Genomic DNA, 54,327 nt, shown 5'->3' with positions numbered 1-54,327 from the left:
TTGATGATCTGCGCCTGGATCGAGACGTCGAGCGCGGCGACGCATTCATCGGCGATGATCAGCTTCGGCTCGACCGCCAGGGCCCGGGCGATGCCGACCCGCTGGCACTGGCCGCCGGACAGCTCGGCCGGGCGCCGGCCGGCGTGCTCGGGCCGCAGCCCGACCAGGGTCAGCAGCTCCGCCACCCGCGCCGGGACGCGGTCGCGCGGCACCTTGCGGTGGACCCGCAGCACCTCGGCGATCGCCTCGCCCACCGCCATGCGCGGGTTCAGCGCGCCGTACGGGTCCTGGAAGATCATCGCCGTCTCGCGGCGCAGCCGGGCAACGCCGTCGCGGCCGCCCGATCCGATGTCGGCGCCGCCGAAGCGGATGCTGCCGCCGGTGATCTCGCCGAGCCGCAGGATGGCGCGGCCGAGCGTGCTCTTGCCGCAGCCGGATTCGCCGACCAGCCCCAGCGCCTCGCCCGGCGCCAGGGTGAAGGAGACGCCGTTGACCGCCCGCACCAGCCGCGGCGGGCGCCCCGGCAGCGTCAGGCCGCCGGCGCGGAAATGGACCTCCAGGTCCTGGACGTCGAGCAGCGTCACGCCGCGTCTCCCAGCGCCCGGTGGCAGGCCGCCATATGCCCAGGTTCCGGCCAGGACGGGTCCGGCCGCACGGCGGCGCAGCGTTCGAAGGCGCGGTCGCAGCGCGGATGGAAGCGGCAGCCGGAGGGCAGCTCGGCCAGGGACGGCGGCTGGCCGGGGATGAAGGGCAGCAGGTGCCCGCCGTCGCCATGCGCCGGCTGGCAGGCGATCAGCCGGGCCGTGTAGGGATGGCGCGGCGCCGCCAGCACCGCCCGCTTGGCCCCCGCCTCGCACAAAGTGCCGCCATACATCACGGCGATGCGATCGCAGCTCTGCGCCACCACGCCGAGGTCATGGGTGATCAGGATGATGGCGAGGCCGCGACGGTCGCGCAGGTCCAGCAGCAGCCGCAGGATCTGCGCCTGAACGGTGACGTCCAGCGCCGTGGTCGGCTCATCCGCGATCAGCACCTCCGGGTCGCAGGCCAGCGCCGTGGCGATCATCGCCCGCTGCCGCATGCCGCCGGAGAATTCGTGCGGATATCCGCCCGCCCGCCGCTCGGGATCCGGGATGCCGACTTGGCGCAGCAGGTCGATCGCGGCCGCTCGCGCCTCACGCTTCGAGGCACCGCGGTGCAGGCGGATGCCCTCGGCGATCTGGTCGCCGATCCGCATCACCGGGTCGAGATGGCTGGACGGGTTCTGGAAGATCATGCCGATCTCCCGCCCCCGCACCCGGCGCAGCGCCTCCGGCCCCAGCGCCGCGAGGTCGCGGCCCTTGAGGAGCACCGACCCGCCGGAAATGCGCAAGCCGCCGGGCAGCAGCCCGATCAGTGCCCGGCAGGTGACGCTCTTGCCCGAGCCGCTCTCGCCCACCAACCCCATCACCTGCCCCGCCTCCAGCGCGAAGGAGACGCGGTCGACGATGGTCGTCTCCTCCCCCGCCCGGGTCAGGGCCACCGACAGGTCGCGCACCTCCAGCAGCGGCGCGGTCATTCCTTCACCCCGAGCCATTCGCCGAGGCCGTCGCCGAGCAGGCTGAAGCCGAGCGCGATCACCGCCAGCGCCACGCCGGGGAAGGCGGCGATCCACCAAGCGCGGATGATGAAGTTCTGGCTCTCCGCCACCATCACGCCCCATTCCGCCGTGGGCGGCTGCACCCCGAGGCCGAGATAGCTGATCGAGGCGCCGAGCAGCATCGTCAGCACCACATCGGACATCGAGAACACGATCGAGCTGACCATCGCGTTCGGCAGGATGTGCCGGGCCATGATCCTGAGATGGCTATAGCCCAGGCTGCGGGCGGCGGTGACGAAGTCGGCGGCCTTCAGCACCAGCACCTGGGCCCGGACCAGCCGGGCGTAGGACACCCAGCCGACCAGGGCCATGGCGATGAAGAAGCTGCCGAGGCCGGGGCCGAGGATGGCAATGATCGCCAGCATCAGCACCAGGAAGGGGAAGGCCAGGACGATGTCGAGGATGCGCATCACCAGCGCGTCGACCCAGCCGCCGAAATAGCCGGAGACGCAGCCGACCGCGGTGCCGATCAGGAACGGGATCAGCACGCCGAGCACGCCCATCATCAGGTCGAGCCGGGTGCCCCAGATCAGCCGGGACAGCACGTCACGGCCGACATTGTCGGTGCCGAGCCAATGTCCCGGCCCAGGCGGCAGCAGCGCGTTCGCCGTGTCCTGCGCGATCGGATCGTAAGGCGCGATCACCGGCGCCAGCAGCGCGACCAGGAGGAAGAAACCGACGATGCCGGCGCCCCACCACAGCGCGCCCGGCACCCGCGGCAACTTGATCCTGAGCCGCAGCCGGGCGGCTGGTGTGCCGGCGACCGCGCTCACAGCTTCACCCGCGGATCGATGGCGACGGTCAGCACGTCGGCCAGGAAGTTCACCGTGACGCTGGCGACGGCGAAGGCCATGGCCACGCCCTGCACCACCATGTAGTCGCGGGTGAAGATCCCGCGCACCAGCAGCTGGCCCATGCCGGGGATCGAGAACACGTTCTCGATGATCACCGTGCCGCCGATCAGCCAGCCGATGTTGACGGCCAGGAGGTTGATGGTCGGCACGATGGCGTTGGGCACGACATGGCGCCAGAACACCATGCCCTCGGGCAGGCCGCGCGCCCGCGCCGCCGTCGCCTGGTCGGAGCGCAGCTCGGCGATCATCGCGGCCCGCAGCGTCCGGGTCAGCACCGCCGACAGCGCCAGCGCGATGGTCAGGCAGGGCAGCACCAGATGGTGCAGCCGGTCCGCCCAATCGTCGCCGTATCCCGCCACCGGGAACAGGCCGAGCGTCACGCTGAACAGGATGATCAGCATGATCCCCAGCCAGAACGGCGGCAGGCCCAGCCCTGTGGTGGAGACGATGCGGATGGCGTGGTCGGCCAGCCGGCCGCGGCGGCGCGCCGCGATGGCGGCGAAGGGTACGGCGATCAGCAGCGACAGCAGCACGGCGCCGAACACCAGCAGCAGCGTCGGCTCGATCCGCTCGGCGATCAGGCGCAGCACCGGGACCTTGTACAGGATCGACCGGCCCATCTCCCCATTCGCCAGGTTCTGCAGGAACAGCGCGTATTGCGTCCACAGCGGCTCGTCGAGCCCGAACTGGGCGCGGATCCTGGCGATCGCGTCCGGCGTCGCCTTGGTGCCGAGCAGAACCCGCGCCGGATCGCCGGGGATCGAGCGGATCAGCACGAAGGTGATGACGCTGATCCCGAACAGCACCGGGATCAGCTGCAGCGGACGGGTCAGGACGAAGCGGAAGCGGTGCATCGCCGGTCAGCCCCGGTGCCGCGATGGCACCGGAAGCAAGACTTTACCATGAAGACGGTCCGGCATCAGGCGGCCCGATTCGCCTTGAGGAAGTCGAGCAGCACCGGGTAGTAGGCGTGCGGCTCCTCGTAGAAGGGCATGTGGCTGGAGTTCTGGAAGACGTGCAGCCGGGCGTTCGGCAGCGCCAGCTTCATGCGCAGCGAACAGGCCGGGGTCAGCTCGTCGTGCTCGCCGCAGGTGATCAGCACCGGCACGGTGATCCGGTGCATGTCGGGCAGCCGGTTCCAGTCCTTCAGATTGCCGGTGTAGAGGAACTCGTTCGGGCCCTGGATGGTGCCGTAGGGCCCCATGTTCCAGTCGTCGAGCGAGCGCCGCACCGGCGCCGGCCAGTCGTCGAGCCGGCAGACATGGCGGTGATTCAGGATGGTGATCGCCGCCTGGTACACCGGGTGGTCCAGCGTGCCCTCGGCCTCGTGCCGCTGCATCATCGCCACGGTCTCGGGGCCGAGCGCTGCGCGCAGCCGCTCCAGCTCGCCGATCAGGTGCGGGATGTCGGCGGCGGTATCCTCCAGGATCACCGTCTTCAGCGCCTCCGGATGGGTCAGCGCGTATTCGACGCTGAGCCAGCCGCCCCAGGAATGGCCCAGCAGATGCACCCGGCCGAGGCCGAGCGCCTGCCGGACCGTCTCCACCTCCGCGACATAGCGGGTGATGGTCCAGAGCGCCGGATCGGTCGGCCGGTCGGAGGCGCCGGTGCCGAGCTGGTCGAAGGCGACGACGCGGTAGCCATGATCGATCAGACAGGAATGGGCGTCGCGCAGATAGTCGCAGGGCAGCCCCGGACCGCCGTTGAGGCACAGCACTGTCTCCGGCCCCGAGCCGAAGCTGTAGGCCACGACCTTGTAGCCGTCGACACGAATCTCGTCCCGCCGGTCCGGCGCGATCTCCCGCCACATCCTGCCATCCCCGTCTTGATCTTTTTTGTGTCGCGGAACGCTAGACTGATCGGACAAATCCGGCAAGGCGGCCGACAGGAGAAGATCATGACCGGCGGTTGCCTGGGATCTTTGCGACGAAAGCCAACGCACCGGGTCGCTCTTCGGTCCGGATGTCCCGCAGGCCGAAGGTCTCGAACGACGACCGGATCGTCTCGAAGATCCCGGCCCTCGGCTCGTCATAGATGATCCAGATCTCCCCGCCGGGGCACAGGCTGCGGACGACATGCGGCAGCGCCAGGCCAGGGCGGGTCCAGAAGCTGTTCACGCGGATGGCGAAGATCCGATCGAACCCGCCCGGCTCGACCGGCCCGTGCTCGATGTCCCCTCTCTCGATCCGCACCCGCCCGGCCGCGATTGCCGTCGCGTTGACAATCCGTGCCCGCGCCACCGCCGTCTCGGAGCGGTCGATGGCGAAGACCGTGGCGGTCGGCGCACGGGCGAGCGCGGCCAGGATCGCCTGGCCGGTGCCGCAGCCGATCTCCAGCAGCCTCTCCCCGGGCCGCGGTGCCAGAAGGTCGATAGCGGCCAGGATGCGGGGCGAGATCGGCCCGGTCACGCCTTGCCGTAAACCGGCATGATCGCGCCGCGGCCCACCTGATTCCTCGGCGAGGCCAGGTGCAGGATGGTCGCCGCGACCTCCTCCACCTTCGGCCAGGCGGCATGGTCGGCCTTGGGCATGGCGGCGCGGTTGGCCGGGGTGTCCATGATCGACGGCGCCACCGCGTTGACCAGGATGCCCTGCCCCGCCACCTCCTGCGCCAGCGCCACGGTCAGCGCGGCCAGCGCCGCCTTCGACGCGGTGTAGGCGGTCATGCCGGCGCCCTGACGCCATTCCAGCGCCGGCCGGGCCGCGACATTGACGATGCGGCCCCCGGCGTCGCCGCGCCCGATCGCCTGCACCGCGGCACGGCAGCACAGGAAGGCGGTGACCAGGTTGGTGTCGAGCTGCTGCTGCAGCATCGCCTTGCCGGTCTCGCCGACCGGCGCCATGGCGAAACCGCCGGCGACATGGATCGAGGCCCAGAGCGAGGGCAGCGCCGCATAGAACGCGGCCACCGCCGCCTCGTCGGTCAGGTCCGGCACCGGCGACAGCACCACCCGGTCGTGACCGCGATGGGCGAAGCGGCGCGAATCCTTGATGTCGCGGACCGGGACGTGGCAGGTGGCGCCGGCCTCGAGCAGCAGCCCGACCACGGCCGAGCCGAGCGCGCCGGTGCCGCCGGTCACGACCACGTGACGATCTTTGAACTCCATGGCACCTCCTCAGGCTTGGCGGCGATCCTCCAGGATCATCGCCGAGGCCTTCTCGGCGATCATGATGGTGGGCGAGTTGGTGTTGCCCGAGGTGATGGTCGGCATGATCGAGGCATCGGCGATGCGCAGCCCCGACAGGCCGCGCACCCGCAGCCGCTCGTCGACCACCGCCAGCGGATCCCGGCCCATCTTGCAGGTGCCGACTGGGTGGAAGATGGTGGTGGCGATGTCGCCCGCGGCCCGCACCAGCTCGGCATCGTCCTGCAGCGCCGGACCGGGCCGGACCTCCTCCGGCGCGTAGCGCGCCAGGGCCGGCGCCGCGGCGATCCGCCGGGTCAGCCGGATGGCGTCGACCGCGACGCGGCGGTCCGCCTCCTCCGACAGGTAGTTCGGCCGGATCGCCGGCGCCGCGGTCGGGTCCGGGCTCTTGATCCGGACCGAGCCGCGGCTGTGCGGCCGCAGGTTGCAGACGGAAGCGGTGAAGGCCGGGAAACTGTGCAGCGGCTCGCCGAACCGGTCGAGGCTGAGCGGCTGGACGTGGTATTCGAGATTGGCGGTCTCCTGCGACGGATCGCTGCGGGCGAAGGCGCCGAGCTGGCTCGGAGCCATACTGAGCGGGCCGCTGCGGAACAGCGCGTATTCCACGCCCATGCCGATGCGGCCGAGCAGGCGGTTCGCCCGCTCGTTCAGGGTCGGCACGCCCTCGACCTTGTAGACCAGGCGCAGCTGCAGATGGTCCTGCAGGTTCTCGCCCACCCCCGGCAGGTCGTGCACCGGCTGCACGTCATGCGCGGCCAGGAGGTCGGCCGGGCCGATGCCGGAATGCTGCAGGATGGCGGGGGAGCCGACGGCGCCGGCGGCGAGGATCACCTCCCCCGCCGCGGCATAGGCCTCGGTGCCGTCCGGCCGGCGGAACACCACGCCGGCGACGCGCTTGCCCTCGAGATGCAGCTTCAGCACCTGGGCATGGGTCTCGACCTTGAGGTTGGGCCGGCTGAGCACCGGCTTCAGGAAGCCTTTGGCCGCGGTCCAGCGGATGCCGCGGCGCTGGTTTACCTGGAAATAGCCGCAGCCCTCGTTGTCGCCGGTGTTGAAGTCGTCGGTCGGCCGGATGCCGGTCTCGGCCGCGGCCTGGCGGAAGGCGTCCAGGATGGTCCAGGACAGGCGCTGCGGCTCGACCCGCCATTCGCCGCCGGCACCGTGGAAGGCCGAGGCGCCCTGCCAATGGTCCTCGGACTTGATGAAGAAGGGCAGCACGTCGTCCCAGCCCCAGCCGGCATTGCCGAGCTGCCGCCATTGGTCGTAATCGCGCGCCTGGCCGCGCATGTAGATCATGCCGTTGATGGCGGAGCAGCCGCCCAGCACCTTGCCGCGCGGATAGTTGATCGCCCGGCCGCCCAGCCCGGCCTCATGCTCTGTCTTGAAGCACCAGTCGAGGCGCGGATCGCCGTGGGTGTAGAGATAGCCGACCGGGATGTGGACCCAGATGGTGCCCGGCCTGCCTCCGGCCTCCAGCAGCAGCACCGAGGCCTTCGGGTCGGCCGACAGCCGGTTGGCCAGCACGCAGCCGGCCGAGCCGGCCCCGACGATGACAGTGTCGAACGTTCCGATCGTTCGCGTCATCGGCCGGACGCCTTCTTCAGCACCATCCCTATCCCCGATCCGCCTTGATTGTTGGCCTTGGGTGGCGATCTTCCTACAAGCCCGGCAGCCATACAATGCGCCGCAGCGCTCGACGGGCCGGGCCGCCCGCGCTAACCATTCTCAACGCGACATGAAAGAGACAACGGCGATGGCCAGCGACGTCGAAACCGTGACCGCCACCCCGGACTCGCCGCCGCGGCAGCGCATGGCGGCGCATCTGGCGGCGATCGGCCGCGGCCCTGGCCGGTCGCGGCCGCTGACCGAGGCCGAGGCCGAGGACGCCTTCGCCATCATCCTGGCCGGCGAGGCCGACCCGATGCAGGTCGGCGCCTTCCTGCTGCTGGAGCGCTATCGCGGCGAGACGGCGGCGGAGCTGGCCGGCATGATCCGCGCCGCCCGCGCCGCGGTGACGGCTGCGCCGGCGACCCGGCCGGATCTCGACTGGCCCTCCTACGCCGCCGGCAAGACCCGCGGCGCACCCTGGTTCCTGCTGTCGGCCCTGCTGGTCGCCCGCGCCGGCCATCCGGTGCTGATGCACGGCATCAACGTCCGGATCACCGAGGGGATCGAGACCGAGGATGCGGTGCGGGCGCTGGGCCTGCCGGTGCCCGAGACCCCGGCCGAGGCGGCGCGAATCCTGGACGGCACCCGCTTCGTCTATCTGCCGCTGCGCGCGGTCAGCCGCACCCTGACCGGGCTGATGGAGCTGCGGCCGGTGCTGGGGCTGCGCAGCCCGGTCAACTCCGCCGCCCGGCTGCTGAACCCGTTCGAAGCCAAGGCCAGCTTCGTCGGCGTGTTCCACCCGGCCTATCAGGACCTGCACCGCGACACCGCGCGGCTCCTGGGCCAGCGCGACCTCTGCGTGGTCAAGGGCGCCGGTGGCGAGGCCGAGCGCACGCCGCTGAAGGCGCTGGCGCTGCAGCGGCTGGTGGCCGGCGAGGCGCTGGACGAGACCGTGCCGCCGATCGTCGGCGAAGGCCGCGGCGAGCGGCTGGAGCGCCGCGACCTGGAGCATTTCCGCGCGGTGTGGACCGGCGCCGCCGAGGACCCGGCGGCCGAGGCGACGGTGATCGGCACCGCCGCCGTGGCCCTCGCGGTGATCGCCGGCGACAGGGGCGAAGCCGCCCATGCCCGCCACCTGGAGCAGGCGGCGGCGCTGTGGCAGGAGCGGAACGGCTAGCCTGCCTGCCCCGCCTTCCACGCCTCGATCGCGCTGGTGATCAGCCGGTGGTCTTCCTCGTGCGGCAGGCCGGAGACGCCGATGAACCCGACCACCTGGGCGCCGATCCGGATCGGGAAGCCGCCGCCATGGTCGATCATCGCCGCGCGGACCGATGGGCTTTCGGCCAGGGTGCGGCCGCGCGCCTTCAGCCGGTGGTGCAGCCACAGCGTGCTGTGCCCGAACTGGCGGACCGCGGCGGATTTGAGGTCGAGCCAGACCTGGTTGTCGGCCGAGGTGCCGTCGAGCGCCGCGGCGAACAGCACCCGGTCGGCGACCTGGATGCGGATCGCGACCGGGGCCGGCGCGGTCTCGACCAGCGTCCGGCCGATCGCCCAGGCCTCGGCGAAATCGAAGCGGTCGAAGGCCAGCCGTGCTTCCTCGGCCTCCAGCTCGGCGGTGCGGGCGGCATGATCGGTCATCGGTCCCTCCTCGACTCTCGGGAACCGATCCTGCCACAGCCGCGCCTGCGATGCGCCATGGCTGTGCCGTCAGTCCCCGTCGCCCAGGGTCAGCGAACCGTCGTTCAGCCGGCAGCGCAGCACCGTCGCCGGCCCGACCGGCTCATAGGTCGACGGGTTCAGATGCTTCAGGCTGAGCTCGGCGGTGTTGTCCGGGAAGATCCGCAGCCGGATGTATTCCAGCGACATGGCGCCGTTCGCCGCCTCGAAGGCGTGGGTCTCGGAGGTGGCGATGAATTGCGGCGTCAGGTTGTAGGTGGTGAAGGTCGGCACCGCGACCACCGGCGGGCCGCCGGCCCCGGACGGGTCAAGGCATTTGGCGAGGTCGATCACCACGCTCGGCCTGTCGCCCTCGCGCAGCTCGCGGTCGAGCCTGGCGTAGTCCCAGCCGGCCCGGGCCGGAGCCGCGGCGGTGAGCAGGACGAGCAGTGCCGCGGCCGAGGCGCGACGGAACGGACGATGGCGGACGGTCATCGGCAGCGAATCCTTCCGATGGTGCGGGCGGCCGGAGAATCGGCCATGGGACGGAGATCCTACCCGATTCGCGCCGATGGCGAGCCGCGAAGGAAGCCGGGCGGCCGGATCATGTCCGGCCGCCCGTTGACCTCGCCGTCAGACGTCCTTGTCCGGATCGATCGGCCCGAACTCGATCACGACATCGGTCGGCTCGGGCTCGTGCGGTGCCAGGGTGGTCCGATCCGCATCCGCCCAGCTGGCCAGCTTCACCACCTGCCCCGCCGGAGCGCCGGTCGGCGCCAGCTCGACCGCTTCGACGATATGGAGCCCGTCGCCGTCGAGGAAGAAGGTGTGCTCCCCGAACAGGCCGTTGAGCTGGGGCATGGCCGGGTGGGTTTCGGGCACGGGTTGCGCCCCGAACCGGGTCACGGTCCGGTCCACCATCGCGGTGTTGAGCTTCATCGCATGCTCCTGTCGATGCGGCGCGCCCTCACAGGGCGGCCTGTCGATCGGCTCGCGCCGGGCCGCATGCCGCGGCGCGTTGCGGGACCTCCCACCCCGAGGTGGTGCGATGTCGGCCGTCCGCGCCGATGAACCTAACCCGCGCTTCGCATCCTGCAACCCCGGCGGGCGACTGATATGATGGGACCATGATCGGATCGACACGCGACGCGCCATGAAGCCGGAGGATCTGGACCGATTGCCGCGCCATCTCGACCCGCGCCGCGATCCCTGGCGCCCGGCGATCCGGCCGCTGCCGCCGGGCCGCGCGGTGGCGGCGATCGGCGACGTGCACGGCCAGGCCGACCTGCTGGAGGCGATGCACCGGCTGGTGGCGACGGAGTTCGCGGCCCTGCCCGCCGGCACCGACTGCACGCTGATCCATCTCGGCGACCTGGTCGATCGCGGCCCGGAGAACCGGCGCGCCCTGGCCCTGGCGCGAGGCGGCATCGCCGGCGCCGAGACGATCACCCTGCTGGGCAATCACGACGACCGCATGGTGGCGGTGCTGGACGGTGCCGCCGATCACGGATCCCTGCAGTTCTGGCTGACCTATGGCGGCGACCGGGTGCTGATCGAATGCGGCGTCACCGAGCTCGCCGGCGACTGGCGCGGCCGGGTGCGGGCGGCGATCGGGCCCGACGTGCTGGGCTGGCTGCGCGGCTGCCCGGTCAGCCACCGGATCGGCGACCTGCTGTTCGTCCATGCCGGGATCGACCCGCAGCGCCCGCTGGCGGAGCAGGACCGCCACACCCTGCTGTGGATCCGCGACCCGTTCCTGGAGTGGCGCCGCCCCTTCCCGGAGAACGTCGCGGTGATCCACGGACACACGCCGGTCGAGTCCCTGGAGCTGGGCCATCCGCACCGCATCGACGTCGACACCGGAGCCTTCGCCACCGGCTGCCTGTCGGCGGTGCTGATCCATGGCGAGCGGATGCGCGGCCTCAGAGTCTGGCGGGTCTAGGCGTAGTCCGGCTCGAGCGTGAACAGCTCCTGCGGCATGCGGACGCCGCGCAGGGCGTAACGGCCGACGCAGACGAGGCCGGCCTCGGCCCCGCCCGCCGCCGCGGCGAAGGCGGAGGAGACCAGCATCGGCTGGTCGGCCGAGCGGCACAGTTCGGCGATGCGGCTGGTCTCGTTCACCGCCGGGCCGACCACGGTGAAGTCCAGCCGGCTGGCGCTGCCGACATTGCCGAAGAAGACCTCGCCGATATGCAGGCCGGCATACATCTCGGTCACCGGCAGGCCGTCCGCGGCCCGCTGCCGGTTGAGATCGGCGATGGCCGCCCGGGCCCGGCGCACGGCCTTCAGCGCGGCCCGACAGGCCCGGGCGCGGCCCTCCTCGCCGCCGCCGTCCTCCGGCCGGAAGATCGCCAGCACGCCGTCGCCGATCAGCTTCAGCACGTCGCCACCCAGCGCCTGCACCGCCGAGATCACGGCATCGGCATAGTCGTTGAGCAGCGGAATGATCTGCTCCGGCGGCGCCGAGTCGGTGATCCGGGTGTAGCCGCGCAGGTCGCTGAACCACAGCACCGCGTCGATCCGGTCGGCGACGCCGCGGGCGATACGGCCCGCCCACACCAGGTTGCAGGCGTCGCGGCCGAGATAGGTCTCGAGCAGCGTGCTGGCCATCCGCGCCAGGGTGAAGGCCTTCATCGCCATGGCGAGGCCGGGCAGCAGCCGCAGCAGCGCCGCGATCTCCTCGTCGGTGAAGCCGCCCGGCCGGTCCGTGGTCCAGGCCGAGAACAGTCCGTCCCAGTCGGCGATCGCGCCCTCCGCCTCGAAGCGGTTGAGGACGCCGAGATAGTCGGTCATCCCCTCCTGCGCCGCCGTGGCCACGGCCGGGAACTCGGCGCAGCTTTCGGGCGTCACCCGCCGGCGCATCCATTCCTGCCCGGTCTCGATCAGGTGGAAGAAGGGGCTGGCGCGCCATCTCTCTTCATTGATGCCCGGGGTGGTGCGGCCATAGCCGGTGAAGCTGGCCTCCGGCTCGCCGCGGCGCCAGCGGACGGCGTTGCCCTCGTAGACCGGGTGCAGCGTGTCGATCACGAGCAGGCCGGTGGCCAGCGGCAGCCCGGCGAAGGTGGCCCGGGCGCAGAAGCCGGCCAGCAACTCGGTCTCCGGCAGGCCGATCAGCCCGGCCTCGGTGATCCAGCCGGCCAGCGCGGTGAGCTTGGCGTCGTCCATCGAGTCTCCTTGGCGGGAAGCTCTACACCAAGCGCGCGTCCGGCGGCAGCAGGCCGTGCCGCTGCAGCGCTGCGGCCAGGCCCGCCGCATCGACGAAGCGGTGCCCCGCCAGCCCCGCCTGCTCCGCCCCGGCGACGTTGCCGGCGCCGTCATCGACGAACAGCGTCTCGGCCGCGGCGGCGCCGAGCCGGTCGAGGCAGCGCCGATAGGCCTCCGGGTCCGGCTTGCAGGCGTGGAACTGGGCCGAGACGTGGATCGCATCGCCGAAGATCGGCCGCAACTCCGGGAACAGCGCGTCGATCTGCTGCAGCATCAAGAGGCTGTTGTTGGTCAGCACCGCGACCCGCGCCGCGCCGGCCACCCGGGCCGCGAGGTCGAGCGTCTCCGGCATCGGCGTCATCGCCGCCCGCTGCGCGGCCGTCCACTCCGCCCGGCTGAGGGAATAGCCGATGCGCTCGCCGAAGCCGTGGAGATAGGCCTCGGCGTCGAGCTCGCCGGCATCGCCGCGATCCTCGAAGCCCGAGCCCCAGATCGCGGCCTCGACCGCCTGCGGGCTGCGTCCGGACAGGCGCGCCAGGGCGGCGATCCGCGCCGCCTTGTCATAGCGGCACAGCACCTCGTTCATGTCGAACAGCACGAGCGCGATCATGCGGCGGCTCCGCGGTTCCTGCCGTCCAGTTCAGGATGGTGCCGCGGGGCCGGACCGGCAACCGCGGTCACAGCACGCCGAGCAGCCCGTCGACCAGCAGCTTCAGCCCGATCGCCACCAGCAGCAGGTGGCACCAGTAGTAGAGCCGCGCCTCGTCGATCCGATCGTGGAAGCGGCGGCCGATCCAGACGCCGATCGGCACCACCGGCGCCGCCGCGGCGATGGCGGCGAGGTTCCGCGGCTCCAGCACGCCGAGATAGAGATACGGCACCTGCTTGGCGATGTTGCAGATCATGAACACGATCGCCGAGGTGCCGGCGAACACGGTCTTGTCCAACCGCTGCGGCAGCAGATAGATCGCCAGCGGCGGCCCGCCGGAATGGGCGACGAAGGTTGTGTAGCCGGTCAGCGTGCCCCATACCGCCACGCGCCGGCCGGAGGGGGCGGCGCGCGGCCGGTCGAGCTTCCGGCGGGCGAACCAGCGCAGGGCGAAGACCAGGGTGACGATGGCGATCAGCAGCGTCACCCAGGCGGGCTCGACCAGAGCGAAGGTCAGCCCGCCCAGCCCGATGCCGCACAGCAGCGGCGCGATCAGCAGCCGCAGATTGGGACGGCTCCAGGTCCGCGGCGGGAAGGCCCAGACGGTGAACACGTCCATCAGCAGCACCAGCGGCGCGATCACCGCCGCCGCGTCCACCGCCGGCATGACGAAGGACAGGGCCGGGATGCCGAGAATGGCGAAGCCGCCGCCGAACCCGCCCTTGGTGAAGGCGATGACGAAGATGGTGCCCAGCAGCACGGCGAGAAGGATGGGATCGGTCGGCATCACCGCGACCATCGCCGATCCGGCCCGCTTGGCTCAACCTCCGTATTGCGCCGAGAGCAATTCTTTCTCATCGGAGAGTACTTCTATCGTCAATATTGTTGATATCGGCCCTAAATCGATGCAGCCTATGATTTGGATTAAGATTTAAAGGATTGATTTTCTATGAAGATTGAAAACATCGATCTTATGTTTCTCAAAGGCTTTCGAGAGTGCATCACTACCATTTTTCTGTGCCATCTCGAACTCGCCATCCGAAATCGGAACAGCAAATAGCCACGCCACCTGCTTCGTGGGAAACTTGTGAGTTCTCAAGGGCCACAGAAAATGATCCACACACATAACATGCTTCATTGCCAGAGCGGAATTATACATCTCGATCACGCGTGGATAAATGACACCCGGCCTGCATGACATTTTGGAGTTTATGATGTTGAACGCGCAAGTGGCCAATATATTGGCGGCGTAGTCATAGTTGGACCGTGCCGACAAAGCGATCTCCACGCCGAGTGGAACGCCTTCGACCACGAGACCGATTGAAGCGTCTGACAGCCCAATTGTGGAGTATGTGGTCACATTCTTGTGAGGCACATCCGCAGCCGTCAGGATATCGACGCTGCTCTCATTATTTTCATCGAGATATGATTTCATCTTGGGGGAGCCGCCGAACATAATTCTCAAATATTGAAAAAGTGTTCTATTCTCAGCGGAAACAGGCATTAGAAATCTCCCTGTCTGTCCGACTCTAAAGTTACCATAGCATTAGTCGAAATCCCCATCTGCTGGCTGGCGGTGGCGACCGACCGCCTCTCCGGCCAACGTCGGCAGCAGAGACGGACAAATCCCCCCTCGCCTATCTTTCGGTCCGCCGCCGGATAGGCCGGCTTGATCCCGGGCAGGCGCCCTGACATGGTCCCTTCGGGCGGCCCCAGAACCGCCCGTCGGATATTCAGGGGCCTGCCAACGAGCCGTCAGGACCCGCCGATGCTTCTGCATTCCCTCTATCTGATCGCCATCGTCGCCGAGGCCATGACGGCTGCGCTGGCCGCCGGGCGGCGCAGCATGGACTGGGTCGGCGTCTATCTTCTCGGATGCGTCACGGCCCTCGGCGGCGGCTCGGCACGGGATGTCCTTCTCGGCCATTATCCGCTGTCCTGGGTAGAGCATCCATCCTATCTGCTGATCACGGGCGGCGCCGCCCTGCTGACCATCCCCGCCGCCCGCCTCATGCATCATCTGCGCAGGCTGTTCCTGCTGCTGGACGCGATCGGTCTGGTCGTGTTCACGGTGATCGGCGCCAATATCGCGATGGCGCTGGACCTGCCGATCGTGATCGTCATCGCCTCGGGCATGATCACCGGCTGCGTCGGCGGCGTCCTGCGGGACGTCCTCTGCAACGACATCCCGCTTCTCTTCCGCAGCGAGCTCTACGCCACCGTGTCGGTGGTGACCGGCGGCGTCTATGTCGCCGGGCTGTCCGCCGGGATCGGCCATGATCTCGTCACGGCCGTCGCCATGGTCATCGGCCTCGCGCTCCGCCTGCTCGCGCTCCGATTCAACTGGAGCATGCCGAAATTCGTCTATACCCGGGACCTGCACTGATCCGGCGCCCCCTGGCGCTTGATGAAGAGCCGATGAAGGCTCGCCGATCTCGGAACCGGCCCATCGCGCGCGGACGCGCGCAGACCCCTTCCCCCCTCCCGCAAGGGGAGGGGGAGTGAGGAAGGCATGGCGGCTTCGTAGGTTGGGTTCGCGGCACGCGAACCCAACGGGCATAGGCGCGGCGGTGAGATGTCGGGTTCGCCCAACGGCGAACCCAACCTACGCGGTCGCGCGCCGCATCAACGCTCAGCTGCTGTCCGGCTTCGGGCACGTGAACGGCGCGAGGCCGTCTTCGGACTTGTCCGGCTGTGAAGGCCAACCGTCCTCGGCATCGGGGTCCGCGGCGACAGTATCTGCTTCCGTGCCGGCCGAGCCGGCGTTGTCATTGGCCCCGAGGACATCGTCCCAGCCCTGCGGCAGCCGCGACGGGTCCAGCCGGCGGCCGAGCCAGCGGCAGACCTCGCGCACGAATTCGGCGGCCGACAGGGTGTCGAGCTGCACGTCCAGCACCTCGTCCTCGGTCAGCCGCTCCCACACCTGCTCCCGCAGCCGTTCGGTCTCCTTGGGGTCGACCGCCTCGCCGGCCGCGGCGAGGTCCGCGGCCTCGGCGGCCGCGACCGCCTCGCCCACCGCTTGGGCGGCCTGCTCCCGCCGCCGCCGGCGGCGCTCCAGCGCCCCCGACTCCGTGCCCTCGGCCCGGCGGTGCAGGTAGTCGCCGCGGATCCGCTCGGCCATCGCGATCGACAGCCGGATCGAGCGCGACAGGCGCGACTGCATCAGCGGGAAATCCGGCGGCTCCTGCGGCTCCGCCGGGGTTGCCTGCTGCTGCCGCTCGGTCAGCCGCTTGCTGCGGATGTCGATCTCGACCACCTCGCGCAGCTTCTCCAGCGCCCATCCCGTCCAGTTCAGGTCGGGATCGGTCGGCCGGGCCTCGCCCGCCTCGCCATCGGTCTGCGCCATATCCATGGAACATATCATGAACATGATCGCGAGTTAACGCAACTGGACATCACGTTCACCGACCCCGTTCTCCGCCCTTGAGCCGGCGCAGGCGGCGGCAGGCTCGTCGATGTCAGTCCGCCGGCACCCGGAAGCTGGCGCGGTACTGGGCCGGGGTGACGCCCAGCCGCTTGGCGAAGACGATGCGCATCCGGTCGGCGCTGCCGAAGCCGCAGTCATAGGCCACCGCCTTGAGCGCGCGGTCGCTGCCCTCCAGCAGGTTGCGGGCGGCGTCGACCCGGGCGCGCTCGACGAATTCGTGCGGTGTCACGCCGGTCTCCTGCACGAACAGCCGCGCCAGGTTGCGGGCGCTCATGCCCGCCACCTCGGCCAGATCCCCCACCGTGAAGCTGGCGCCGATGTGCTGCATGACATGCGCCTGCACCTTGGCGATCGGCGAGTCCGGGTCGGCCGGGGCGGTCAGGAACGGGCTGAACTGGGACTGGCCGCCCTGGCGCTGCGCCACCACCACCAGCCGCTTCGCCACCGCCAGCGCCACCCGGGCGCCGTGATGCTCCGCCACCAGCGCCAGGGCCAGGTCGATGCCGGCGGTGACGCCGGCCGAGGTCACCAGCGCCCCGTCGCGCAAATAGATCCGGTCGTGCTCGACCTGGGCGCGCGGGAACAGTTCGGCCAGGCGCGGCGCGTTCTGCCAATGCGTGGTCACCCGATGGCCGTCCAGCAGCCCGGCATGGCCGAAGGCGAAGGCGCCGGTGCAGATCGACCCGTGCAGCCCGGCCCGCGGTGCGGCCTCGGCCAGCCAGGTGGACAAAAGCGGGTCGGGTGGCGCCGTCGGTAAGCCGGGACCGCCGGCGACCAGCACCATCGAGAACGGCTCCACGGCGTCCGCGAAGCGGCGGTCGGCGACCATCTGCATGCCGTTCGAGGCGCGCAACGGCGCGGTGTCGGCCGCGACCAGCAGCGTCTCGTAGCGGTCCCCCGCCGCGATGAAGCCGTTGGCTTCGGCGAAGACGTCGACCGGCCCGGCGACGTCCAGCGCCTGGACGCCGGGAAAGATGGCGATCGCGACGGTTCGCACCGGCATGTCCGTCCCCTCCTCTCGCCGATCCATTCCATGCCGGCCGGCCCGCGGCAATGTCCGTTTTGCGCGTGCCTTTGTCCGGAAGCGCCGCCCCGGCCGCGTTGAGGGCGGCGGCTGTCGGGACGCACATAGGAGGGGCCGGCGCCGACCGCCGGACCGACATCCCGAAGACCAGAGAAAGGCCGGACCATGACCGAGTCCATCGCCGGCATCCGCATCCCCGACAGCGCCATGGCGCGGGAGATCACCGAGCTGGTGCGCGACACCGAGAGCGAGCTGCTGTTCCACCACTCGACCCGGGTCTACCTGTTCGGCGCCCTGACCGGGCAGCGCAAGGGGCTGAAATTCGATCCCGAGCTGCTCTATGCCGGCGCGATGTTCCACGATATGGGGCTGACCGACGCCTATGCGAGCCCCGACCTGCGCTTCGAGGTCGACGGCGCCAACGCCGCGCGCGACTTCCTGAAGCGCCACGGCATCCCCGCGGCCGACATCGACCTGGTGTGGGACGCGATCGCGCTGCACACCACCCCGGGCATCCCGGAGCACAAGCACCCGGTCGTGGCGCTGGTGACCGCCGGGGTGGAGATGGACGTGCTGGGCCTCGCCTTCCACGACTTCACGGCGGAACAGCGCCGCCAGGTGGTGCATGCCCATCCGCGCGGCCCCGACTTCAAGCACGGCATCATCGAGGCTTTCGCCCACGGCACCATCCGCAAGCCGCAGACCACCTTCGGCAATGTGAAGGCCGACGTGCTGGCCCGGATGGACCCGACCTACAAGCGCGTCGACTTCACCGAGGTGATCCTGAATTCGGATTGGGAGAGCTGAAATACGCCTCGCTCCCTTCCTTTGTCATTGCCGGGCTTGACCCGGCAATCCAGAGGGTGTCGACGTTCTCTGGATGCCCGGGTCAAGCCCGGGCATGACAGTGTGGGGGTGAGGCTCTTACGGCCCACCCTGGACAGCCGCGCGCCGGCGGCCCATCTTCAGGGCATCATGACCGCCCCGGGATACAGCATCTGCGCCGCCGACGGGCTCGGCCGGTCGTTGCGGCTGTGGCGCGCGCTGCGGCGGGTGAAGCAGAACCACGCCGCCGAGCTGCTGCGCGTGTCGCAGGCGATGGTGTCACGCTGGGAGGCCGGCACGCTGGTCCCCGATGCCGAGGAGCAGGCGCGTTTGCGCCGGCTGATGAGCGCCCGTCTCGACAGCGCCGCGGACCATGCTTTGGCCCGGCTGGTCACCGACTCCCCCGGCAGCGTGCATCTGGTCTGCGACCTGACGCACCGGCTGCTGGCGGCGTCGCGCGGCCGCAGCCGCGACTGGAACTTCCGCACGCCGGATCTGCTGGGCGTCTCGCTGTGGCGCTTCGCGACGCCGGAGATCCAGGCCGCCGAGGCCGCGCTGACCGACGAGGGCTGGTTCGAGCCCGAGCCGCCCGAGATCGAGATCGAGACCAGCGCCAACGGGTCCGAGATCGTTCCGATCCGCGAGGGCCGGATGCGCTGGACCCGCCTGCAGCTGTCCGACGGCGCCTTCGTGCGCCTGGCCGAGACCATAACCTGAATATCTTATTCAGCCGCCCTCCCCCGCGCCTTCGCTAAGATAGCCCTGTCGCTATACATCGCGGGTGTCTGGTTGAGGGTTTCCGAGGTGGAAAAAGAGCAAGGCTAAACTTCTATTGTCATTGCCGGGCTTGACCCGGCAATCCAGAGGGCCTCGACAGCCTCTGGATGCCCGGGTCAAGCCCGGGCATGACAGTAATAGGCAGAGGGTCCGGCTCTAGAATTCTCCCAACATTTGCTACCGCCCCTCAACCAGGCATCCGGTCCTGAACACGGAGTGACCATGTCGTCCCGCGGATCCTGGCCGGCGATCCTGGTGATCTACGCCGCCGGCGTGATCGCGGCGGCGCAGCTCGGCAAGCTGTCGGCTCTGCTGCCGCCGATGCAGCGCGACCTCGGCCTCGACCTCACAGTCGCGGCGCTGCTGGTCTCGCTGCTCGAGATCGGCGGCGCCACGCTGGGGCTGTTCGCCGGGGTCGTGGTCGGCCGGGTCGGTGCCCGCCGCGCCTTGCTGGCCGGGTTGCTTCTGCTCGCCGTCTCCGCCGCCGGCATGGCCGCGACCTCGGCGGTGGCCGGGCTGTTCCTGTGGCGGATCGTCGAGGCCGCGGCCTATCTCGCCGTGGCGGTCGCGGCGCCGACCCTGACCATCGCCGTCGCCACCCCGGCGCAGCGGGCGACCGCGCTGGCGCTGTGGAGCACCTTCTTCCCGGTCGGCTTCGCTGTCGGCAGCGTTCTGGCCGGCGTCGGCGTGGAGGCCGCGCCCTGGCGCGCGGTGCTGCTGGGCAGCGCGGTCCTGACCGCTGCTCTGCTGCTGCCGGCCTGGCGCCTGCCGACGCCGCCGGGCGCGGCGCCGCGCCGGGCTGCGAGCGGCGCCGCCCGGCCGACCCGGGCGCCGCTCGGGGCCTGGCTGATGGCGGTGGGCTTCGCCTGCTACACCGTGTTCGAGGTCGGCCTCTTGGCGGTGATGCCGGCCTATTTCACCAGCCGGCACGGCGTCTCGGCCTCGGTGGCCGGGCTGATCACCGGCCTGGCCGCCTTCTCCTCGGTGCTGGGCGGCCTCGCCGCCGCCTGGTGGATGCGGCGGGACCGGCCGCTCGGCGGCTTCACCGCCTTCGGCGTCGCGGTGCCGGCGCTGCTGCTCTTCGCCGTGTTCACCGGCGCGGACGGATCCTGGCTCTGGCCGGCGGCGGTCGCCACCGTGCTGAATGCGATCTCCGGCGCCGTGCCGGCCGTGGTCTTCGCCCGCCTACCCGAAGCGGTCGGCCCTGGCGGCGACATGGCCAATGCCAACGGCCTGCTGGCCCAGGGCGGCGCCTCCGGATCGCTGCTGGGTCCGCCGCTGCTGGCCGCCGCGGCGAGCCATTGGGGCTGGCCGGCCGCGGCCGGCGCGGGTTTCGTTGCCTCGGCCCTGTGCCTGCTGCTGCTCGGCCTCGCGGCGCGAGGCCACGACGGCGCGGCGGCGCTCAGCCGCCGCTGATCGCGGTCAGGACGATCACCTCCGTCCCCGGCGACAGCGGCGTGTCCAGCGTGGCGCGGCGGCCGCCGACGAAGATGTTGATGTGGCGCCGGATCGCCGGCCGGGTGTCGCGGATGCGGTCGCCCATCCCCGGCCAGCGCTGGTTCAGCGCGTCGATCGCCTGGGCCACGGTGCCGGCGCGCAGCTCCACCCGCTGCGGCGCGCCCGGGAACAGCATGGTCAGCACCGTCGGCAGCCGGACGACCACGGCCGGCGCCTCCTCCGGTTTGGTCCGTGCCTCGGCCATCGGTCAGCGGTCGACCACCAGCGTCTCGACCGACAGGATCGAGGGCAGGTGCTGGGCGACGCAGTCCCAGCTCTCGCCCTCGTCGGCGCTGGCGAACAGCGCCCCGCCCGAGGTGCCGAAATAGACCCCGGCGGGATCCAGCCGGTCGGTCGCCATGGCCTGGCGCAGCACGCCGAAATAGGCGTTCTCCTGCGGCAGGCCGCGGCGCAGATCCTGCCAGCTGGCGCCGCCGTCGCGGGTGCGCCAGACCGCGGCCCTGGCGTCCGGCACGAAGCGGCCCTTGATGTCGCCGTTCAGTGGCAGCAGGAACAGCGTGTCCGCGTCGCGCGGATGGGCGGCGGCCGGGAAGCCGAAGCTGGAGGGCAGCCCGGCCTCGATGCTCTCCCAGCTGCGGCCCCCGTCGTCGCTGCGATACATGCCGCAGTGGTTCTGCTGGTACAGCCGGTCCGGCTTGCCGGAGGCCATCACCAGGCAGTGCACGCATTGCCCGAATTCCGGATACCGCTGGTCCTCGGGCAGGAAATCGGCGCGGGTGCCGCGGTTGCGGGTCTCCCAGGTCTCGCCGCCATCGGCGGTGTGGAACACCCCGGCGGCGGAGATGCCGACCCAGATCTGATTCGGGTCGTTCGGATGCAGCACCAGCGAATGCAGGATCAGCCCGGCCCCGCCCGGGCTCCACTCCGGCCGGGTCGGATGGCGCTGCAGCCCTTCCACATGGTTCCAGGACTGGCCGCCATCGTCGCTATAGAACAGCCCCGCCGGCTGGACGCCGGCATAGAGGCGCCCGTTGCGCGAGGCCAGGCTCCACACCGCCTTGATCGGCTCCTGCCCCTCGGCATAGGCCAGCCCCTCGCTGGAATGGGTCCAGGTCTCGCCGAGATCGGTCGACTTCCACACCGCCGGCCCGAACCATTCGTTGCCGCCGGCGCCGTAGATCGCGCCCGTCGCCGGGTCGGCGACGACATGGTTGATCGGCCAGGTCTCGCAGAACGGGCCGCGCAGCCGCCACGACCGCCGCGCCGGGTCGCTTTCGGCGATGAAGGCGCCCTTCTTGGTGCCGACCAGGACGAGAACTCGCTCCGCCATTGCGGCCTCCCCCATAACATTTAACTTTATAGTTAAGTTAATGGCAGAGGCAGGCCGCTGTCAAACCGGGCGAGGACCGGTCACTTGAAGACGACGGTCTTGGCGCCGTTCAGCAACACGCGGTGCTCGGCGTGGTATTTCAGGGCGCGGGCCAGGACCACGCTCTCCACGTCGCGGCCGATGCCGACCATGTCCTCGGCCGAGGCCGTGTGGTCAACCCGGGTCACGTCCTGGTCGATGATCGGCCCTTCGTCGAGGTCGTCGGTGACGTAATGCGAGGTGGCGCCGATCAGCTTGACGCCGCGGGCATGGGCCTGGTGGTACGGCTTGGCGCCCTTGAAGCTGGGCAGGAAGGAATGGTGGATGTTGATCACCCGGCCCTCCATCCGCCGGCACAGCTCGGAGGACAGCACCTGCATGTAGCGGGCCAGGACGACGAGGTCGATCGCCTCCTCCTCCACCAGCTCCATCAGCCGCCGCTCCTGCTGCGCCTTGTTCTCCCGGGTCACCGGCAGGTAATGGAACGGGATGCCGGCGGCGGCGACCCGCTGATAGCTGTCGCGGTGGTTGGAGACGACGGCCGGGATCTCGAGCGGCAGCGCCCCGATCTGCACCCGGTACAGAAGGTCGTTCAGGCAGTGGTCGAACTTCGAGACCATGATCAGGGCGCGGATCTTCCGGTCCGCGTCATGGATCTCCCAGCCCATGCCGTATTCGCTGCCGATCGGGGCGAAGCCTTCGCGCAGCTCGTCGAGGTCGACCGAGCCCTCCACCGCCTCGGCCACCACCCGCATGAAGAAGCGGCCGGTGTCGCGGTCGAAGAACTGCGCGCTCTCGAGGATGTTGAGCCCGGAGCGGAACACGAAGTCCGAGATCCGGGCGACGATGCCGGGGACGTCGGTGCAGGAAAGCTTGAGGATCAGCCGTTTCGCCATGGGATGCCGCGTCGTCTCGCTGAAGGCAATGCCAGACACCTAGCACGGGACCGGCCCCCGGCTGAGGCTTGATTGCGACGGCCGGATGCCTGGAGCCGACGCGGCCCCAATCTGGCTAGGCGGTTTCCCGATACGGCACCAGGTCGGGCGTGGTCCCGTCCTTGAAATCGACATGGATGTGGTTGCCGTCCGGGTCGTGGAAGTTGACCTGGACCAAGCCGCTGCGCGGCGGCCGGCCCAGCTTGGTCTCGATGCCGAGGCCCTTCAGATGGGCCAGGAAGGCATCCAGGTCGCCGCTGCTCTGGAAGGCGAAGTGCGAGAGCTGCACCTGCTCCGGGTGCAACTCCTCCTTCACCTCGACCAGATGCACCACCGCCTGGTCGCCGAGATAGAGCCAGGCGCCGGGGAAGGGAAAGTCCGGCCGCGGCCCCGGCTCGAGGCCCAGCGCGTCGCGGTAGAAGCGGATCAGCCGCTTCATGTCGGCGGTCCAGATGTTGACGTGGTCCAGGCGCGTCAGGCTGGTGGTCATGGGCGGTCTCCCGGCGGGCTCCTAAGATCGTTGGCGCCAGCATAGACCTGGATTGTCGGACGAAAGAAGCCGAACCTTGTTCCCACACCCCCTTGCGCCCGGGGCGGCCGCGGGGCGACAACCGAAGCAAGAACCGGCGCGGCGATGCCGGCGACCCTCAGGGAAGGATGCGCCATGAAGGCCTATGTCATCGGAACCTGCGACACCAAGGGCCGCGAGCTGGTCTATGTGAAGGGGCTGATCGAGGCGCGCGGCGTCCCGGCGGTGCTGGTCGATGTCGGCACCGGCCCCGACGGGCCCGCCGAGGGCATTCCGATCGACGTGACGGCGCGCGAGGTGGCCCTGCATCATCCCGGCGGCATCGACGCCGTGTTCAGCGACGACCGCGGCCGGGCGGTGGCGGCGATGGCCGAGGCGCTGCGCGGCTTCCTGGGCAGCCGGACGGATGTCGGCGGCGCGATCGGGCTGGGCGGCTCCGGCGGCACGGCGCTGGTCACACCGGCGCTGCGCGACCTGCCGGTCGGGGTGCCGAAGGTCATGGTCTCGACCGTCGCCTCCGGCAATGTCGCGCCCTATGTCGGGCCGGCCGACATCATGATGCTGTACTCCGTCACCGACGTGGCCGGGGTGAATCGCATCTCCCGCGCCGTGCTGGGCAACGCCGCCCATGCCCTGGCTGGGATGGTGGCGCATCCGGCGCCGCGCAGCGACGCCGACAAGCCGGCGCTGGGCCTGACCATGTTCGGCGTCACCACCCCCTGCGTCGAGCAGGTGCGCCGGGCGCTGGAGGACGAATACGACTGCCTCGTCTTCCACGCCACCGGCACCGGCGGGAAATCGATGGAGAAGCTGGTCGATTCCGGCCTGATCGGCGGCGTCGTCGACATCACCACCACCGAGATCTGCGACCTGCTGTTCGGCGGCGTGTTCCCGGCCGGCGAGGACCGGTTCGACAGCATCATCCGCACCCGGGTTCCCTATGTCGCCTCCTGTGGCGCGCTCGACATGGTGAATTTCGGCGCCATGGAGACGGTGCCGGAGCGTTTCCTGAAGCGGAACCTCTACGTCCACAACCCGCAGGTGACGCTGATGCGGACGACGGTGGAGGAGAATGTCGAGATGGGCCGCTGGATCGGCGCGAAGCTGAACCGGATGGACGGGCCCGTCCGCTTCCTGATCCCGGAGGGCGGCGTGTCGCTGCTCGATGCGCCGGGCAAGCCGTTCCACCACCCGGCCGCCGACCAGGCGCTGTTCCAGGCGCTGGAGGCAACGGTCCGGCAGACGCCGAACCGCCGGCTGATCCGCCTGCCCCACGCCATCAACGACCCGGAATTCGCCGCCGCGCTGGTGCGCGAGTTCCGCGCCATCGCCCATCATTGAGGACGCCGCCATGACCCGCTTCGCCCGAGCCGACCTCCTGGCCAAGTTCCGCCGCATGGTCGAGCGGCGCGAGCCGATCGTCGGCGGCGGCGCCGGCACCGGCCTCTCCGCCAAATGCGAGGAGGCCGGCGGCATCGACCTGATCGTGATCTACAACTCCGGCCGCTACCGCATGGCCGGCCGCGGCTCACTGGCCGGCCTCCTCGCCTATGGCAACGCCAACGAGATCGTGGTCGAGATGGCGCGCGAGGTGCTGCCGGTGGTGAAGCACACCCCGGTGCTGGCCGGGGTCAACGGCACCGACCCGTTCCTGCTGACCGACCATTTCCTGGCCGGACTGAAGGCCATGGGCTTCGCCGGGGTGCAGAACTTCCCGACCGTCGGGCTGATCGACGGGGTGTTCCGCCAGAACCTGGAGGAGACCGGCATGGGCTATGGCCTCGAGGTCGAGATGATCGCCCGCGCCCATGCCCTGGACCTGCTGACCACGCCCTATGTGTTCTCGGCCGAGCAGGCGGTGGCGATGGCCGAGGCCGGGGCCGACATCATCGTGCCGCATATGGGCCTGACCACCGGCGGCGCGATCGGCGCCGAGACGGCCAAGACCCTCGACGACTGCGTCGGGCTGATCGACGAATGGGCCGCGGCGGCGCTGGCGGTGCGGCCGGACATCATCGTGCTGTGCCATGGCGGGCCGATTTCGATGCCGGAGGATGCGGCCCATGTCCTGCAGCGCTGCAAGCACTGCCACGGCTTCTACGGCGCCAGCTCGATGGAGCGCCTGCCGACCGAGCAGGCCCTGACCGCCCAGACCCGCGCCTTCAAGCAGGTCTCGTTCTGAGAACAAAGGAGGGGGAGGTCTTTTCAGTTAATCTGTCATGCCCGGGCTTGACCCGGGCATCCAGAGGATGTCGAGACCTTCTGGATTGCCGGGTCAAGCCCGGCAATGACATCGAAACTAAAACGGCAATACTGCTTCAATCCCAGGAGGAGATGCGAGCATGATCCGAGTGACCACCAGCAGCGTGATCAATGCCCCGGTCGAGACCCTGTGGCGGGCGATCCGGGACTTCAACGGCCTGCCCGACTGGCATCCCGCGATCTCCAGCAGCAAGGTCGAGGATGGCGGCGACCCCGACCGCATCGGCTGCATCCGCAGCATGGAACTGGCGGGGAATGGCGGCCTGATCCGCGAGAAGCTGCTGGCGCTCTCCGACGCCGAGCACCGGGTCCGTTATTCGATCCTGGAATCGCCGATGCCGGTCGAGAACTACGTCGCCACGCTGCGCCTGCTGCCGGTCACCGACGGCGACCGCAGCTACGCCGAATGGACCGCCGAGTTCGACGTGGCGCCAGAGAACGAGGCGGCGATGCGCAAGCTGATCGGCCAGGGCGTGTTCCAGGCCGGCTTCGATTCGCTGAAGCAGCGTTTCGGCGGCTGAGCCAAGACCGAAAGGCGGCCGCCGTCCACGGCCGCCTTCTTTCTGTTTGCGGGCGTTCGTCAGCATGTAGCATTCCCGCTCTATCGTCAGAATCGTCTGGCTGATCCGGGGGGATTGCTCATGAAGCGTTGCGTGGCGATGGCGCTGCTGGCCGTCGCGGTTCCTGCTGCGATGGCCCGGGCCGAGGAGCCCTATTCCTCCGTCGCCGTGTTCGGCGACAGCCTGAGCGACCGCGGCCGGATCCCGGGGCTGATCCAGCAGCAGAACCCGGCCTTCCCGCTGCGCTTTCCGGTCTCGCCGCCCTATTTCGGCGCCCGCTTCTCCAACGGCCCGACCTATGCCGAGCGGCTGCCCGGCCTGCTGGGCCTGGACGCCGAGCCGGGCCGCAACTTCGCCGTCGGCGGCGCCGAGACCGACAGCGGCAACATCGCCAACCCGCTGCTGGCGCAGGGCGGCGTCACCCTGCCCGGCATCCGCGACCAGATCGGCGCTTATACCGGTACCGGAGGCCGCTTCGGCGCCTCGGACCTGGTGATCCTCTACGGCGGGGCCAACGACTATTTCGCCTGGCTCGGCGGCACGCCGTCGCCGGCCGGGCTGCAGGCCGAGGTGGCGCGGACCGTGGGCAACATCGAGGCCGATGTCCGCCGGCTGGCCGCGGCCGGGGCCAGGACCATCCTGGTGCCGAACGTGCCGGATCTCGGCGCCACCCCGTCTTTCCGCGGCACCGCCGGCCAGGCGCTGGCCAGCGCCCTGTCCGCGGGCCATGCCGAGGCGCTGAACCGGCAGATGGGCGCGCTGGCGCGGGAGCTGGATGTGCAGATCGTGGTGGCCGACTTCGCCACCGGCCTCAAGACCGTGCTGGCCGACCCGGCCCGCTTCGGCTTCGGCAACGTCACCGAGGCCTGCGTCGCCAGCGCGACCTCCCTGCCCTCCTACGTCACGCCCGGATCGGTCTGCGGCGACCCGGAGAGCCGGCTGTTCTGGGACGGCGTGCACCCGACCGCGCTGGGGCACCAGCTGCTGGCGGAATACGCCGCCGACACGCTGATGGCGCCCACGACCATCGGCGCCCAGGCCGGGCTCGCCCTGCTGGCCAGCGACAATTTCCTGCGCCGGGTCACGGACGCGATCAGCAGCGGCGACGCGGCCGGCAGTCCGATGCTGGCCGGCGCCCTCGCCCCTGCGGACCGGCCGGTCGACGGCTTCCTGACCCTGCAGCGCGCCTTCGGCAGCCAGGGCTTCGACCGCGGCGCCACCGGCTTCGACTACGGCGTCACCTCGATCACCGGCGGCGTCACGGTGCGGCCGGTCGACCGGGTGACGCTGGGCGTGGTCGCCGCCTACGACACCGGCGACGCCGATCTCGACCGCGGCTGGGGCACGGTCGACTACAGCTCGGTCCGGATCGGCGCCGTGGCCGGCTATGACGACGGCGCGCTGTTCGGCGGCGCCGGCGTCGCCTACGGCTTCGACAGCTACGAGCTGGAGCGCCGGACCTATGTGCCGCAGCTGCGCGCCTCGGCCGACCCGGACGGCAACAGCCTCAGCGTCTTCGGCCGGGCCGGCTACCGTTTCGCCGTCGACGCCTTCACCTTCGGCCCGATCCTCGGCCTGCGCTATTCCCGGGTGGAGATCGACCGCTATTCCGAATCCGGCGCCCCCGGCCTCGACATGACGGTGGAGGGCCAGACGGCCGAGGCCCTGATCGGCAGCGCCGGGATCGCCGCCGCCGCCCGATTCGAGGCCGGCACCGCCCTGGTCACGCCGCATCTGGAGCTGTCGGTCGAGGGCGACCTGCTGGGCGGCGACCGCTCGATCGACACGGCGCTCGTCACCGTCCCGGATGTCCGGCGCGTCCAGGAGGTCGAGGCCTCCGGCGGCGTCTATGGCCGGCTGGCCGGCGGCGTCGCCGTCCGGCTGATCCCGGCGGTGACGGCGCAGATCGGCAGCGAGACCACGCTGGGCCGCGACGGCGGCGACGACTATGCCGTGACCGGACGCCTCGCTGTGCGCTTCTGAGAACCCGGCTACCATCGCGTCGGAAGGGGCCAACCCTGGAGGGGACAGGCCGATGACGACGGATTGGGCCGGGGACAACGACCCGGAGGAGCGCCGCCGCGCCACGATCGCGGCGGCGAAACAGCGGGCGACGCTGGTCGAGCGCTGGTCGCGCGAGGATATGGGCAAGCTGGAGTCCTGGGCCGAACGGGCCCGGGCGGCCGCCGTCCACGCCCGCCCGGGCATGCGGGTGCTGGACATCGGCTGCGGCGCTATGGCGCTGGAGGGGATGCTGCCGGCGGGCTGCACTTATCTGCCGCTCGATTGCGTCCGCCGCGACGACCGGACCATCGTCCGCGACCTGAACCGGGAGCCGTTCCCGGAGATCGAGGCCGACATGGCCTTCGCCCTCGGCGTGCTGGAATATCTCTACGACGTGCCGCGGTTCCTGCGCCGGCTGCGCGCCGCGGTGCCCCGCGCCCTGCTGAGCTACCATCCGCAGGACCGGAACATCGGCCGCGACCGCTGGTCGCTGGGCTGGGTCAATGCGCTGAACTCGGTGGAGCTGACCGCCCTGCTGCGCCACGCCGGGTTCAGGAATGTCGAGGTCGTCCCCTACAAGCCCAAGCTGCTGTTCTATCTGGTCGAGCGCGACCCGGCATAGGGCCGGGCGCCGTTCCCGGACTCGACTCGGGCGCCGATTTCGACTAGAACAAAACACGAACACAACCCAGCGAGACACCTTGATGGCCGCGAGACCCGCCGCGTCGACGCCGATGGATTCGCTGCGCCGAATCCCCTTCCCCTCCGCCCGACCCGACATCCGAGGAGCCGCCCGCCCGATGCGACCGATCCGGGACATCCGGTCCGAAGCCGATCTCGAAGAGGCGGTGCGGCGCTGCGAGCTGCGCTGGCGCGCCCTGGAGAAGGGGCTGCGCGAGGACGAGATCGCGGCGCTGCTGTCGCTCGGCCTCGACCGGGCGGAGGAGCAGCTCCGCGCCCTCGGCCCGCATGATTAGAGCGCGACGCGGCCCGACGGCTGGGCTAAGAACGGCCGATTCGACCGGAGATCGGCATGGCCCAGACCGACCTGTTCATCGACCGCGGCGCCACCTTCAGCGCCTGCCGGCGCTATCGCTACCTGCTGTGGCGGCGCTGGGACCGGTCGGTGCCGCCGGCCAATTTCCTGCTGCTGAACCCGTCCACCGCCGACGAGGTCAAGAACGACCCCACGGTCGAGCGCTGCGAGCGCCGGGCGCGGGCGATGGGCTATGGCGGGCTGATCGTCACCAACGCCTTCGCCCTGCGCTCGACCGACCCGAAGGCGCTCTATGCCGAGGCCGATCCGGTCGGCCCCGGCAACCCGGCGGCGATCGTCGAGGCCGCCCGGGCCGCGGCGCTGGTGGTCTGCGGCTGGGGCCGGCATTGCGATGCCGTGCGCCCCGGCTGGGGCCGCACCCTGCTGCGGATGCTGGCGGAGGCCGGGGCGGTGCCGCACGCCCTCGCCATCACCTCGGACGGCTCGCCCAAGCATCCGCTCTATGTCGGCTACGCCGTGCAGCCGGCACCGGTGCCTGCGGTCTGACCGGAGGCTGACTCCCCCTCCCCTCCGAAAGCGCGCCGCTTTAAGATCGGCGCGATCCGGACGGATTCCGCCCTCGGATCGAGCGAGGGAACGCATGCTCCAGGCCTCCAGGGACCGACGCCCGCTGTCCAGCCGCGACCCGGACAGCCTGCGCATGCCGGGCCTGGCGGTCGCCCTGCACGCCCTCGGCGTCACCCTGTTCCTGGGCGGGCTGCTGATCGGCGCCATCCTGGCCGCCCGGCTGTTCGGCGCCGCCGACACGCTCGGGCAGATCTCCGCCCTGATTCCCGACCGGCCGGCCGACATGATGGGGATGCCGGATGCCCGAATCGCCACCCTCGCCGACATGATCGGCGACGGGCCGGGGCTGCGCCGGCAGCTGGAGATCGAGGCGTGGGCCGTCGGCGGCGGCGCCGTGATCTCCGGGCTGGTGCTGTGGCTGCTCTGCGCCGCCCTGGCCTCCGCTCTGGCGCGGCTGCAGCGGATCGAGGCGGCGCTGCAGCTCGGCCCCGGCCGGCTCGCCCGGCCCGAATTCACGAAGGATTGACGCTTCCTGTCCTATCTCCGCCGACAACCGGGCTTCGGCCCCAAAGGCATTGGAGTCGGAGTTGATCTCATGACTGGGGGCCAGAGCCGCGAACCGCGTTCCGAAATCGCCGAATGGGCCGCCCGCTACCTGGAGCGGCTGGACCAGCCCTTCGATGCCTGGGAGGCGGACTTCTTCCGCCGCGGCTGCAGCTTCCTGTCGCGCCGCGTCGCCGCCGGCGCCGCGTCGAGCTGGCGCTCCCTGACCCTGCCGCCGGACCGCCGTGACGAGGTCTATTCCGGCCCGCTCGCCGCACGGCCGCTGACGGTGGAGGAGATCGACCGCTTCCGCGACATGCTGCGGCGGATCGTGCGGGAGGGATGAGGGGGCGGTCAGGAGCGAATGGCGGGGCCGCGGCAGCGGCCGGTCGCAAAAAGAAAGGCCCGCCGAAGCGGGCCCTTTTCTTTCCATCCTGCGAACTGGTGGGCGCACTAGGGCTCGAACCTAGGACCCGCTGATTAAGAGTCAGCTGCTCTACCAACTGAGCTATGCGCCCGTTCGCTCGGGACGGGCGGTGATATAGCCAACGCCCCGACGGGTTGCAACCCTTTCTTCACGAAAATCTCAACCTTTGTCGGCGCCCTCTCCCGGCGCGGCCGACAGCAGCCTGCGGCCGGACTCCCGCTGCTGGCATTCCAGCAGGATGTCGCGCGCGATCGGCGCCGCGTATTCGCTGCCGCCGCCGCCATGCTCGACGATCACCGAGCAGGCGTAGCGCGGCGCGCCGACCGGGGCGTAGGCCACGAACCAGGCGTGGTGACGCTGGTTCCACGGCCAGTTGTCCGGGTTCACCCCGGCGGCGCGTTCGGCCATGCTGATGCGGCGGACCTGGCTGGTGCCGCTCTTGCCGCCCATCTCCATGCCCTTCTGCTTGATCTGCGACTTGCGGCCGGTGCCGCGGGTCATCACCGCGGCCGTGCCCTCCATCACCACGTCGATATGGGCCTTGGCGAAGCCCATCGACGGGACGTCCGGCGTCTCCGGCATCGCCTCGTCGCCGATCGCCATGACCAGGCGCGGCACCACCGCCTTGCCGCCGTTCACCAGCCGCGCCGTCATGGTGGCGAGCTGCAGCGGCGTCGCCAGTACATAGCCCTGGCCGATGCCCGCGATCAGCGATTCGCCGAGCTGCCAGGAGGTGCCCATCGCGCCCTCCTTCCAGGCCTTGGTCGGCATCAGCCCCGGCCGCTCGTTCGGCAGGTCGACCCCCAGCTTCTGGCCGATGCCGAACTTGCGCGCGCCCTCGGCCAGCCGGTCGATGCCGAGCCGCCGCGCCATCTCGTAGAAATAGACGTCGCAGGACTGGGCCATTGCGTCGACGACATTGAGGCTGCCGTGGCCGCCGCGCTTCCAGCAGTGGAAGCGGTGGTCGCCGAGATTGACGTAGCCGGGGCAGAAGATGCGCTGGTCCGGCGTGGTCACCCCGGCCTCCAGCGCCGTCATCGCCACCGCGATCTTGAAGGTCGAGCCCGGCGGGTACTGGCCGTTGATCACCTTGTTGTTGAGGATGCCGTAGGGATCCTCGACCAGGCGGCGCCAATCAGCCGATTTGATGCCGTTCGGGAACAGGTTGGCGTCGTAGGACGGGTGCGAGGCCATGGCCAGCACGTCGCCGTTGTGCACGTCCATGATCACGGCGGCGGCGCTGAACTCGGTCTTCAGCCGCTCCATGACGTAGCGCTGCAACTCGAAATCGATGGTCAGCCGCGCTTCCCGGCCCGGCTTGCCCTCCTCCCGGTCCAGCTCGCGGATCACCCGGCCGACGGCGTTCACCTCGACCTGGCTCGACCCGGCGACGCCGCGGAGGTCGGCCTCGTATTGCCGCTCGATCCCCGACTTGCCGACGCGGAAGCCCGGCAGGCTCAGCACCGGGTCGCCGGTCAGGTCGCCCTCGGCCACTGCGCCGACATAGCCGATGATGTGCGCGGTCTCGACCCCGAAGGGGTAGCGGCGGGATTCGCCGACCTCGATCGACAGGCCCGGCAGCTCCGGCCCGTTGACGTCGATCCAGGAGACCTGGTCCCAGCTCAGGCTCTCCTTCACCGTCACCGGCACGAAGGCGCGGCGGCGCTTCACGTCGCGGGTGATGCGGGCCAGGTCGGCCTCGGTCAGCGGCACGCCCTGCGCCAGCCGGCCGAGCACGGCCTGGATGTCCTTCGCCTCTTCCGCCACCAGCACGACCCGGAAGTTCTGGTCGTTGACCGCGAGCGGGACGCCGAAGCGGTCGGTGATCAGGCCGCGCGACGGGGCCAGGAGCCGCATGTTGATGCGATTCGATTCGGCCAGGACCTTGTAGCGGTCGCTCTCCTCCACCTGCAGGTAGTAGAGCCGGCCGGCCAGCACGCCGAGCAGGCCGAGCTTCAGCCCGCCGAGGGCGAAGGCGCGGCGGGTGAAGCCGCGGGAGCGGTCGGTGTCGCGGTCCATCGGCCTAGTCCCCTGCCCGCAGGAAGCCGCGATGCACCTGGATGAACAGCCAGGCCAGCGGCGGGAAGACGGCGATGGTCAGGACCAGCCGGACCAGCAGCGGCCGCGGCGGCACGACCGCGAAATCGTACAGGCCGACGCCGATCCATTCGACGATGGTGACGGCGGCCGCCAGCACGGCGAAGCCGAACCACAGCACCACGAAGGGCCGCCCGGCCAGGAAGCGGCGCTGGCGCAGCAGCACCCATTGGCACAGCAGCAGGATCGCCGCGTGCAGCCCGATCGGCGCATCGGTCAGCACGTCGTGCATCAGCCCGACCAGGAAGATCAGCCACATCGGCATCAGGTCCGGCCGGTGCACCCCCCAGTAGTAGACCGAGGCCAGCGACAGGAACGGCGCGATGTTGCCGTAATAGGGCAGATGCGTCGGCGTCACCCCGACCAGCACCAGGATCAGGGTCACGGCCCCTGGGGCGGCGTGGCGGGCGGCGAGGTCGAGCTTATGCAGCAGGTCCCCGGTCATTGCGCGAAGCCGGGCACCGGCTGCATCGCCATGCCGGGATCGACCGTGCGGAAATCGACGACCTTGACGTGGGTGATGGCCTCGAGCGGCTCGATCGGCTGGATGCGCACGGCGCTGTCCTGGGCGGCGGCGACGACGCCGACCGGAAGGCCGGCCGGGAACATGCCGCCGCTGCCGGAGGTGACGATGCGGTCGCCGACGCGGATCGACGCGTCCGGCGGCAGGTACAGCAGCCGCGGCCGGTCGGTGTTGTCGCCGCCGATGACGGCGCGCTGCTGGGTGCGCTCCACCACCACCGGGATGCGGGCGTTCAGGTCGGTGATCAGCAGCACCCGGGCGGAATGGTCGCCGGTCTGCACGATCCGGCCGATCAGGCCGCGGCCGCCGAGCACCGCCTGGCCGTCGCGGATGCCGTTGGCGGAGCCGAGATTGATCGTCAGGCTGCGCACGAAGGCGCCGCCATTGTCGCCGACGACCCGGGCGGTGAGGAAGGAATGCGCCGAATCCGGCGTGTAGTTCAAAAGGTTGCGCAGGGTCAGGTTCTCGGCCTCGAGCCGGAAGGCGACGTCCTGGTATTGCCGCAGCGTCGCCACCTCCTGCCGCAGCCGGGCGTTCTCGCCGCGGATGTCGGACAGGCTCTGCATCTCCGTCACCAGCCGGGCGACGCTGGCGGCCGGGCGCGACATGGCGTCGAGGATCGGCGCCACGGCGTCGACCACGCGGGCGCGGATGCCGTCGACCAGCACCGCGTCGATCTTGCCGACCATCAAGAGGCTGATCGCGGCGAACAGCAGGAGACCGAAGGAGAATCGGTGCGCGACGGCTCTGATCGCCGCGATGCGCGCCACCGGCCTGCTCCGCTGCATCACCCGCATGTCCGTCCGCCGAAGACCGGATTCCTGAAAACGCAGAGTACTACCGTTTTCCCGAATACCCCAGCATGTGCCGGGGCGCTGATCAATACATGTTGATCAGAACGTGCTTGAGAGTCTTCATCTCCTCCAGCGCCCGCCCGGTGCCCAGCGCGACGCAGGACAGCGGGTCGTCGGCGATCGACACCGGCAGGCCGGTGGCGTGCCGCAGCACCAGATCGAGATTGCCCAGCAGCGAGCCGCCGCCGGTCAGGACGATGCCCTTGTCGACGATGTCCGCCGCCAGCTCCGGCGCGGTGTGCTCGAGCGCCACCTTCACCGCCTCGACGATCTGGCTGACCGGCTCGGCCAGGCTCTCGGCGATCTGCCGCTCGGAGATCACCAGCTCCTTCGGCACGCCGTTCAAGAGGTCGCGGCCCTTGATCTCCATGTAGCGGCCCTCGCCGTCCTCCGGCGGGGCGGCGGAGCCGATCTCCTTCTTGATCCGCTCGGACGAGCCCTCGCCGATCAGGAGGTTATGGTTGCGGCGGATATAGGCGATGATCGCCTCGTCCATCTTGTCGCCGCCGACGCGGACCGAGCGGGAATAGACGATGCCGCCGAGCGACAGCACCGCGACCTCGGTGGTGCCGCCGCCGATATCGACCACCATGCTGCCGGTCGGCTCGGTCACCGGAAGCCCGGCGCCGATCGCCGCCGCCATCGGCTCCTCGATCAGATAGACCCGGCGGGCGCCGGCGCTCTCGGCCGATTCCTGGATGGCGCGGCGTTCGACCGCGGTCGACCCCGAGGGCACGCAGACGATCACCTCCGGCGCGGCGAAGCTGCGCCGGTTGTGCACCTTGCGGATGAAATGCTTGATCATCTCCTCCGCCACCTCGAAATCGGCGATGACGCCGTCGCGGAGGGGGCGGATGGCGGTGATGTTGCCCGGGGTGCGGCCCAGCATCTGCTTGGCCTCGTCGCCGACCGCCAGGACCTGCTTCTTGCCGCGGATGTTGGCGATCGCCACCACCGACGGCTCGTTCAGGACGATGCCACGGCCCTTGACGTAGACCAGCGTGTTCGCCGTGCCCAGGTCGATGGCCATGTCGGCCGAGAGGAAACCGAAGAAATTGAACATGCGGCCGTGATGTCCTGTCAGCCGGGCTCGGCTGGGTAAGGTCCAGTGCGAGGGGCGGGAACGGCGGGCCGATCCCGCCGCCGCGTTGCTTTAGACCAGCGCGACCCGAGTCTCAAGCGGAGAGTCGGGCCGAATCACGCCGCCGGAAATCACATGCCGCGCTCGGCCATCGCCCCGCTGACGCCGACGTCCCGCGGCGCCGAGCACTGCCCCGGCCGGCGGTACAGGCAGATCTCGCTCGGGCAGCTCTCCAGCCGGTAGCCGGTGTTCGGCGGCATCTGCTCCGGCCGCGCCATGACGTAGTTGAAGGATTGGGCCGAACGCCACAGCCGCCGCGTGTCGTCGCCGAACCAGAACACCGGCACGTCGCGGTGCAGGGTGGTGTAGCCGGCCAGGTCCGACCATGGCGTCAGCAGACCCAGGCCGCACAGCGCCTCGCGCTCGTGCAGCGCCTGCGTGGCGGCGATGCCGGGCGCGACGCGGGTCCATTCCGGCCCCCAGCGGTCGCTGGCCGACAGCAGGCCCGAGGCCAGCACCCAGGCGGCGCACAGCACCGCCAGCGGCGTCCAGCGCGGCACGCCGCTCCACCTTTCCGCCGCCAGCTCCTTGCCCAGGCGCCGGGCCAGCCGCTCGGTGCCCAGAGCGGCCATGATCAGCAGGAAGGGCAGCGCCGGCAGAACGAAGCGGTACTCCTTGTGGGCCACCAGGCTGTGCGACAGCACCACCGCCAGCGGCACCGCCACCAGCATCGGCTGGCCGCGCGCGCCCAGCACGATCAGCGCCGCCATCGGCGCCAGCCACCACGACCAGATCCGGGCGTATTCCTCGAAGTAGAAGCCCGGCGGCATGACGCCGAAGCTGTGGCTCTTCTCCTCGACGATGTTGATCCAGAAGTTCTTCACGACCGACTGGAACGGCCAGCCGAGCGTCACCCAGTCGAGCAGCCCGTTGCACAGCACCACCGGCCCGAGCCCGGCCAGCAGCATCGGCCGCAGCCGGCCGCGCCAGTCGCCCCGGCTGGCGACCACGGCCGCAGTCAGGATCGCCGGCAGCAGATGGAAGCGGAAGACGAAGACCAGGCCGAACAGCAGCCCCGCCCAGATCAGCCGCCGGCGGTCGACCGTCTCCGCGGTCCAGGCCAGCCAGCAGGCGATCAGGAGCAGGCTGGTGGCGATCGATTCGGTCAGCGCCGTCGGCGCGTAGTAGACCAGCTCGAACCAGACGGTGGCGATGAAGGCCGTGGTCAGCCCCGCCGTCAGGCCGGCGGCGCGCTTGGCCCAGAGGAAGGCGACCGCCGGGATGCTCAGCGACAGCGCCGACCACAGCCCCTTCGATACGGCGAGATAGGCGGACGGGTCGTCGCTGATCCAGGACACCGCCTTCATCAGCCCCGCCAGGATCCCCGGCAGCAGCCAGGAGCGGATGCCCTCGCGGTACTCCCAGGGCACGATGCCCTGGCCGAAGGCCAGCCGGTGCGCCTGCTCGTAATACTGGAACAGCTCGTCGGCGTGGTGGATCCGCGGGAACGCCAGGGCGAGCACGATGCGCAGCAGCAGCCCGAGGGTCAGCAGGCCGGCGAGGCCGATCAGCCAGCTGGGCCAGCGGTCGATGACGCCGGGCCGCGACGGATAAGGCAGAGCGACCGATGCTGCGGTGGCGCCGACGGGTCGACCCAGATAGCGATCGGACACGGAGGGATCGACCGATCGGCGTTGCTCCACAGTGTCGTCGGCCATATCGCTCCGAATCGCAGAGAGGAAAAAACGATGCCGCTGCCTATAACACCGGCAACGCGGTTTTCGTCTGAAAAATCCTCAGAAAAAGCATCATATCCAGGATCTTGTTGGGAGTTTGTCGGCGCGTCCGCCGAAAGAAGGCGCGGCCCGGGATGAAAATCGCCGGCGGCTGCGTATATGGGTCATGAAACGCCGCAAGGACGATTTCGACGTCATCGCCGAGCTGCCGGGGCTGAAGCGCTACGCGCTGGTCCTGACCCGGGATGCTGCCGAAGCCGAGGACCTGCTGCAGGAGACCCTGCTGAAGGCCTATGAGGGGCGGCGCAGCTGGCAGCCGGATCGGGCGCTGCGCCCCTGGCTGTTCGCGATCATGCACAACGCCCACGCCTCGCGCCTGCGCGGCCGCCGGGCGGAGGATGCCCGCATCGTCCAGGCGACGCAGCTCGCCCCCGAGATCGGCGCGCCGAGCCAGGACGCCCGGGTCCAGCTGGCCCAGGTGCAGCGGGCGATGCTGACCCTGCCGGAGGAGCAACGCGAGGCGCTGCTGCTCGTGGCGGTCGAAGAGTTCCGCTACCAGGAGGCCGCGACCATCCTCGGCATCCCGATCGGCACGCTGATGTCGCGCCTGGGCCGGGCCCGGGCGGCGCTGCGCGAGATCGTCGGCAGCGGCGCCGGCGATGCGGCGGGCGACCGCGGCACCGATGGACCGACCCCGCCGCGGCTGCGGCTGGTGGAGTGACGCCCATGACCCAGACCCCGACCATCCCCACCGAAGCCGAGATCCAGGCCTATATCGACGGCGAGCTCGACCTGCCCCGCCGCATCGAGATCGAGGCCTATCTCGAGGCCAACCCGCCGGTGGCGGCCCAGGTGATGGCCGATCTGCGCCTGCGCGACGCGCTGCGCCTGGCCTTCGCCGAGGATGCCGGCATCCGCGTCGCCAGCTACGAGAACGCCCGGCTGCTGGGCCGCGCCGTGCGCTGGCGCCGGCTGACCGGCCGCCTGCGCCGGGTGGCCGCGGTGGTGCTGCTGGTCGGCATCGGCTGGAGCGCCCAGTCGATGCTGGGCGTGACCCGGATCGACAGCGCTTCGGCCACCATCCCGGCCTATGCCGACGAGGCCGGCGACGCCTACCGCGCCGTGCTGTACCGCCACCTGGTCGATCCGGCCGAGCCCAAGGGTGGGCTGAAGCCGGAGGACCTGGCCAAGGCGCCGATCACCCTGCCCGACCTGCCGCAGGGCTGGTCGATCCGGTCGATCGAGGTGGTGCCCTGGGACGGCGGCTCCGGCTTCGAGGCGACGATCGACACCGACCGGTTCGGGCTGGTGACGCTGTTCGCCGCCGCCACCGACAGCTTCGACGTGCAGGAGCCGCAGGCGCAACGGGCGAAGGACGTCACCGTCGCCTACTGGCAGGTCGGCCCCTCGGTCTACGCGCTCTGCGCCGAGGCCAAGGCGGAGGACCTGCTGGTCGCCGCCAGCGGCCTGGCCGAAACCCTTTACTGAACGCTCACGAAGGAGTGAACGACCCCATGAACATGCCGCAATACCAATGGCAGACGACGGCGCGCCCGACGGCCGCCGAACTCGATGTCGGCCTGCGCCAGCACATGCTGCGCGTCTTCAACTACATGGGCCTGGGCCTGGTGATGACCGGCCTGGTGGCCTTCCTGGTCGCCAGCACCCCGGCGCTCTACATCCCGATCTTCACCACCCCGCTGAAATGGGTGGTGATGCTGGCGCCTCTGGCCTTCGTGTTCTTCTTCTCGTTCCGCATCCACGCCATCTCCTCCTCCACGGCGCAGATGGTGTTCTGGCTGTTCTGCGCCACGATGGGCCTGTCGATGGCGTCGATCTTCCTGGTCTTCACCGGGACGAGCATCGCCCGCACCTTCATGATCACCGCGGTCATGTTCGGCGCGATGAGCCTGTACGGCTACACCACCAAGGCGGACCTGTCGCGCTTCGGCTCGTTCCTGATGATGGGGCTGATCGGCATCATCATCGCCAGCATCGTCAACATCTTTCTCGGCTCGACCGCGCTGCAGTTCATCGTCTCGGTCGCCGGCGTGCTGATCTTCACCGGCCTGACCGCCTGGGACACCCAGCGGATCAAGGAAGAATACGCCGAGCACTACGACACCGAGAGCCTGAACAAGCTGGCGGTGATGGGCGCGCTGTCGCTGTACCTGAACTTCATCAACATGTTCCAGCTGCTGCTGCAGCTGACCGGCGTGACGCGGGAGGAGTAAGGGCGTGTACGATAACGAGAAGCAGGCCATCGACGATCTGTTCGTGAAGCTGGCGCGGGCCGAGCGCGACGGCGGCCCGCGCGACGCCGGCGCCGAGGAGCTGATCCGGCGCCGCCTCGCCGAGCAGCCGGCCGCCGCCTACTACATGGCCCAGGTCATCCTGGTGCAGGAGCAGGCGCTGGCGGCCGCGCAGGCCCAGATCAACGAGCTGGAGCGGCGCGCCGCCCAGCCCGCGGCCGGCGGCTTCCTGGCCGGTCTGTTCGGCGGCGGCCAGCGGCCGCAGCCGTCCGGCTCGGCCCCCTGGGGCCGGCAGGCGCAGCCCGGCCCTGGTGCCCGCGGCGGCTACGGCGCCCCGCAGGGCTACGGCCGACCGGGCGGCGGCGGCTTCATGGCGGGTGCGATGCAGACCGCCATGGGCGTGGCCGGTGGCGTCGTCCTCGGCAACCTGCTGATGGACGCCTTCACGCCCGACGTCGCCCAGGCGGCCGAGGATGCCGCCGGCGACCTGGCCTCAGACGCCGGCTTCGATATGGGCGGCGAGGAGTTCTGAGAGTAAGCTGGGGCCGGAGGCCGCCGTGCCTCCGGCCCTTCCTTTTTTGACGTGAGCCGATTGGACGTATCGTGGAATCCTTCGTCGCCCAGGTCACGCAGTTCATCACCGACAACCAGGCCTGGGCGGGGCCGATCCTGGCCCTGCTGGCCTTCGGTGAATCCATGGCCGTGGTCGGCCTGATCGTCCCCTGTACCGCGCTGATGCTGGCGACCGGCGCCCTGGTGGGCGGCGGCGTTCTGCATCCCGCGCCGGTGATCCTGTGGTCGATCGCCGGCGCCGTGCTGGGCGACGCCGTCTCCTACTGGCTGGGGCAGAAGCTGGGCCCGAACGCGCGCAATGTCTGGCCGTTCTCGCGCGACAGGACGATGATCGCCCGCGGCCGGCTGTTCTTCCGCCGCTGGGGCACCGCCTCGATCTTCCTCGGCCGCTTCCTGGGCCCGCTGCGCGCCGTGGTGCCGCTGGTCGCCGGGATCATGCGCATGCGCCAGTCCCGCTTCCAGATCGCCAACATCCTGTCGGCTATCGTCTGGGTTCCCGCCATGCTGGCGCCCGGCTGGCTGGTGGCCCAGGGAATCGGCGAGCTGGAAGGCATCGGCGAGACCGAATGGATCGTCATGACCGGCGGTCCGCTGCTGGCCGGCGCCCTGACCCTGGCGATCTTCGCCAAGCTGGCCGCCCGCCGCGCCGTCCCGGTCCGCGCCCGGCGCGAGCGCCCGGCCGGCAACCAGGGATGAGCGGAGAGCCGTCATGGGCCTGAGCGGTGCGAAGCTCCTGATCATCGGCGCGGTGGTCGCGCTGCTGTTCCTGCCGATGCTGCTGCGCCAGGCGCGGTCGATCCCCGCGCTGCTGGAGCAGGCGCGCGCCGCCTTCGGCGGCGAGGACGCCGAGACGCACGGTCATCGCCCCGAGCGAGCGGCGGAGCCGGTCCGCCAGGCCCCGCCCCCGGCCAGCTTCGCCGAGCGGCTGGGCCGCGGCATCGGCCGGCTGCTGCAGCGCCTGGGCCTGTTCCGCGCCGGCTGACGGCCACCTCCCGGCCGGAACCGCTTCCGGCCCGGTGCCGTTGATCTTCTGGCCGACCCGTCCGGCACCTTCCCGCCGGGCGGGCCCTGCGGTTGGAGGTCGGCATGCCGTCCATTGCGCTACTGCCCCTGATCGGCGCCCTCCTGGTCATCGCCGGTTTGGTGTATTCGGCCTTCCAGGGCATCTGGATCAGCGGCTTCAGCCGCGAGCGGCGGTCTTTCAGCCTGCGCGGCTTCGGGCTGAGGACGAACTGGCCGGGGCTGGCGATGATCATCATCGGCGCCATCCTGCTGCTGGCACCGACCGCACTGGCCCCCGGCTGACCCGCTCACGCGTCCTGCGTCGCGTCCGACCCGGCGCGGCGGTGATAGAGGTCGAGCACCATCTCCCGGCCGGCCGGACCCAGCAGCTCCAGCGCCGCCAGCGGATGGCGCTGCGGCTCCGGCAGCAGATCCAGGCGATTCAGCAGCAGCGCCACCGCGCAGGCGTCGCGCGGCGGCAGCAGGCGGATGTTGTCCGGATCGGACTTCGCCAGCCCGACCAGCCGGGCGAGATGAGCCATGTCCTCGTCGCTGTAATTCGGCATGTGCGTCTCCCGAGAAGGCGGCCGGAAATCCTACAGCCGATGTCGCATCCGGGCCAGAATGCCCTATTCCCGACAAAATCGCGTGTGCCGCCGGCGGAATCGCGCTAGAGGGGCGCCCGTCGGACGAACAAGAAGAAAGACCAACCATGGCCGCGGGACCGGACGGCGGGCTCCACCAGGGCTTGCAGCAGCGCCACCTCAGCATGATCGCGATCGGCGGCGTCATCGGCGCCGGGCTGTTCGTCGGCTCCAGCTCGATCATCGGCACGGTCGGGCCGGGCGCCTTCCTGACCTATGCCGTCACCGGCCTGCTGATCATCATGGTGATGCGCATGCTGGGCGAGATGGCGGCGGCCAACCCGTCCACCGGCTCCTTCTCCGACTACGCCCGGCTGGCGCTGGGCGACTGGGCCGGCTTCACCGTGGCCTGGCTGTACTGGTACTTCTGGGTGATCGTGGTCGGGTTCGAGGCGGTGGCCGGCGCCGGCCTCTTGCAGAAATGGCTGCCGGACGTGCCGCTGTGGGCCGCGTCGCTGGGCCTCCTGCTGCTGATGACCGCGACCAACCTCTACTCCGTTCGCTCCTTCGGCGAGTTCGAGTACTGGTTCGCCGGCATCAAGGTGGCGACCATCGTGGTGTTCCTGATCCTCGGCACCGTCTATGTGCTGGGGCTGTGGCCGGGCCGGGACATGGATTTCTCGAACCTGGCGCCGGCGGCCGGCTTCCTGCCGAACGGGGTCGGGGCGATCTTCTCCGGCATCGTCGTGGTGGTGTTCTCGATGGTGGGGGCGGAGATCGCCACCATCGCCGCGGCCGAGGCCAGGGACCCGGAGCGCGCGGTGGTCCGCGCCACCCGCTCCGTCGTCGTCCGCATCCTGATCTTCTACATCGGCTCGGTGTTCCTCCTGGCCGTGATCCTGCCCTGGGACAGCCTGGCGCCGAAGCAGTCGCCCTTCGTCGTCGCCTTCGAGCGGATGGGCATTCCCTGGGCCGGCGACCTGATGAACGCGGTGGTGCTGACCGCGGTGCTGTCCTGCCTCAACTCCGGCCTCTACACCGCCTCGCGCATGCTGTTCGTGCTGGCCGGGCGGCGCGAGGCCCCCGCCGGCCTCACCCGCACCACCAGGAGCGGCGTGCCCGCGCGGGCGATCCTGGCCTCGACCGTGATCGGCTACCTCTCGGTCGTCGCCGCCTATGTCTCGCCGGACACGGTGTTCCTGTTCCTGCTGAACTCCTCCGGCGCGGTCATCCTGTTCGTCTATCTGATGATCGCCGTGTCGCAGCTGGTGCTGCGCCCGCGCACGCCGCCGGAGCGGCTGCGGGTGAAGATGTGGCTGTATCCCGCCCTCACCCTCCTCACCATCGCCGGCATGGTCGCGGTGCTGGTGGCGATGGGATTCCAGGACGACACCCGGTCGCAGATCGTGCTCAGCCTGGCCTCGGCCGCCGTGGTGATCGCCGCCTGGCTGGCCCGGCGTCTCGTCCTCGGCCGCAGCGTCGCGGCGCCTGCCGAATAGCCAAAAGAAAAGGGGCCCTCCTGGGGCCCCTTCCCATTCCGGATCGCGCCGGGATCAGTTCTTGGCCTTGTCGACCAGCTTGTTCTTGGTGATCCACGGCATCATCGCGCGCAGCTTCTCGCCGACCTTCTCGATGTCGTGCTCGGCCTGGCGGCGGCGGGTGGCCTTGAAGCTGGCCTGGCCGACCTTGTTCTCGAGCATCCAGTCGCGGGTGAAGCGGCCGGACTGGATGTCGTCCAGCACGCGCTTCATCTCCTTCTTCGTCTCCTCGGTGATGATCCGCGGGCCGGTGACGTAGTCGCCGTATTCCGCGGTGTTGGAGATCGAGTAGCGCATGTTGGCGATACCGCCCTCATACATCAGGTCGACGATCAGCTTGACCTCGTGCAGGCACTCGAAATAGGCCATCTCCGGCGCGTAGCCGGCCTCGACCAGGGTCTCGTAGCCGGCCATGATCAGCGCGGTCAGGCCGCCGCACAGCACCACCTGCTCGCCGAACAGGTCGGTCTCGCACTCTTCCTTGAAGGTGGTCTCGATGATGCCGGACCGGCCGCCGCCGATCGCCGAGGCGTAGGACAGGCCGATGTCGAGCGCGGCGCCGGTCGCGTTCTGGTGCACCGCGATCAGGCACGGCACGCCGCCGCCCTTCTGGTACTCCGAGCGCACGGTGTGGCCCGGGCCCTTCGGCGCCACCATGAACACGTCGAGGTCCTTGCGCGGCTCGATCAGGTTGAAGTGCACGTTCAGGCCGTGGGCGAAGGCGATGGCGGCGCCTTCCTTCATGTTCGGCCCCAGGTCGCGGGCATAGATGTCGGCCTGCAGCTCGTCCGGCGTGCACATCATCAGCACGTCGCCCCAGGCGGCGGCCTCGGCCGGCGACATCACGGTGAAGCCGGCGGCCTCGGCCTTCTTCACCGTCGGGCTCTCGGGGCGCAGGGCGATGCGCACTTCCTTGACGCCGCTGTCGCGCAGATTGGCGGCATGGGCATGGCCCTGGCTGCCATAGCCGACGATCACCACCTTCTTCGACTTGATCAGGTTCACATCCGCGTCGCGGTCGTAATAAACGCGCATAGCTCTGTCCTCTCACACGGGGCCGGGCGGCCCGGCCTTTCTCTACGATGACGGGAACTGCCGGCCGCACGCAACCGGCAGCAATGGTTCAGACGGCGGTCAGCAGCCCTTCGGGCCCGCGGGCGATGGCGACGACGCCGGTGCGGCTGACGTCCACGAGCCCGAGCGGGATCATCAGCTGGATGAAGGCGTCGATCTTCTGGGACGAGCCGGTGACCTCGAAGACGAAGCTCTCGGTCGTCGAATCCACGGCCCGGGCCCGGAACACGTCGGCGATGCGTAGGCTCTCGATGCGCTTGTCGCCGCTGCCGCGGACCTTGACCAGCGCCAGCTCGCGCTCGACCGCCGGGCCTTCCAGCGTCAGGTCGTGCACGCTGTGCACCAGCACCAGCCGGTCCAGCTGGGCCTTGATCTGCTCGATGATCATCGGCGTGCCGGAGGTGACGACGGTGATGCGCGACAGGTCCCGCGCCGCGTCGACCTCGGCCACGGTCAGGCTCTCGATGTTGTAGCCGCGGCCGGAGAACAGGCCGATGACGCGGGCCAGCGCGCCCGGCTCGTTGTCCACCAGCACGGCGATGGTATGGGTTGCGATCTGGGTCTGCGGGGTCATGATGCGATCCGGGGAAGGTCACGAGACGAGAGTCGCGGCCACCCGATCGGATGGCCGCGGCGAAGGGCGTCGTCCGCGCCTTATACGAGCACCATCCCCTCCTCCGAGGTCGGCTTCGCGGCCTGGTCGCTCGGCCCCAGCAGGATCTCGTTGTGGGCCGCGCCCCCCGGGATCATCGGGAAGCAGTTCTCCATCTTGGAGACCTGCATGTCGACGACCACCGGCCCCTTGATCCGCAGCATCTCGCGGATCACGTCGTCGGCCTCGCCCATGCAGGTGGCGCGCAGGCCGGTCAGGCCGAAGGCCTCGGCCAGCTTGACGAAGTCGGGCAGCGCCTCGGAGTAGCTCTCGGAATAGCGCTCGCCGTGCAGCAGCTCCTGCCACTGCCGCACCATGCCCATCCAGAAGTTGTTGACGATGAAGATCTTCACCGGCAGCCGGTACTGGGCGATGGTCGACAGCTCCTGGATGTTCATCAGCGTCGAGGCCTCGCCGCCGACGTCGATCACCAGCGCCTCGGGATGCGCGATCTGCACGCCGACCGCGGCCGGCAGGCCGTAGCCCATGGTGCCGAGCCCGCCCGAGGTCATCCAGCGGTTCGGCTTCTGGAACGGGATCAGCTGCGCCGCCCACATCTGGTGCTGGCCGACCTCGGTGGTGATGTAGACGTCGTCGCGGTCGGCGGTCAGCTCGCCCAGGCGCTTGATCGCGTATTGCGGCTTGATGATCGCGTCGGGCGACCGGTCCTGGCTGAACTGCAGGCAGTTGCGCGCCTGCCACTGCCTGATCTGGCCCCACCAACCGGCGATCGCCTTCTCGCGCGGCTTGTAGCCCCGGCGCTTCCACACCTCAACCATCGCCCGGATCACCTTGCCGGCGTCGCCGACGATCGGCAGGTCGACATGGACGTTCTTGTTGATCGAGGACGGATCGATGTCGACATGGATCTTGGTCGACCCCGGCGAGAAGGCGCTGATCTTGCCGGTCACCCGGTCGTCGAAGCGCGAGCCCAGCGCGACCATCAGGTCGGCGCCGTGCATCGCCAGGTTGGCCTCGTAGGTGCCGTGCATGCCGACCATGCCCAGGAACCGCGGGTCCGAGGCCGGCAGGGCGCCGAGGCCCAGCAGAGTCGAGGTGCAGGGGAAGCCGGTCAGCTCGACCAGCTCGCGCAGCGCCGCCGACGCGTCGGGGCCGGAGTTGATGATGCCGCCGCCGGTGTACAGGATCGGCCGGTCGGCCTTGGCCATCAGCTCGACCGCCTGCTCGATTAGGTCCTGGTCGGGCTCGGTCCGCGGCCGGTAGGTGCGGTGCTCGACATGCTCGGGCGGGGTGTAGATCCCTTCGGCGAACTGCACGTCCTTCGGCAGATCGATCACCACCGGGCCCGGCCGGCCGCTGCGGGCGACGTAGAACGCCTCGTGCAGCGTGCGGGCGACGGCGTTGGCGTCCTTCACCAGGTAGTTGTGCTTGGTGCAGGGCCGGGTGATGCCGGTGGTGTCGGCTTCCTGGAACGCGTCGTTGCCGATCAGATGGGTCGGCACCTGCCCGGTCAGGCAGACGATGGGGATCGAATCCATCAGCGCGTCGGTCAGGCCGGTGACCGCGTTGGTCGCGCCCGGGCCGGAGGTTACGAGGACGACGCCGACCTTGCCGGTCGAGCGGGCATAGCCTTCCGCTGCGTGCACCGCCGCCTGCTCGTGCCGGACCAGGATGTGGCGGATCGCGTTCTGCTTGAAGATCGCGTCGTAGATCGGAAGGACAGCACCGCCCGGATATCCGAAGATAACCTCTACGCCCTGGTCCCGAAGGGCACGCAGGACGATTTCGGCTCCGGTCAGCGTTTCTGTCGACATCGGTACCTCTGTGGCGGCCCCCTCCGGGCCGCTGCGTTCAACGTTGGGGATCAACGAGGGTCGGCAAGCTAGACGGCGGATTCCGGCAGGTCAACCGGAAATGCGAAGAAAAGACAAAGTTTCGGCTGTGATTTTTTCCGAATATTGCGCGTGGACGACATGGCTGCGTTGCACCCTTGCGTTCCCGGCCGGCAGCTGGTGGCGGAACCAGGTGGTCTGGCGCTTGGCCAGGTTGCGCGTCGCCTGCTGCGCCCGGGCGATCGCGGTCTCGAGATCGGTCTCGCCGCGCAGATGCGCCGCCAGCTCCGGCACCCCGACCGCCTTCATCGCCGGCAGATCCGGGTCGAGATCCAGCGCCAGCAGCGCCCGCACCTCCTCCAGCGCCCCGGCGGCGACCATGGCGCGGAAGCGGCCGTCGCAGGCGGCGTAGAGCGCGTCGCGCGGCGGCGCCAGCACGATCCAGTCGAACACCATGCCCGGCGGCGGGCCGGACCCGGCCTCAAGCTGCCAGTCGGCGAGCGAGCGGTTGGTCGCCACCATCACCTCCCAGGCCCGGATCAGCCGCTGCGTGTCGCCGGGGGCGAGGCGCCGGGCCATCTTCGGGTCCCAGCGCATCAGCTCGGCATGGAAGGCCTCGCCGCCCAGGCTGTCATGCAGCTCGACGGTGGCGCGGCGGATCTCCTCCGGCACCGGCGGGATCGGGCTCAGCCCCTCCGTCAGCGCACGCAGATAGAGGCCGGTGCCGCCGACCACGATCGGCCGCTTGCCGGCCTTCTGCGCCAGGCCGATCTCGGCCAGCGCCATGTCGCACCAAGCGGCGGCGGAGCAGCGCGTCGACGCCGGCAGCACGCCGTAGAGGCGATGCGGCGCCCGCGCGAGGTCCGCCGGTCCCGGCCGGGCGGTGAGGATCGACAGCTCGGCATAGACCTGCATGCTGTCGGCGTTGATCACCACACCGTCCAGCGCCTCGGCCAGATCCAGCGCCAGCGCCGATTTGCCGCTGGCGGTCGGCCCGCCGATGACGATGACGCTCTCCGCCATCATCGAGACCCGCCCGCTCGTCGCATTGCCTCTCCCGCGGGGCGGGAGAGGTCGGACGTCCGCCAGGACGTCCGGGTGAGGGCTGGAACCGCCCTCGACGAACTCCCCTCACCCGGAGCCGCTTCGCGTCTCCGACCTCTCCCGCAAGCGGGAGAGGCAACGCTGGGGAGCCGCGCCTGCTCAACCATCCCTGCGCCTTTCGCGCATAGACAGGCACCGCCGCGCTGCGGCATATCCGGGGCCCGAGCTTGGGAGCTGCGCCGCGTCATGGATCTCGTCCTCACCCTCACCACCGCCCCGGACCAGCCGGTCCTCGACGATTCCCTGACCCGCCATGTGCGCAACGCGCTGGCGATCGCCGGCGGATCGCCGGGCGCGGTCGACTGGCTGGCCCCCGGCATCGCCTGCGATATCGCATTCGCCGGGGTCGATGCCAAGGCGGCGCAGGCGGCGGTGCGGCTGTCGCTGGCCGGACAGCCGGTCGACGCCAATGTCGTGCCGGCCCGGGGCCGCCGCAAGCGGCTGCTGGTCGCCGACATGGATGCCACCATCGTCGAGGCCGAGACGCTGGACGAGCTGGCGGCCCTGGCCGGCGTGGCCGACCGGGTGGTGCCGATCACCGAGCGGGCGATGCGCGGCGAGATCAATTTCCGCGAGGCGGTGGTCGAGCGCGTGGCCTTGCTGGAGGGGCAGCCCCGGTCGATCATCGACCGCGCCCTGGCCGATCTGCGCTACACGCCCGGCGGCCGCACCCTGGTGGCGACGATGCGGGCGAACGGCGCCTATTGCGCCCTGGTCTCCGGCGGCTTCGACGCATTCACCCGCCCCGTCGCCGCCGCCGTCGGCTTCGACCGGTCGGAGGGCAACCATCTGATCGAGGCCGATGGCCGCCTGACCGGAAGGGTGCGCGAGCCGATCCTGGGCAAGGACGCCAAGCGCAGCTTCCTGGAGGAGATGGCGGTCGAGCGCGGCCTCGGGCTCGACGACGCCATCACCGTCGGCGACGGCGCCAACGACATCCCGATGCTGCAGGCCGCCGGCCTCGGCGTCGGCTTCCGGGCCAAGCCGCTGGTGCGGGAGACGGTGCCCGTGTCGGTGACCCATGGCGACCTGACCGCCCTGCTCTACCTGCAGGGCTACCGCGCGGCGGAGTTCGTGGTCGTCGACACCGACTCTCAGGGCTGACTCCCTATGCCGTCATCGCGAGGAGCGAAGCGACGCGGCGATCCAGGGGCCAGTGCGAGCGGCCCTGGATGGCCACGCCCCTTCGGGGCTCGCCATGACGTCCGGTTTGTAAGCCGCGATCACCGAGGCACGGCCTGACGATGTACCGCAAGATCGCCTCCGTCGGCGGGCTGACGCTCGCCAGCCGCGTGCTCGGGCTGGTCCGCGACCAGATCATCGCCGCGGTGCTGGGGGCCGGGCCGGTGGCCGACGCCTTCTTCCTGGCCAACCGGCTGCCGAACCATTTCCGGTCGCTGTTCGCCGAGGGCGCCTTCAACGTCGCCTTCCTGCCGACCTTCACCACCACGCTGCAGCGCGAGGGCAAGGCCAAGGCGCTGGCGCTGGCCGAACAGGTGCAGGCGATCCTGCTGGCCGTCCTCCTGGTCGTGCTGGTCGCGGCCCTGGCCGCCATGCCCTGGCTGATCGCGCTGATGGAGCCGGGCGGCGCCCCGGCGGCGCAGACCGACCTGAAGGTGGAGCTGACGCGCATCACCTTCCCCTATCTGCTGTTCATGTCGCTGGTGTCGCTGCAGGGCGGCGTGCTGAACGGGCTCGGCCGGTTCGGGGCTGCGGCGGCCGCGCCGATCCTCCTGAACCTGTTCATGATCGGCGCGGTGCTGGGGCTGACGCCGTTCCTGCCCACCGCCGGCCACGCCCTGGCCTGGGGCGTGTTCCTGTCCGGCATCGCGCAGTTCCTGTACCTGGAATGGGACATGCGGCGGGCCGGGGTGTCGCTGAATCTCGTCCGGCCGCGGCTGTCGCCCGGGGTGCGCCGCTTCTTCCGGGCGCTGGGCCCGGCGACGCTGGGCGCCGGCATGGCGCAGATCAGCGTCTTCGCCGACACCATCATCGCCCAGGCGCTGCCGACCGGCGCGCAATCCTACTTGAACTATGCCGACCGGCTGAACCAGCTGCCGCTCGGCGTCATCGGCATCGCCGTCGGCACCGTGCTGCTGCCGGAGGTGACGCGCCGCCTGGCCGCCGACGACCATGAGGGCGCGCTGGCCAGTCAGAACCGGGCGATCGAGCTGACCCTGGCCCTCACCCTGCCCTTCGCCGTCGCCTTCCTGGTGGCGGCCGAGCCGATCCTGGCGGCGATGTTCGAGCGGGGACGGTTTACTGCTGTCGATTCTCATCAGTCAGCACTGACTTTGACCGCCTACGCCTTCGGCCTGCCGGCGGTGGTGCTGGTGCGCTGCCTGCTGCCCGGCTTCTACGCCCGCGGCGACACGGCGACACCGGTCAAGATCGCGGTCGCCACGGTGGCGCTGAATGTCGGGCTGAAGATCGCGCTGATGGACTCCCTGTCCCAGGTCGGCCTCGCCGTCGGCACCTCGGCCGGGGTGTGGCTGAACATCATCCTTCTGGCCTGGGTGCTGCACCGCCGCGGCCATTTCAGCCTCGACGCCGCGGCCCGGCGGCGGCTGCCGCGCATGGTGCTGGCCGGGGCAGTGATGGCGGCGGCGCTGTGGGGCCTGCTGGTCCTGGCGGCGCCGGCCCTGGCCGGCCGCTCGGACCTGCTGGCCATCGCCACCGTGCTCGGCGTGCTGGCGGTGGCCGGCCTGATCTACCTCGCCGCCCTGTTCGGCCTCGGCGCCCTGCGGCGCGAGGATCTGCGGCGGCTGCACCGGCGGGGATAAAGCCGGGTAGGTTGGGTTCGCGACCCGCGAAACCCAACATCCCGATACCGCACCGGCCGAGAAATGTTGGGTTCGCCGAGGCGAACCCAACCTACGGGAAAACAAAAAAGGCGCCGCGCGGAGGCGGCGCCTTCTTCAGCGGGACGGTGGGCTGACCTCAGCCCGGCCCGACCGGCAGGGCGACGAAGCGCAGGTCGCCGCCGCTTTCGACCAGCAGCAGCACCGATTTGCGTCCGCCCTCGCGCGCCTCGGTCACCTTCTTGGCGACGTCGGCCGGGCTGGCCACCTCGGCCTGGCCGACCTCGACGATCACGTCGCCGGGCTTCAGCCCCTTCTCCGCCGCCGGCGAACCGCCGGCGATCTCGGTGACCACCACGCCCTTCTGGTCGTCGGCCAGCGAGTACTGCTTCTTCAGCGCATCGGTGATCGGCGACAGCGTGAGCCCGAGAGCCGTAAGCTCCTGCGGCTTGCCGCTGTCGCTCTGGCTGTCCGGGGTCGAGGCCAGGAGCCCGGACTCCTCCGCCGCCTCGAGCTCGCCCAGCGTCACCGGCAGCTCTTTGCGGGCGCCCTTGCGCCAGACCGTGACCGACACCTGCTTGTCCACCGGCGTGTCGGCGACCACGCGCGGCAGACGCCGGCTCTCGGTGATCGGCTTGCCGTCGAACTGCAGGATCACGTCGCCGGTCTCGATCCCGGCCCTGGCCGCCGGGCCCTTGTCGGTCACCCCGGCCACCAGCGCGCCCTCCGGCTTCTCCAGGCCCAGGCTCTCGGCGATCTCCGGCGTCACCGACTGGATCCGGACGCCCAGCCAGCCGCGCTTGGTGCGACCGAACTGGATGATCTGGTCGATCACGCCGCTGGCCAGCGACGACGGGATGGCGAAGCCGATGCCGACCGACCCGCCCGAGGGCGAGTAGATCGCGGTGTTGATGCCGATCACCTTCCCGTCCATGTTGAACATCGGACCGCCGGAATTGCCGCGGTTGATGGCGGCGTCGGTCTGCAGGAAGTCGTCATAATTCCCGGCACCGATCTCGCGCGACCGGGCCGAGATGATGCCGGCGGTGACGCTGCCGCCGAGGCCGAAGGGGTTGCCGATCGCCAGCACCCAATCGCCGACCCGCAGCTGGTCGCTGTCGCCGAACTCGACGAAGGGCAGCGGCTTGTCGGTCTCGACCTTCAGCACCGCCAGGTCGGTCTTGTCGTCGCGGCCGATCAGCTTGGCCTCGAGGCTGGTGTTGTCGTGCAGGACGACGGTGATCTCCTCGGCGTCCTCGATCACATGGTAGTTGGTGACGATGAAGCCGTTGGCCCGGACGATGAAGCCGGAGCCGAGCGCCGTGGCGTTGCGCGGCCGCGGCGGCCGGTCGCCCTGGCCGCGCCGGTTGAAGAAGTCGCGGAAGAACTCGTCGAACGGCGATCCCGGCGGGAATTGCGGCATCTCCGGCAGGTCCTGGCCGTCCTGGACCTTCTGGGTGGTCGAGATGTTGACCACCGCCGGCACCAGCTTCTCGGCCAAGTCGGCGAAGCTGTCGGGCGCCGGCGCGGCGCGGGCCGTCCCTGTCATGGCGGCGGCTGCCGCCATCAGCATGGCCGCCACAACCAGCACCGTCGCGGCCCAACGCAGCAGGGCGGTCTCTCCCGCGGCGCGGGCGACGGCGATCGGGCGGCGGGCTATCGGTCTGGTCACGAACGCTCTCCCTCGCTCAAAGCACGACGCCGGCCCATGCAGGAGCCGGCGTCGGTCATCATACACCCGATCGTGGCGAGATGCGGGCTTCCATCAGCCGGGGCTACCCGGTGCCGCAGGGGCCGGCTCGGGCTGGGCCGGAGCTGGCGCAGGGACCGCCGGCGCCGGAGCCGGCGCGTTGTTGGTGCCGGGCGGGGTCTCCTGGGTCACCGCCGGCACCAGGCCGCGGCCGGTGACGTCGTTGAAGTACTTGAAGAAATCGCCCTTCGGCGACAGCACCAGCGTGGTTCCGGTCGTCCCCAGCGTGTTCTGGTAGGCCTGCAGGCTGCGGTAGAAGGAGAAGAACTGCGGGTCGGCGCCGTAGGCCTCGGCCTGGATCCGGATCGCATCGGCGTCGCCCTGGCCGCGCAGCTCCTGCGCCTTGCGCTCCGCCTCGGCCAGCAGGACGGTGCGGTCGCGGTCGGCGCGCGACCGGATCTGCAGCGAGTATTCCTCGCCCTGGGCGCGGTACTGCGCCGCTTCGCGCTCGCGCTCCGAGCGCATGCGGTCGTAGACCGACTGCACCGTGCCCTCCGGCACGTCGGCGCGGACGATGCGGACGTCGACGATCTCGATGCCCAGCGGCTTGGCGTTGGATTCGACCTGGTCCCGGATCGACCGCATGATCGGTCCCCGCTGCTCCGACAGCACGTCGAGCTGGGTGTAGTTGCCGAGCACGTTGCGCAGCGCGTTGTTGACGAAGCTGCTGATCCGGGTGCCGGCGATCTGCTCGTTCCGCACCGACTGGAAGAACAGCAGCGGATCGACGATCCGGTAGCGGGCATAGCTGTCGACGTCGAGCCGGCGCTGGTCGGACAGGATCACCTGCTCGACCGGCGGATCCACGTCCAGCACGCGCTTCTCGTAGAACTGCACGTTCTGGATGATCGGCAGCTTCAGCTTCAGCCCGGGCTCGTCCTCGACCTTCACCACCTCGCCGAACTGCAGCACCAGGGCCTGCTCGTTCTGATTGACGGTGTAGAGGGAGTCGGCCAGGACCAGGCCGGCGACGACGACGGCGGCGCCGAGAGCGGCTAGTTTGGCATTCATCTCACTGCCCTCCCCGCTGCGCCGGGGCCGGAGCCGGGCGGTTGATCAGCTCGTTCAGCGGCAGATAGGGCAGCACCCCCTGCCCGCCGACGGCGTCGTCGATCAGGATCTTGTTGGAACCCTTCAGCACGCTTTCCAGCGTCTCCAGATAGAAGCGCTCGGCCGTGATCGCCGGCGCCGCCCGGTAGGATTGCAGCACCGAGGTGAAGCGCGCCGCGTCACCGCGGGCCCGCGCCACCACCTGCTCGCGATAGGCTTCGGCCTCCTGCGTGATCCGCTCGGCGTCGCCACGGGCCCGCGGCACGATGTCGTTGCGGTAGGTCTCGGCGGCGTTGCGCAGCCGGTCCTGGTCCTGGCGGGCGCGCTGCACGTCGTCGAAGGCGTCGATCACCTGCTGCGGCGGCGCCACCTTCTGCAGCTGCACCTGGTCGATCACCACGCCGATGCCGGGCCGGCCCGGGCTGCCGTAGCTGTCGAGCGTGGCCTGCAGCAGGCGCCGGGCGTCCTGCTCGATCCGGCCGCGCGCCTCGTTCAGCGCCGGCTGGATCTCGGTGTGGCCGATCACCTCGCGCATCGCGCTTTCCGCCGCCACCTTCACGGTGGCCCGGGCGTCGCGGATGTTGAACAGATAGGCGACCGGGTCGGAGATGCGCCACAGCACGACGAAATCGATGTCGACGATGTTCTCGTCGCCGGTCAGCATCTGGCTCTCGTCCGGCACGTCGCGGCCTGCCGCGCGGCCCTCGCCGCTGGTGAAGCCGACCTCGATCCGGTTCTGCGTCGTCACCGACGGCTTGGTCACCGTCTCGATCGGCGCCGGCAGGTGGTAGCGCAGGCCGGGCTGCTCGGTCCGGACATAGGCACCGAATCGCTGGACCACGCCCAGCTCGTCCGGCTGCACCCGGTAGATGCCGGTCAAGAGCCAGCCGATGATGATGACGACGATCGCGATCAGGATGCCGCGGCCGCCGCCGAAGCCCTTCGGCATGACCTGGCGGAACCGGTCCTGGCCGCGGCGGATCATCTCCTCGATGTCGGCCTGGCTCGGGCCGCCACGGCCCCAGGGATTCTGTCCGCCGCCCTGCGGTGAGCCGCCCCAGGGGCCGCCACCGCCACCACCACCTTGATTACTCCACGGCATCCAGATCCCTTCCCCCGTCGACCGCCCTGTCATCCCGGGCGCCGGATGCTATATCTCGGCGCGGCGGGCCGCAAATGTGGAGCCTGTCATATTGGACAAAGGGCAGGAAGTTCAACCATGGCAAACGGCCGGACGGTGGTCACCGAAGCCGCAGTGCGCGAGGCGCTGGGCAAGGTGCGGGACGAGGAGCGCGGCGGCGATCTCGTCAGCCTCGGCATGATCTCCGGCCTCACCCTGCGCGACGGCCACGTGCTGTTCTCGATCGAGGTCGATCCGCAGCGCGGCCCGCAGCTGGAGCCCCT

The 54,327-nt window shown here is 70.2% G+C and carries 60 protein-coding genes and 1 tRNA gene (2 of these 61 cut by a window edge); 26 read left to right on the top strand and 35 right to left on the bottom strand.

What is annotated here, in order from left to right; genetic code table 11:
* From G537_RS0132430 to G537_RS0132395, 8 genes are all read right to left on the bottom strand, one after another.
* Positions 1-584, bottom strand: the 5' portion of a protein-coding gene (locus tag G537_RS0132430; protein WP_026873577.1) for an ABC transporter ATP-binding protein. Its footprint begins 400 nt before the window's first position; the window shows 584 of its 984 coding nt (coding positions 1-584); its start codon is at positions 582-584; its stop codon lies beyond the left edge, outside the window.
* Positions 581-1,558: an ABC transporter ATP-binding protein gene (locus G537_RS41230; RefSeq protein ID WP_081689195.1), complete on the bottom strand. Its 978-nt coding sequence runs from the start codon at positions 1,556-1,558 to the stop codon at positions 581-583. The genes G537_RS0132430 and G537_RS41230 overlap by 4 nt, the downstream gene beginning before the upstream one ends.
* Positions 1,555-2,412 (bottom strand): ABC transporter permease, encoded by an 858-nt coding sequence (locus G537_RS0132420; RefSeq protein WP_026873576.1) that lies wholly within the window; start codon positions 2,410-2,412, stop codon positions 1,555-1,557. Before G537_RS0132420 ends, G537_RS41230 begins: the two co-directional genes overlap by 4 nt.
* Entirely contained in the window at positions 2,409-3,347 is a 939-nt protein-coding gene (locus G537_RS0132415) for an ABC transporter permease (RefSeq protein WP_026873575.1), read from the bottom strand. The genes G537_RS0132420 and G537_RS0132415 overlap by 4 nt, the downstream gene beginning before the upstream one ends.
* Positions 3,348-3,412: 65 nt before the next feature.
* A complete protein-coding gene (locus G537_RS0132410; protein ID WP_026873574.1) occupies positions 3,413-4,303 on the bottom strand; it encodes a proline iminopeptidase-family hydrolase in 891 nt (296 codons plus the stop codon).
* Between the two features lie 85 nt (positions 4,304-4,388).
* Positions 4,389-4,901 carry a class I SAM-dependent methyltransferase gene (locus G537_RS42605; RefSeq protein ID WP_051249416.1) on the bottom strand — a complete coding sequence of 171 codons (513 nt, stop codon included), beginning with the start codon at positions 4,899-4,901 and terminating at the stop codon, positions 4,389-4,391.
* Positions 4,898-5,599 carry an SDR family NAD(P)-dependent oxidoreductase gene (locus tag G537_RS0132400; protein ID WP_026873573.1) on the bottom strand — a complete coding sequence of 234 codons (702 nt, stop codon included), beginning with the start codon at positions 5,597-5,599 and terminating at the stop codon, positions 4,898-4,900. Before G537_RS0132400 ends, G537_RS42605 begins: the two co-directional genes overlap by 4 nt.
* A 9-nt stretch (positions 5,600-5,608) precedes the next feature.
* Positions 5,609-7,222 carry a GMC family oxidoreductase gene (locus G537_RS0132395; RefSeq protein ID WP_026873572.1) on the bottom strand — a complete coding sequence of 538 codons (1,614 nt, stop codon included), beginning with the start codon at positions 7,220-7,222 and terminating at the stop codon, positions 5,609-5,611.
* A 169-nt stretch (positions 7,223-7,391) separates the two neighbouring features.
* Between G537_RS0132395 and G537_RS41220 the strand changes: the two genes are divergently transcribed.
* Positions 7,392-8,423 (top strand): glycosyl transferase family protein, encoded by a 1,032-nt coding sequence (locus G537_RS41220; protein ID WP_051249415.1) that lies wholly within the window; start codon positions 7,392-7,394, stop codon positions 8,421-8,423.
* On the opposite strand, the gene G537_RS0132385 is transcribed toward G537_RS41220, so the two are convergent.
* The 3 genes from G537_RS0132385 to G537_RS0132375 form a co-directional block, all read right to left on the bottom strand.
* Positions 8,420-8,884 carry a heme-binding protein gene (locus G537_RS0132385; protein WP_026873571.1) on the bottom strand — a complete coding sequence of 155 codons (465 nt, stop codon included), beginning with the start codon at positions 8,882-8,884 and terminating at the stop codon, positions 8,420-8,422. The genes G537_RS41220 and G537_RS0132385 overlap by 4 nt on opposite strands.
* A gap of 69 nt (positions 8,885-8,953) precedes the next feature.
* Positions 8,954-9,397 (bottom strand): VirK family protein, encoded by a 444-nt coding sequence (locus G537_RS0132380; protein ID WP_026873570.1) that lies wholly within the window; start codon positions 9,395-9,397, stop codon positions 8,954-8,956.
* 138 nt (positions 9,398-9,535) lie between these two features.
* Positions 9,536-9,841, bottom strand: coding sequence for a hypothetical protein (locus G537_RS0132375; protein WP_026873569.1), 306 nt, complete (start codon positions 9,839-9,841; stop codon positions 9,536-9,538).
* Between the two features lie 214 nt (positions 9,842-10,055).
* On the opposite strand from G537_RS0132375, the gene G537_RS0132370 reads away from it, so the two are divergent.
* Positions 10,056-10,844, top strand: a complete 789-nt coding sequence (locus G537_RS0132370) for a metallophosphoesterase (protein ID WP_051249414.1) — start codon at positions 10,056-10,058, stop codon at positions 10,842-10,844.
* On the opposite strand, the gene G537_RS0132365 is transcribed toward G537_RS0132370, so the two are convergent.
* The 4 genes from G537_RS0132365 to G537_RS43280 all read right to left on the bottom strand — a co-directional run bounded on the left by G537_RS0132365 (position 10,841) and on the right by G537_RS43280 (position 14,259).
* Positions 10,841-12,067 (bottom strand): adenylate/guanylate cyclase domain-containing protein, encoded by a 1,227-nt coding sequence (locus G537_RS0132365; RefSeq protein WP_026873567.1) that lies wholly within the window; start codon positions 12,065-12,067, stop codon positions 10,841-10,843. The two genes, G537_RS0132370 and G537_RS0132365, sit on opposite strands and share 4 nt — an antisense overlap.
* 22 nt (positions 12,068-12,089) lie before the next feature.
* The gene (locus G537_RS0132360; protein WP_026873566.1) at positions 12,090-12,716 is read right to left on the bottom strand and encodes an HAD-IA family hydrolase; all 627 of its coding nucleotides are present in this window, start codon (positions 12,714-12,716) and stop codon (positions 12,090-12,092) included.
* Positions 12,717-12,783: 67 nt separating this feature from the next.
* Positions 12,784-13,542, bottom strand: a complete 759-nt coding sequence (locus tag G537_RS0132355) for a sulfite exporter TauE/SafE family protein (RefSeq protein ID WP_162146179.1) — start codon at positions 13,540-13,542, stop codon at positions 12,784-12,786.
* A gap of 144 nt (positions 13,543-13,686) precedes the next feature.
* The gene (locus G537_RS43280; protein WP_081689194.1) at positions 13,687-14,259 is read right to left on the bottom strand and encodes a suppressor of fused domain protein; all 573 of its coding nucleotides are present in this window, start codon (positions 14,257-14,259) and stop codon (positions 13,687-13,689) included.
* Positions 14,260-14,523: 264 nt separating this feature from the next.
* Between G537_RS43280 and G537_RS0132350 the strand changes: the two genes are divergently transcribed.
* Positions 14,524-15,141, top strand: coding sequence for a trimeric intracellular cation channel family protein (locus tag G537_RS0132350; RefSeq protein ID WP_026873564.1), 618 nt, complete (start codon positions 14,524-14,526; stop codon positions 15,139-15,141).
* A gap of 246 nt (positions 15,142-15,387) precedes the next feature.
* Here G537_RS0132350 and G537_RS0132345 read toward each other — a convergent pair whose 3' ends face one another.
* Complete coding sequence (locus G537_RS0132345; protein ID WP_034853774.1) at positions 15,388-16,107, bottom strand: hypothetical protein; 720 nt, start codon at positions 16,105-16,107, stop codon at positions 15,388-15,390.
* A 106-nt stretch (positions 16,108-16,213) separates the two neighbouring features.
* Complete coding sequence (locus G537_RS0132340; protein WP_026873562.1) at positions 16,214-17,185, bottom strand: GlxA family transcriptional regulator; 972 nt, start codon at positions 17,183-17,185, stop codon at positions 16,214-16,216.
* 186 nt (positions 17,186-17,371) lie between these two features.
* On the opposite strand from G537_RS0132340, the gene G537_RS0132335 reads away from it, so the two are divergent.
* The 3 genes from G537_RS0132335 to G537_RS42600 all read left to right on the top strand — a co-directional run bounded on the left by G537_RS0132335 (position 17,372) and on the right by G537_RS42600 (position 20,224).
* Entirely contained in the window at positions 17,372-18,013 is a 642-nt protein-coding gene (locus G537_RS0132335) for an HD domain-containing protein (RefSeq protein WP_026873561.1), read from the top strand.
* A 168-nt stretch (positions 18,014-18,181) separates the two neighbouring features.
* Positions 18,182-18,748 (top strand): helix-turn-helix domain-containing protein, encoded by a 567-nt coding sequence (locus G537_RS0132330; RefSeq protein WP_051249412.1) that lies wholly within the window; start codon positions 18,182-18,184, stop codon positions 18,746-18,748.
* A gap of 282 nt (positions 18,749-19,030) precedes the next feature.
* Positions 19,031-20,224, top strand: a complete 1,194-nt coding sequence (locus G537_RS42600; RefSeq protein WP_051249411.1) for an MFS transporter — start codon at positions 19,031-19,033, stop codon at positions 20,222-20,224.
* On the opposite strand, the gene G537_RS0132320 is transcribed toward G537_RS42600, so the two are convergent.
* From G537_RS0132320 to G537_RS41210, 4 genes are all read right to left on the bottom strand, one after another.
* On the bottom strand, positions 20,211-20,510 hold the full coding sequence (locus tag G537_RS0132320) for a MoaD/ThiS family protein (protein WP_026873559.1): 300 nt from the start codon (positions 20,508-20,510) through the stop codon (positions 20,211-20,213). The two genes, G537_RS42600 and G537_RS0132320, sit on opposite strands and share 14 nt — an antisense overlap.
* A gap of 3 nt (positions 20,511-20,513) precedes the next feature.
* Complete coding sequence (locus G537_RS0132315; RefSeq protein ID WP_026873558.1) at positions 20,514-21,596, bottom strand: WD40/YVTN/BNR-like repeat-containing protein; 1,083 nt, start codon at positions 21,594-21,596, stop codon at positions 20,514-20,516.
* Between the two features lie 80 nt (positions 21,597-21,676).
* A complete protein-coding gene (gene purU, locus G537_RS0132310; protein WP_026873557.1) occupies positions 21,677-22,531 on the bottom strand; it encodes a formyltetrahydrofolate deformylase in 855 nt (284 codons plus the stop codon).
* Between the two features lie 115 nt (positions 22,532-22,646).
* Positions 22,647-23,060: a VOC family protein gene (locus tag G537_RS41210; protein ID WP_034853772.1), complete on the bottom strand. Its 414-nt coding sequence runs from the start codon at positions 23,058-23,060 to the stop codon at positions 22,647-22,649.
* A gap of 174 nt (positions 23,061-23,234) precedes the next feature.
* Between G537_RS41210 and G537_RS0132300 the strand changes: the two genes are divergently transcribed.
* The 9 genes from G537_RS0132300 to G537_RS0132260 all read left to right on the top strand — a co-directional run bounded on the left by G537_RS0132300 (position 23,235) and on the right by G537_RS0132260 (position 30,378).
* Positions 23,235-24,440 (top strand): Tm-1-like ATP-binding domain-containing protein, encoded by a 1,206-nt coding sequence (locus G537_RS0132300; RefSeq protein ID WP_026873556.1) that lies wholly within the window; start codon positions 23,235-23,237, stop codon positions 24,438-24,440.
* 10 nt (positions 24,441-24,450) lie between these two features.
* A complete protein-coding gene (locus G537_RS0132295; RefSeq protein WP_026873555.1) occupies positions 24,451-25,281 on the top strand; it encodes a phosphoenolpyruvate hydrolase family protein in 831 nt (276 codons plus the stop codon).
* 160 nt (positions 25,282-25,441) lie between these two features.
* Positions 25,442-25,882: an SRPBCC family protein gene (locus G537_RS0132290; RefSeq protein ID WP_026873554.1), complete on the top strand. Its 441-nt coding sequence runs from the start codon at positions 25,442-25,444 to the stop codon at positions 25,880-25,882.
* 120 nt (positions 25,883-26,002) lie between these two features.
* On the top strand, positions 26,003-27,904 hold the full coding sequence (locus G537_RS0132285) for an autotransporter domain-containing protein (protein ID WP_081689193.1): 1,902 nt from the start codon (positions 26,003-26,005) through the stop codon (positions 27,902-27,904).
* A 52-nt stretch (positions 27,905-27,956) separates the two neighbouring features.
* Positions 27,957-28,547, top strand: coding sequence for a methyltransferase domain-containing protein (locus G537_RS42595; protein ID WP_051249410.1), 591 nt, complete (start codon positions 27,957-27,959; stop codon positions 28,545-28,547).
* A 178-nt stretch (positions 28,548-28,725) separates the two neighbouring features.
* Positions 28,726-28,902 carry a hypothetical protein gene (locus G537_RS44120; protein WP_155888875.1) on the top strand — a complete coding sequence of 59 codons (177 nt, stop codon included), beginning with the start codon at positions 28,726-28,728 and terminating at the stop codon, positions 28,900-28,902.
* Positions 28,903-28,958: 56 nt separating this feature from the next.
* Positions 28,959-29,468, top strand: a complete 510-nt coding sequence (locus G537_RS0132270) for a DUF1643 domain-containing protein (protein WP_026873552.1) — start codon at positions 28,959-28,961, stop codon at positions 29,466-29,468.
* A gap of 94 nt (positions 29,469-29,562) precedes the next feature.
* Positions 29,563-30,015, top strand: a complete 453-nt coding sequence (locus tag G537_RS0132265) for a hypothetical protein (protein WP_026873551.1) — start codon at positions 29,563-29,565, stop codon at positions 30,013-30,015.
* A 69-nt stretch (positions 30,016-30,084) separates the two neighbouring features.
* On the top strand, positions 30,085-30,378 hold the full coding sequence (locus tag G537_RS0132260) for a hypothetical protein (RefSeq protein ID WP_026873550.1): 294 nt from the start codon (positions 30,085-30,087) through the stop codon (positions 30,376-30,378).
* A gap of 96 nt (positions 30,379-30,474) precedes the next feature.
* Here G537_RS0132260 and G537_RS0132255 read toward each other — a convergent pair.
* The 6 genes from G537_RS0132255 to G537_RS41195 form a co-directional block, all read right to left on the bottom strand.
* Positions 30,475-30,550 (bottom strand) — tRNA-Lys (locus G537_RS0132255).
* A 68-nt stretch (positions 30,551-30,618) separates the two neighbouring features.
* Positions 30,619-32,478, bottom strand: a complete 1,860-nt coding sequence (gene mrdA, locus G537_RS0132250) for a penicillin-binding protein 2 (RefSeq protein WP_026873549.1) — start codon at positions 32,476-32,478, stop codon at positions 30,619-30,621.
* Between the two features lie 4 nt (positions 32,479-32,482).
* The gene (mreD, locus tag G537_RS0132245; RefSeq protein ID WP_026873548.1) at positions 32,483-33,001 is read right to left on the bottom strand and encodes a rod shape-determining protein MreD; all 519 of its coding nucleotides are present in this window, start codon (positions 32,999-33,001) and stop codon (positions 32,483-32,485) included.
* On the bottom strand, positions 32,998-33,867 hold the full coding sequence (gene mreC / locus G537_RS41200) for a rod shape-determining protein MreC (protein WP_034853836.1): 870 nt from the start codon (positions 33,865-33,867) through the stop codon (positions 32,998-33,000). The genes mreD and mreC overlap by 4 nt, the downstream gene beginning before the upstream one ends.
* Before the next feature lie 91 nt (positions 33,868-33,958).
* A complete protein-coding gene (locus G537_RS0132235; RefSeq protein WP_026873547.1) occupies positions 33,959-34,996 on the bottom strand; it encodes a rod shape-determining protein in 1,038 nt (345 codons plus the stop codon).
* Between the two features lie 149 nt (positions 34,997-35,145).
* Positions 35,146-36,687, bottom strand: a complete 1,542-nt coding sequence (locus tag G537_RS41195) for a glycosyltransferase family protein (protein WP_162146178.1) — start codon at positions 36,685-36,687, stop codon at positions 35,146-35,148.
* A 229-nt stretch (positions 36,688-36,916) separates the two neighbouring features.
* Here G537_RS41195 and G537_RS0132225 point away from each other — a divergent pair, with 229 nt between their 5' ends.
* The 7 genes from G537_RS0132225 to G537_RS0132195 all read left to right on the top strand — a co-directional run bounded on the left by G537_RS0132225 (position 36,917) and on the right by G537_RS0132195 (position 40,880).
* Entirely contained in the window at positions 36,917-37,471 is a 555-nt protein-coding gene (locus G537_RS0132225) for a sigma-70 family RNA polymerase sigma factor (protein WP_026873546.1), read from the top strand.
* 5 nt (positions 37,472-37,476) lie between these two features.
* On the top strand, positions 37,477-38,238 hold the full coding sequence (locus tag G537_RS0132220) for an anti-sigma factor family protein (RefSeq protein ID WP_026873545.1): 762 nt from the start codon (positions 37,477-37,479) through the stop codon (positions 38,236-38,238).
* A gap of 26 nt (positions 38,239-38,264) precedes the next feature.
* Complete coding sequence (locus tag G537_RS0132215; protein ID WP_026873544.1) at positions 38,265-38,984, top strand: Bax inhibitor-1/YccA family protein; 720 nt, start codon at positions 38,265-38,267, stop codon at positions 38,982-38,984.
* 4 nt (positions 38,985-38,988) lie between these two features.
* Positions 38,989-39,534 (top strand): DUF2076 domain-containing protein, encoded by a 546-nt coding sequence (locus G537_RS0132210; RefSeq protein ID WP_026873543.1) that lies wholly within the window; start codon positions 38,989-38,991, stop codon positions 39,532-39,534.
* Positions 39,535-39,605: 71 nt separating this feature from the next.
* Positions 39,606-40,271, top strand: a complete 666-nt coding sequence (locus tag G537_RS0132205) for a DedA family protein (protein WP_026873542.1) — start codon at positions 39,606-39,608, stop codon at positions 40,269-40,271.
* A 13-nt stretch (positions 40,272-40,284) separates the two neighbouring features.
* A complete protein-coding gene (locus G537_RS0132200; protein ID WP_026873541.1) occupies positions 40,285-40,557 on the top strand; it encodes a hypothetical protein in 273 nt (90 codons plus the stop codon).
* A 104-nt stretch (positions 40,558-40,661) separates the two neighbouring features.
* A complete protein-coding gene (locus tag G537_RS0132195; protein WP_026873540.1) occupies positions 40,662-40,880 on the top strand; it encodes a hypothetical protein in 219 nt (72 codons plus the stop codon).
* Positions 40,881-40,885: 5 nt separating this feature from the next.
* On the opposite strand, the gene G537_RS0132190 is transcribed toward G537_RS0132195, so the two are convergent.
* Entirely contained in the window at positions 40,886-41,143 is a 258-nt protein-coding gene (locus G537_RS0132190) for a hypothetical protein (protein WP_026873539.1), read from the bottom strand.
* 146 nt (positions 41,144-41,289) lie between these two features.
* Between G537_RS0132190 and G537_RS41190 the strand changes: the two genes are divergently transcribed.
* Positions 41,290-42,660 (top strand): amino acid permease, encoded by a 1,371-nt coding sequence (locus tag G537_RS41190; protein ID WP_051249408.1) that lies wholly within the window; start codon positions 41,290-41,292, stop codon positions 42,658-42,660.
* 54 nt (positions 42,661-42,714) lie between these two features.
* On the opposite strand, the gene ilvC is transcribed toward G537_RS41190, so the two are convergent.
* The 4 genes from ilvC to miaA form a co-directional block, all read right to left on the bottom strand.
* Complete coding sequence (gene ilvC, locus G537_RS0132180; protein WP_026873538.1) at positions 42,715-43,734, bottom strand: ketol-acid reductoisomerase; 1,020 nt, start codon at positions 43,732-43,734, stop codon at positions 42,715-42,717.
* Positions 43,735-43,822: 88 nt separating this feature from the next.
* Entirely contained in the window at positions 43,823-44,347 is a 525-nt protein-coding gene (gene ilvN / locus G537_RS0132175; protein ID WP_026873537.1) for an acetolactate synthase small subunit, read from the bottom strand.
* An 80-nt stretch (positions 44,348-44,427) separates the two neighbouring features.
* Positions 44,428-46,200, bottom strand: coding sequence for an acetolactate synthase 3 large subunit (locus G537_RS0132170; protein WP_026873536.1), 1,773 nt, complete (start codon positions 46,198-46,200; stop codon positions 44,428-44,430).
* Positions 46,201-46,290: 90 nt separating this feature from the next.
* On the bottom strand, positions 46,291-47,244 hold the full coding sequence (gene miaA / locus G537_RS41185; RefSeq protein ID WP_034853769.1) for a tRNA (adenosine(37)-N6)-dimethylallyltransferase MiaA: 954 nt from the start codon (positions 47,242-47,244) through the stop codon (positions 46,291-46,293).
* Positions 47,245-47,508: 264 nt separating this feature from the next.
* Between miaA and serB the strand changes: the two genes are divergently transcribed.
* Entirely contained in the window at positions 47,509-48,426 is a 918-nt protein-coding gene (gene serB, locus G537_RS0132160; protein WP_026873535.1) for a phosphoserine phosphatase SerB, read from the top strand.
* Positions 48,427-48,566: 140 nt separating this feature from the next.
* The gene (gene murJ, locus G537_RS0132155; RefSeq protein ID WP_211230588.1) at positions 48,567-50,105 is read left to right on the top strand and encodes a murein biosynthesis integral membrane protein MurJ; all 1,539 of its coding nucleotides are present in this window, start codon (positions 48,567-48,569) and stop codon (positions 50,103-50,105) included.
* A gap of 157 nt (positions 50,106-50,262) precedes the next feature.
* On the opposite strand, the gene G537_RS0132150 is transcribed toward murJ, so the two are convergent.
* From G537_RS0132150 to hflK, 3 genes are all read right to left on the bottom strand, one after another.
* Positions 50,263-51,795: a Do family serine endopeptidase gene (locus G537_RS0132150; RefSeq protein WP_026873533.1), complete on the bottom strand. Its 1,533-nt coding sequence runs from the start codon at positions 51,793-51,795 to the stop codon at positions 50,263-50,265.
* A 93-nt stretch (positions 51,796-51,888) separates the two neighbouring features.
* Positions 51,889-52,884, bottom strand: coding sequence for a protease modulator HflC (gene hflC / locus G537_RS0132145; RefSeq protein WP_026873532.1), 996 nt, complete (start codon positions 52,882-52,884; stop codon positions 51,889-51,891).
* Position 52,885: 1 nt separating this feature from the next.
* Positions 52,886-54,025 carry an FtsH protease activity modulator HflK gene (hflK, locus tag G537_RS41180; RefSeq protein ID WP_034853767.1) on the bottom strand — a complete coding sequence of 380 codons (1,140 nt, stop codon included), beginning with the start codon at positions 54,023-54,025 and terminating at the stop codon, positions 52,886-52,888.
* A 117-nt stretch (positions 54,026-54,142) separates the two neighbouring features.
* Between hflK and apbC the strand changes: the two genes are divergently transcribed.
* Positions 54,143-54,327, top strand: the beginning of a protein-coding gene (gene apbC, locus G537_RS0132135) for an iron-sulfur cluster carrier protein ApbC (protein ID WP_026873531.1). 946 nt of this gene lie beyond the right edge of the window; 185 of the gene's 1,131 nt are visible here — the first part of the coding sequence; it begins with the start codon at positions 54,143-54,145; the stop codon falls past the right edge of the window.

It is taken from the genome of Inquilinus limosus DSM 16000 (assembly GCF_000423185.1).
Taxonomy (GTDB): Bacteria; Pseudomonadota; Alphaproteobacteria; order DSM-16000; family Inquilinaceae; genus Inquilinus; species Inquilinus limosus.
This window is presented reverse-complemented; position numbering and strand designations above follow the sequence as displayed.

Bases quoted from the DNA above. Each gene is read 5' to 3' on its own strand.
- purU (WP_026873557.1), bottom strand. From the start codon at position 22,531: ATGGCGAAACGGCTGATCCTCAAGCTTTCCTGCACCGACGTCCCCGGC.
- G537_RS0132380 (WP_026873570.1), bottom strand. From the start codon at position 9,397: ATGACCGTCCGCCATCGTCCGTTCCGTCGCGCCTCGGCCGCGGCACTG.
- G537_RS0132370 (WP_051249414.1), top strand. From the start codon at position 10,056: ATGAAGCCGGAGGATCTGGACCGATTGCCGCGCCATCTCGACCCGCGC.
- G537_RS0132270 (WP_026873552.1), top strand. From the start codon at position 28,959: ATGGCCCAGACCGACCTGTTCATCGACCGCGGCGCCACCTTCAGCGCC.
- G537_RS0132320 (WP_026873559.1), bottom strand. From the start codon at position 20,510: ATGGCCGAGGCACGGACCAAACCGGAGGAGGCGCCGGCCGTGGTCGTC.
- G537_RS0132360 (WP_026873566.1), bottom strand. From the start codon at position 12,716: ATGATCGCGCTCGTGCTGTTCGACATGAACGAGGTGCTGTGCCGCTAT.
- G537_RS0132220 (WP_026873545.1), top strand. From the start codon at position 37,477: ATGACCCAGACCCCGACCATCCCCACCGAAGCCGAGATCCAGGCCTAT.
- G537_RS41210 (WP_034853772.1), bottom strand. From the start codon at position 23,060: ATGACCACCAGCCTGACGCGCCTGGACCACGTCAACATCTGGACCGCC.
- G537_RS41190 (WP_051249408.1), top strand. From the start codon at position 41,290: ATGGCCGCGGGACCGGACGGCGGGCTCCACCAGGGCTTGCAGCAGCGC.
- hflC (WP_026873532.1), bottom strand. From the start codon at position 52,884: ATGAATGCCAAACTAGCCGCTCTCGGCGCCGCCGTCGTCGTCGCCGGC.
- G537_RS0132195 (WP_026873540.1), top strand. From the start codon at position 40,662: ATGCCGTCCATTGCGCTACTGCCCCTGATCGGCGCCCTCCTGGTCATC.
- mreD (WP_026873548.1), bottom strand. From the start codon at position 33,001: ATGACCGGGGACCTGCTGCATAAGCTCGACCTCGCCGCCCGCCACGCC.
- G537_RS0132355 (WP_162146179.1), bottom strand. From the start codon at position 13,542: ATGCCGACCGATCCCATCCTTCTCGCCGTGCTGCTGGGCACCATCTTC.
- G537_RS0132410 (WP_026873574.1), bottom strand. From the start codon at position 4,303: ATGTGGCGGGAGATCGCGCCGGACCGGCGGGACGAGATTCGTGTCGAC.
- G537_RS42595 (WP_051249410.1), top strand. From the start codon at position 27,957: ATGACGACGGATTGGGCCGGGGACAACGACCCGGAGGAGCGCCGCCGC.
- G537_RS41220 (WP_051249415.1), top strand. From the start codon at position 7,392: ATGGCCAGCGACGTCGAAACCGTGACCGCCACCCCGGACTCGCCGCCG.
- G537_RS0132215 (WP_026873544.1), top strand. From the start codon at position 38,265: ATGAACATGCCGCAATACCAATGGCAGACGACGGCGCGCCCGACGGCC.
- G537_RS0132365 (WP_026873567.1), bottom strand. From the start codon at position 12,067: ATGGACGACGCCAAGCTCACCGCGCTGGCCGGCTGGATCACCGAGGCC.
- miaA (WP_034853769.1), bottom strand. From the start codon at position 47,244: ATGATGGCGGAGAGCGTCATCGTCATCGGCGGGCCGACCGCCAGCGGC.
- hflK (WP_034853767.1), bottom strand. From the start codon at position 54,025: ATGCCGTGGAGTAATCAAGGTGGTGGTGGCGGTGGCGGCCCCTGGGGC.
- G537_RS0132375 (WP_026873569.1), bottom strand. From the start codon at position 9,841: ATGAAGCTCAACACCGCGATGGTGGACCGGACCGTGACCCGGTTCGGG.
- G537_RS0132395 (WP_026873572.1), bottom strand. From the start codon at position 7,222: ATGACGCGAACGATCGGAACGTTCGACACTGTCATCGTCGGGGCCGGC.
- G537_RS0132300 (WP_026873556.1), top strand. From the start codon at position 23,235: ATGAAGGCCTATGTCATCGGAACCTGCGACACCAAGGGCCGCGAGCTG.
- mrdA (WP_026873549.1), bottom strand. From the start codon at position 32,478: ATGGACCGCGACACCGACCGCTCCCGCGGCTTCACCCGCCGCGCCTTC.
- G537_RS0132350 (WP_026873564.1), top strand. From the start codon at position 14,524: ATGCTTCTGCATTCCCTCTATCTGATCGCCATCGTCGCCGAGGCCATG.
- ilvC (WP_026873538.1), bottom strand. From the start codon at position 43,734: ATGCGCGTTTATTACGACCGCGACGCGGATGTGAACCTGATCAAGTCG.
- murJ (WP_211230588.1), top strand. From the start codon at position 48,567: ATGTACCGCAAGATCGCCTCCGTCGGCGGGCTGACGCTCGCCAGCCGC.
- G537_RS0132265 (WP_026873551.1), top strand. From the start codon at position 29,563: ATGCTCCAGGCCTCCAGGGACCGACGCCCGCTGTCCAGCCGCGACCCG.
- G537_RS0132335 (WP_026873561.1), top strand. From the start codon at position 17,372: ATGACCGAGTCCATCGCCGGCATCCGCATCCCCGACAGCGCCATGGCG.
- G537_RS0132285 (WP_081689193.1), top strand. From the start codon at position 26,003: ATGAAGCGTTGCGTGGCGATGGCGCTGCTGGCCGTCGCGGTTCCTGCT.
- G537_RS0132290 (WP_026873554.1), top strand. From the start codon at position 25,442: ATGATCCGAGTGACCACCAGCAGCGTGATCAATGCCCCGGTCGAGACC.
- G537_RS0132385 (WP_026873571.1), bottom strand. From the start codon at position 8,884: ATGACCGATCATGCCGCCCGCACCGCCGAGCTGGAGGCCGAGGAAGCA.
- G537_RS0132330 (WP_051249412.1), top strand. From the start codon at position 18,182: ATGACCGCCCCGGGATACAGCATCTGCGCCGCCGACGGGCTCGGCCGG.
- G537_RS0132190 (WP_026873539.1), bottom strand. From the start codon at position 41,143: ATGCCGAATTACAGCGACGAGGACATGGCTCATCTCGCCCGGCTGGTC.
- G537_RS42600 (WP_051249411.1), top strand. From the start codon at position 19,031: ATGTCGTCCCGCGGATCCTGGCCGGCGATCCTGGTGATCTACGCCGCC.
- G537_RS0132235 (WP_026873547.1), bottom strand. From the start codon at position 34,996: ATGTTCAATTTCTTCGGTTTCCTCTCGGCCGACATGGCCATCGACCTG.
- G537_RS0132295 (WP_026873555.1), top strand. From the start codon at position 24,451: ATGACCCGCTTCGCCCGAGCCGACCTCCTGGCCAAGTTCCGCCGCATG.
- G537_RS0132260 (WP_026873550.1), top strand. From the start codon at position 30,085: ATGACTGGGGGCCAGAGCCGCGAACCGCGTTCCGAAATCGCCGAATGG.
- G537_RS41230 (WP_081689195.1), bottom strand. From the start codon at position 1,558: ATGACCGCGCCGCTGCTGGAGGTGCGCGACCTGTCGGTGGCCCTGACC.
- G537_RS0132400 (WP_026873573.1), bottom strand. From the start codon at position 5,599: ATGGAGTTCAAAGATCGTCACGTGGTCGTGACCGGCGGCACCGGCGCG.
- mreC (WP_034853836.1), bottom strand. From the start codon at position 33,867: ATGCAGCGGAGCAGGCCGGTGGCGCGCATCGCGGCGATCAGAGCCGTC.
- G537_RS0132345 (WP_034853774.1), bottom strand. From the start codon at position 16,107: ATGGATATGGCGCAGACCGATGGCGAGGCGGGCGAGGCCCGGCCGACC.
- G537_RS44120 (WP_155888875.1), top strand. From the start codon at position 28,726: ATGCGACCGATCCGGGACATCCGGTCCGAAGCCGATCTCGAAGAGGCG.
- G537_RS0132340 (WP_026873562.1), bottom strand. From the start codon at position 17,185: ATGCCGGTGCGAACCGTCGCGATCGCCATCTTTCCCGGCGTCCAGGCG.
- G537_RS0132225 (WP_026873546.1), top strand. From the start codon at position 36,917: ATGAAACGCCGCAAGGACGATTTCGACGTCATCGCCGAGCTGCCGGGG.
- G537_RS0132200 (WP_026873541.1), top strand. From the start codon at position 40,285: ATGGGCCTGAGCGGTGCGAAGCTCCTGATCATCGGCGCGGTGGTCGCG.
- G537_RS0132415 (WP_026873575.1), bottom strand. From the start codon at position 3,347: ATGCACCGCTTCCGCTTCGTCCTGACCCGTCCGCTGCAGCTGATCCCG.
- G537_RS0132170 (WP_026873536.1), bottom strand. From the start codon at position 46,200: ATGTCGACAGAAACGCTGACCGGAGCCGAAATCGTCCTGCGTGCCCTT.
- serB (WP_026873535.1), top strand. From the start codon at position 47,509: ATGGATCTCGTCCTCACCCTCACCACCGCCCCGGACCAGCCGGTCCTC.
- ilvN (WP_026873537.1), bottom strand. From the start codon at position 44,347: ATGACCCCGCAGACCCAGATCGCAACCCATACCATCGCCGTGCTGGTG.
- G537_RS0132315 (WP_026873558.1), bottom strand. From the start codon at position 21,596: ATGGCGGAGCGAGTTCTCGTCCTGGTCGGCACCAAGAAGGGCGCCTTC.
- G537_RS43280 (WP_081689194.1), bottom strand. From the start codon at position 14,259: ATGCCTGTTTCCGCTGAGAATAGAACACTTTTTCAATATTTGAGAATT.